Source organism: Microvirga sp. RSM25, from assembly GCF_044784385.1.
In the GTDB taxonomy this organism is placed as follows: Bacteria; Pseudomonadota; Alphaproteobacteria; order Rhizobiales; family Beijerinckiaceae; genus Microvirga; species Microvirga tunisiensis.
Genome location: NZ_CP173039.1, coordinates 3,136,368 through 3,188,803 on the forward strand (window position 1 = coordinate 3,136,368; position 52,436 = coordinate 3,188,803).

The 52,436-nt window shown below is 63.9% G+C and carries 66 protein-coding genes and 1 pseudogene (1 of these 67 only partly in view); 29 read left to right on the top strand and 38 right to left on the bottom strand.

Translation table 11 applies throughout. The features are described 5' to 3' along the window. Positions 1-88: 88 nt before the first annotated feature. Positions 89-247: a DUF3309 family protein gene (locus tag ACD578_RS14875; RefSeq protein WP_152710527.1), complete on the bottom strand. Its 159-nt coding sequence runs from the start codon at positions 245-247 to the stop codon at positions 89-91. Positions 248-460: 213 nt separating this feature from the next. Between ACD578_RS14875 and ACD578_RS14880 the strand changes: the two genes are divergently transcribed. Then, positions 461-706 (top strand): NepR family anti-sigma factor, encoded by a 246-nt coding sequence (locus tag ACD578_RS14880; RefSeq protein WP_404286156.1) that lies wholly within the window; start codon positions 461-463, stop codon positions 704-706. Next, a complete protein-coding gene (locus ACD578_RS14885) occupies positions 703-1,251 on the top strand; it encodes a sigma-70 family RNA polymerase sigma factor (RefSeq protein WP_404286158.1) in 549 nt (182 codons plus the stop codon). Before ACD578_RS14880 ends, ACD578_RS14885 begins: the two co-directional genes overlap by 4 nt. Before the next feature lie 67 nt (positions 1,252-1,318). Here the strand turns inward: ACD578_RS14885 and infA are convergent, their stop codons facing one another. The 3 genes from infA to ACD578_RS14900 form a co-directional block, all read right to left on the bottom strand. Next, positions 1,319-1,600 (bottom strand): translation initiation factor IF-1, encoded by a 282-nt coding sequence (gene infA / locus ACD578_RS14890; protein WP_009494617.1) that lies wholly within the window; start codon positions 1,598-1,600, stop codon positions 1,319-1,321. A gap of 90 nt (positions 1,601-1,690) precedes the next feature. Further along, entirely contained in the window at positions 1,691-1,900 is a 210-nt protein-coding gene (locus ACD578_RS14895; RefSeq protein ID WP_091138623.1) for a cold-shock protein, read from the bottom strand. Between the two features lie 213 nt (positions 1,901-2,113). After that, positions 2,114-2,374 (bottom strand): hypothetical protein, encoded by a 261-nt coding sequence (locus ACD578_RS14900; protein WP_404286161.1) that lies wholly within the window; start codon positions 2,372-2,374, stop codon positions 2,114-2,116. Positions 2,375-2,563: 189 nt separating this feature from the next. Here ACD578_RS14900 and ACD578_RS14905 point away from each other — a divergent pair, with 189 nt between their 5' ends. The 4 genes from ACD578_RS14905 (at position 2,564) to ACD578_RS14920 (ending at position 5,653) form a co-directional block, all read left to right on the top strand. Continuing rightward, on the top strand, positions 2,564-3,424 hold the full coding sequence (locus tag ACD578_RS14905; protein WP_404286163.1) for a BON domain-containing protein: 861 nt from the start codon (positions 2,564-2,566) through the stop codon (positions 3,422-3,424). A 143-nt stretch (positions 3,425-3,567) separates the two neighbouring features. Then, complete coding sequence (locus ACD578_RS14910) at positions 3,568-3,942, top strand: hypothetical protein (protein WP_152710520.1); 375 nt, start codon at positions 3,568-3,570, stop codon at positions 3,940-3,942. Between the two features lie 177 nt (positions 3,943-4,119). Continuing rightward, the gene (locus tag ACD578_RS14915) at positions 4,120-4,935 is read left to right on the top strand and encodes a nucleotidyltransferase family protein (protein WP_244627021.1); all 816 of its coding nucleotides are present in this window, start codon (positions 4,120-4,122) and stop codon (positions 4,933-4,935) included. Beyond that, positions 4,928-5,653: a metallophosphoesterase gene (locus ACD578_RS14920; RefSeq protein ID WP_404286165.1), complete on the top strand. Its 726-nt coding sequence runs from the start codon at positions 4,928-4,930 to the stop codon at positions 5,651-5,653. Before ACD578_RS14915 ends, ACD578_RS14920 begins: the two co-directional genes overlap by 8 nt. A gap of 49 nt (positions 5,654-5,702) precedes the next feature. Here the strand turns inward: ACD578_RS14920 and ACD578_RS14925 are convergent, their stop codons facing one another. Further along, positions 5,703-5,924, bottom strand: a complete 222-nt coding sequence (locus tag ACD578_RS14925; protein ID WP_152710516.1) for a hypothetical protein — start codon at positions 5,922-5,924, stop codon at positions 5,703-5,705. A 137-nt stretch (positions 5,925-6,061) separates the two neighbouring features. Here ACD578_RS14925 and ACD578_RS14930 point away from each other — a divergent pair, with 137 nt between their 5' ends. Beyond that, the gene (locus tag ACD578_RS14930; protein WP_404286167.1) at positions 6,062-6,643 is read left to right on the top strand and encodes a type 1 glutamine amidotransferase domain-containing protein; all 582 of its coding nucleotides are present in this window, start codon (positions 6,062-6,064) and stop codon (positions 6,641-6,643) included. Positions 6,644-6,716: 73 nt separating this feature from the next. On the opposite strand, the gene ACD578_RS14935 is transcribed toward ACD578_RS14930, so the two are convergent. After that, complete coding sequence (locus ACD578_RS14935; RefSeq protein WP_404293880.1) at positions 6,717-7,766, bottom strand: Tim44 domain-containing protein; 1,050 nt, start codon at positions 7,764-7,766, stop codon at positions 6,717-6,719. A gap of 145 nt (positions 7,767-7,911) precedes the next feature. Continuing rightward, positions 7,912-8,187, bottom strand: coding sequence for a DUF3072 domain-containing protein (locus tag ACD578_RS14940; RefSeq protein ID WP_152710511.1), 276 nt, complete (start codon positions 8,185-8,187; stop codon positions 7,912-7,914). A 182-nt stretch (positions 8,188-8,369) separates the two neighbouring features. Between ACD578_RS14940 and ACD578_RS14945 the strand changes: the two genes are divergently transcribed. Then, positions 8,370-9,614, top strand: a complete 1,245-nt coding sequence (locus ACD578_RS14945; protein WP_404286169.1) for a Y-family DNA polymerase — start codon at positions 8,370-8,372, stop codon at positions 9,612-9,614. Between the two features lie 136 nt (positions 9,615-9,750). Here ACD578_RS14945 and ACD578_RS14950 read toward each other — a convergent pair whose 3' ends face one another. Then, positions 9,751-10,638, bottom strand: a complete 888-nt coding sequence (locus ACD578_RS14950) for a branched-chain amino acid aminotransferase (RefSeq protein WP_404286171.1) — start codon at positions 10,636-10,638, stop codon at positions 9,751-9,753. A gap of 162 nt (positions 10,639-10,800) precedes the next feature. On the opposite strand from ACD578_RS14950, the gene ACD578_RS14955 reads away from it, so the two are divergent. Genes ACD578_RS14955 through ACD578_RS14965 form a run of 3 tightly spaced genes read left to right on the top strand, consistent with a single transcriptional unit; the run spans position 10,801 to position 13,436 of the window. Next, positions 10,801-11,322, top strand: coding sequence for a MarR family winged helix-turn-helix transcriptional regulator (locus ACD578_RS14955; protein WP_404286173.1), 522 nt, complete (start codon positions 10,801-10,803; stop codon positions 11,320-11,322). A 33-nt stretch (positions 11,323-11,355) separates the two neighbouring features. Then, complete coding sequence (locus tag ACD578_RS14960; protein ID WP_404286175.1) at positions 11,356-12,072, top strand: response regulator; 717 nt, start codon at positions 11,356-11,358, stop codon at positions 12,070-12,072. Then, on the top strand, positions 12,069-13,436 hold the full coding sequence (locus ACD578_RS14965; protein WP_152710501.1) for an ATP-binding protein: 1,368 nt from the start codon (positions 12,069-12,071) through the stop codon (positions 13,434-13,436). Before ACD578_RS14960 ends, ACD578_RS14965 begins: the two co-directional genes overlap by 4 nt. A 65-nt stretch (positions 13,437-13,501) precedes the next feature. Here the strand turns inward: ACD578_RS14965 and ACD578_RS14970 are convergent, their stop codons facing one another. The 5 genes from ACD578_RS14970 to ACD578_RS14990 form a co-directional block, all read right to left on the bottom strand. Beyond that, positions 13,502-13,861, bottom strand: a complete 360-nt coding sequence (locus tag ACD578_RS14970) for a tRNA-binding protein (RefSeq protein ID WP_404286177.1) — start codon at positions 13,859-13,861, stop codon at positions 13,502-13,504. A 20-nt stretch (positions 13,862-13,881) separates the two neighbouring features. Continuing rightward, complete coding sequence (locus tag ACD578_RS14975; protein ID WP_404293883.1) at positions 13,882-14,538, bottom strand: TetR/AcrR family transcriptional regulator; 657 nt, start codon at positions 14,536-14,538, stop codon at positions 13,882-13,884. A 116-nt stretch (positions 14,539-14,654) separates the two neighbouring features. After that, positions 14,655-15,482 carry a pyrroline-5-carboxylate reductase gene (gene proC, locus ACD578_RS14980; protein WP_404286179.1) on the bottom strand — a complete coding sequence of 276 codons (828 nt, stop codon included), beginning with the start codon at positions 15,480-15,482 and terminating at the stop codon, positions 14,655-14,657. A gap of 72 nt (positions 15,483-15,554) precedes the next feature. Then, on the bottom strand, positions 15,555-16,055 hold the full coding sequence (locus tag ACD578_RS14985) for a YbjN domain-containing protein (RefSeq protein WP_404286181.1): 501 nt from the start codon (positions 16,053-16,055) through the stop codon (positions 15,555-15,557). Between the two features lie 243 nt (positions 16,056-16,298). Further along, positions 16,299-16,577, bottom strand: a complete 279-nt coding sequence (locus ACD578_RS14990) for an accessory factor UbiK family protein (RefSeq protein ID WP_152710494.1) — start codon at positions 16,575-16,577, stop codon at positions 16,299-16,301. A gap of 138 nt (positions 16,578-16,715) precedes the next feature. Here ACD578_RS14990 and lgt point away from each other — a divergent pair, with 138 nt between their 5' ends. The 3 genes from lgt to pgeF are packed head-to-tail and all read left to right on the top strand — an operon-like array spanning position 16,716 to position 19,423. Next, the gene (lgt, locus tag ACD578_RS14995) at positions 16,716-17,573 is read left to right on the top strand and encodes a prolipoprotein diacylglyceryl transferase (RefSeq protein ID WP_404286184.1); all 858 of its coding nucleotides are present in this window, start codon (positions 16,716-16,718) and stop codon (positions 17,571-17,573) included. Then, positions 17,570-18,646 (top strand): class I SAM-dependent methyltransferase, encoded by a 1,077-nt coding sequence (locus ACD578_RS15000; RefSeq protein ID WP_404286186.1) that lies wholly within the window; start codon positions 17,570-17,572, stop codon positions 18,644-18,646. Before lgt ends, ACD578_RS15000 begins: the two co-directional genes overlap by 4 nt. 9 nt (positions 18,647-18,655) lie before the next feature. Beyond that, positions 18,656-19,423 carry a peptidoglycan editing factor PgeF gene (gene pgeF, locus ACD578_RS15005; RefSeq protein ID WP_404286188.1) on the top strand — a complete coding sequence of 256 codons (768 nt, stop codon included), beginning with the start codon at positions 18,656-18,658 and terminating at the stop codon, positions 19,421-19,423. On the opposite strand, the gene ACD578_RS15010 is transcribed toward pgeF, so the two are convergent. Continuing rightward, positions 19,413-20,168 (bottom strand): SDR family oxidoreductase, encoded by a 756-nt coding sequence (locus tag ACD578_RS15010; RefSeq protein WP_404286190.1) that lies wholly within the window; start codon positions 20,166-20,168, stop codon positions 19,413-19,415. The genes pgeF and ACD578_RS15010 overlap by 11 nt on opposite strands. A 293-nt stretch (positions 20,169-20,461) precedes the next feature. Between ACD578_RS15010 and ACD578_RS15015 the strand changes: the two genes are divergently transcribed. Beyond that, positions 20,462-21,103: an outer membrane protein gene (locus tag ACD578_RS15015; RefSeq protein ID WP_152710486.1), complete on the top strand. Its 642-nt coding sequence runs from the start codon at positions 20,462-20,464 to the stop codon at positions 21,101-21,103. A 56-nt stretch (positions 21,104-21,159) separates the two neighbouring features. Here ACD578_RS15015 and ACD578_RS15020 read toward each other — a convergent pair whose 3' ends face one another. From ACD578_RS15020 to uvrC, 10 genes are all read right to left on the bottom strand, one after another. Then, positions 21,160-21,765 (bottom strand): glutathione S-transferase N-terminal domain-containing protein, encoded by a 606-nt coding sequence (locus ACD578_RS15020; RefSeq protein WP_404286192.1) that lies wholly within the window; start codon positions 21,763-21,765, stop codon positions 21,160-21,162. Positions 21,766-21,829: 64 nt separating this feature from the next. Continuing rightward, entirely contained in the window at positions 21,830-22,678 is an 849-nt protein-coding gene (locus ACD578_RS15025; RefSeq protein WP_152710481.1) for a 23S rRNA (adenine(2030)-N(6))-methyltransferase RlmJ, read from the bottom strand. Positions 22,679-22,767: 89 nt separating this feature from the next. Continuing rightward, the gene (locus tag ACD578_RS15030) at positions 22,768-23,430 is read right to left on the bottom strand and encodes a ribonuclease T (RefSeq protein ID WP_404286195.1); all 663 of its coding nucleotides are present in this window, start codon (positions 23,428-23,430) and stop codon (positions 22,768-22,770) included. Beyond that, positions 23,427-23,858: a hypothetical protein gene (locus ACD578_RS15035; protein WP_152710477.1), complete on the bottom strand. Its 432-nt coding sequence runs from the start codon at positions 23,856-23,858 to the stop codon at positions 23,427-23,429. The genes ACD578_RS15030 and ACD578_RS15035 overlap by 4 nt, the downstream gene beginning before the upstream one ends. A gap of 81 nt (positions 23,859-23,939) precedes the next feature. After that, positions 23,940-24,986: an extensin family protein gene (locus tag ACD578_RS15040; RefSeq protein WP_404286197.1), complete on the bottom strand. Its 1,047-nt coding sequence runs from the start codon at positions 24,984-24,986 to the stop codon at positions 23,940-23,942. A gap of 504 nt (positions 24,987-25,490) precedes the next feature. Continuing rightward, positions 25,491-25,760 carry a hypothetical protein gene (locus ACD578_RS15045; RefSeq protein WP_404286198.1) on the bottom strand — a complete coding sequence of 90 codons (270 nt, stop codon included), beginning with the start codon at positions 25,758-25,760 and terminating at the stop codon, positions 25,491-25,493. A 66-nt stretch (positions 25,761-25,826) separates the two neighbouring features. Further along, positions 25,827-26,282, bottom strand: coding sequence for a molybdenum cofactor biosynthesis protein MoaE (locus ACD578_RS15050; protein WP_404286200.1), 456 nt, complete (start codon positions 26,280-26,282; stop codon positions 25,827-25,829). Positions 26,283-26,307: 25 nt separating this feature from the next. Continuing rightward, positions 26,308-26,559 (bottom strand): molybdopterin converting factor subunit 1, encoded by a 252-nt coding sequence (gene moaD / locus ACD578_RS15055; protein WP_404286202.1) that lies wholly within the window; start codon positions 26,557-26,559, stop codon positions 26,308-26,310. A gap of 5 nt (positions 26,560-26,564) precedes the next feature. Next, positions 26,565-27,161 (bottom strand): CDP-diacylglycerol--glycerol-3-phosphate 3-phosphatidyltransferase, encoded by a 597-nt coding sequence (pgsA, locus tag ACD578_RS15060; protein ID WP_152710468.1) that lies wholly within the window; start codon positions 27,159-27,161, stop codon positions 26,565-26,567. Between the two features lie 127 nt (positions 27,162-27,288). Next, positions 27,289-29,292, bottom strand: a complete 2,004-nt coding sequence (gene uvrC, locus ACD578_RS15065) for an excinuclease ABC subunit UvrC (RefSeq protein WP_404286204.1) — start codon at positions 29,290-29,292, stop codon at positions 27,289-27,291. Positions 29,293-29,511: 219 nt separating this feature from the next. Between uvrC and ACD578_RS15070 the strand changes: the two genes are divergently transcribed. The 3 genes from ACD578_RS15070 (at position 29,512) to ACD578_RS15080 (ending at position 32,354) form a co-directional block, all read left to right on the top strand. Next, the gene (locus ACD578_RS15070; RefSeq protein WP_404293885.1) at positions 29,512-30,672 is read left to right on the top strand and encodes a benzoate/H(+) symporter BenE family transporter; all 1,161 of its coding nucleotides are present in this window, start codon (positions 29,512-29,514) and stop codon (positions 30,670-30,672) included. Positions 30,673-30,734: 62 nt separating this feature from the next. Next, entirely contained in the window at positions 30,735-31,268 is a 534-nt protein-coding gene (locus tag ACD578_RS15075; RefSeq protein ID WP_404286206.1) for a hypothetical protein, read from the top strand. A gap of 153 nt (positions 31,269-31,421) precedes the next feature. Continuing rightward, the gene (locus ACD578_RS15080; protein WP_152710313.1) at positions 31,422-32,354 is read left to right on the top strand and encodes a ribose-phosphate pyrophosphokinase; all 933 of its coding nucleotides are present in this window, start codon (positions 31,422-31,424) and stop codon (positions 32,352-32,354) included. 44 nt (positions 32,355-32,398) lie between these two features. Here ACD578_RS15080 and ACD578_RS15085 read toward each other — a convergent pair whose 3' ends face one another. Next, complete coding sequence (locus tag ACD578_RS15085; RefSeq protein ID WP_404286209.1) at positions 32,399-33,301, bottom strand: DMT family transporter; 903 nt, start codon at positions 33,299-33,301, stop codon at positions 32,399-32,401. A 105-nt stretch (positions 33,302-33,406) separates the two neighbouring features. Here ACD578_RS15085 and ACD578_RS15090 point away from each other — a divergent pair, with 105 nt between their 5' ends. From ACD578_RS15090 to ychF, 4 genes are all read left to right on the top strand, one after another. Next, on the top strand, positions 33,407-33,946 hold the full coding sequence (locus tag ACD578_RS15090; RefSeq protein ID WP_404286210.1) for a MarR family winged helix-turn-helix transcriptional regulator: 540 nt from the start codon (positions 33,407-33,409) through the stop codon (positions 33,944-33,946). 187 nt (positions 33,947-34,133) lie between these two features. Beyond that, entirely contained in the window at positions 34,134-34,751 is a 618-nt protein-coding gene (locus ACD578_RS15095; protein WP_404286212.1) for a 50S ribosomal protein L25/general stress protein Ctc, read from the top strand. 86 nt (positions 34,752-34,837) lie between these two features. Beyond that, positions 34,838-35,461, top strand: a complete 624-nt coding sequence (gene pth / locus ACD578_RS15100) for an aminoacyl-tRNA hydrolase (RefSeq protein WP_404286214.1) — start codon at positions 34,838-34,840, stop codon at positions 35,459-35,461. 4 nt (positions 35,462-35,465) lie between these two features. Beyond that, the gene (gene ychF, locus ACD578_RS15105) at positions 35,466-36,563 is read left to right on the top strand and encodes a redox-regulated ATPase YchF (protein WP_152710308.1); all 1,098 of its coding nucleotides are present in this window, start codon (positions 35,466-35,468) and stop codon (positions 36,561-36,563) included. Here ychF and ACD578_RS15110 read toward each other — a convergent pair. Continuing rightward, positions 36,560-36,733 carry a hypothetical protein gene (locus tag ACD578_RS15110; protein ID WP_404286216.1) on the bottom strand — a complete coding sequence of 58 codons (174 nt, stop codon included), beginning with the start codon at positions 36,731-36,733 and terminating at the stop codon, positions 36,560-36,562. The genes ychF and ACD578_RS15110 overlap by 4 nt on opposite strands. A gap of 79 nt (positions 36,734-36,812) precedes the next feature. Here ACD578_RS15110 and ACD578_RS15115 point away from each other — a divergent pair, with 79 nt between their 5' ends. Further along, positions 36,813-36,965 (top strand): hypothetical protein, encoded by a 153-nt coding sequence (locus ACD578_RS15115; RefSeq protein ID WP_153885289.1) that lies wholly within the window; start codon positions 36,813-36,815, stop codon positions 36,963-36,965. 81 nt (positions 36,966-37,046) lie between these two features. Here the strand turns inward: ACD578_RS15115 and ACD578_RS15120 are convergent, their stop codons facing one another. Together ACD578_RS15120 and ACD578_RS15125 are read right to left on the bottom strand one after the other, a co-directional pair. Continuing rightward, positions 37,047-37,820, bottom strand: a complete 774-nt coding sequence (locus tag ACD578_RS15120; RefSeq protein ID WP_404286218.1) for an alpha/beta fold hydrolase — start codon at positions 37,818-37,820, stop codon at positions 37,047-37,049. Positions 37,821-37,976: 156 nt separating this feature from the next. Then, positions 37,977-38,402 carry a group III truncated hemoglobin gene (locus ACD578_RS15125; protein WP_404286220.1) on the bottom strand — a complete coding sequence of 142 codons (426 nt, stop codon included), beginning with the start codon at positions 38,400-38,402 and terminating at the stop codon, positions 37,977-37,979. Between the two features lie 272 nt (positions 38,403-38,674). On the opposite strand from ACD578_RS15125, the gene nfi reads away from it, so the two are divergent. Beyond that, complete coding sequence (nfi, locus tag ACD578_RS15130) at positions 38,675-39,343, top strand: deoxyribonuclease V (protein WP_404286222.1); 669 nt, start codon at positions 38,675-38,677, stop codon at positions 39,341-39,343. A 160-nt stretch (positions 39,344-39,503) separates the two neighbouring features. Continuing rightward, entirely contained in the window at positions 39,504-40,520 is a 1,017-nt protein-coding gene (locus tag ACD578_RS15135) for a MaoC family dehydratase (protein ID WP_404286224.1), read from the top strand. 173 nt (positions 40,521-40,693) lie between these two features. Here ACD578_RS15135 and ACD578_RS15140 read toward each other — a convergent pair whose 3' ends face one another. From ACD578_RS15140 to petA, 6 genes are all read right to left on the bottom strand, one after another. Further along, positions 40,694-41,239: an adenine phosphoribosyltransferase gene (locus ACD578_RS15140; protein ID WP_404286225.1), complete on the bottom strand. Its 546-nt coding sequence runs from the start codon at positions 41,237-41,239 to the stop codon at positions 40,694-40,696. Positions 41,240-41,308: 69 nt separating this feature from the next. After that, a complete protein-coding gene (locus ACD578_RS15145) occupies positions 41,309-42,193 on the bottom strand; it encodes an S-methyl-5'-thioadenosine phosphorylase (RefSeq protein ID WP_404286227.1) in 885 nt (294 codons plus the stop codon). Between the two features lie 66 nt (positions 42,194-42,259). Next, positions 42,260-42,874, bottom strand: coding sequence for a hypothetical protein (locus tag ACD578_RS15150; RefSeq protein WP_404286229.1), 615 nt, complete (start codon positions 42,872-42,874; stop codon positions 42,260-42,262). 269 nt (positions 42,875-43,143) lie between these two features. Beyond that, the gene (locus tag ACD578_RS15155) at positions 43,144-44,028 is read right to left on the bottom strand and encodes a cytochrome c1 (protein WP_404286230.1); all 885 of its coding nucleotides are present in this window, start codon (positions 44,026-44,028) and stop codon (positions 43,144-43,146) included. 25 nt (positions 44,029-44,053) lie between these two features. Next, the gene (locus ACD578_RS15160; RefSeq protein ID WP_152710300.1) at positions 44,054-45,334 is read right to left on the bottom strand and encodes a cytochrome b/b6; all 1,281 of its coding nucleotides are present in this window, start codon (positions 45,332-45,334) and stop codon (positions 44,054-44,056) included. 26 nt (positions 45,335-45,360) lie between these two features. Beyond that, the gene (petA, locus tag ACD578_RS15165) at positions 45,361-45,924 is read right to left on the bottom strand and encodes a ubiquinol-cytochrome c reductase iron-sulfur subunit (protein ID WP_404286232.1); all 564 of its coding nucleotides are present in this window, start codon (positions 45,922-45,924) and stop codon (positions 45,361-45,363) included. A gap of 263 nt (positions 45,925-46,187) precedes the next feature. Here petA and ACD578_RS15170 point away from each other — a divergent pair, with 263 nt between their 5' ends. After that, positions 46,188-46,667, top strand: coding sequence for a tRNA (cytidine(34)-2'-O)-methyltransferase (locus tag ACD578_RS15170; protein ID WP_404286234.1), 480 nt, complete (start codon positions 46,188-46,190; stop codon positions 46,665-46,667). A 210-nt stretch (positions 46,668-46,877) separates the two neighbouring features. Next, positions 46,878-47,772: pseudogene (hemF, locus tag ACD578_RS15175) on the top strand (oxygen-dependent coproporphyrinogen oxidase). Positions 47,773-47,958: 186 nt separating this feature from the next. On the opposite strand, the gene ACD578_RS15180 reads toward hemF, so the two are convergent. Genes ACD578_RS15180 through ACD578_RS15195 form a run of 4 tightly spaced genes read right to left on the bottom strand, consistent with a single transcriptional unit; the run spans position 47,959 to position 50,694 of the window. After that, entirely contained in the window at positions 47,959-49,203 is a 1,245-nt protein-coding gene (locus tag ACD578_RS15180) for a CCA tRNA nucleotidyltransferase (protein WP_404286236.1), read from the bottom strand. Further along, on the bottom strand, positions 49,203-49,460 hold the full coding sequence (locus ACD578_RS15185) for a DUF6111 family protein (RefSeq protein WP_404286238.1): 258 nt from the start codon (positions 49,458-49,460) through the stop codon (positions 49,203-49,205). The genes ACD578_RS15180 and ACD578_RS15185 overlap by 1 nt, the downstream gene beginning before the upstream one ends. Continuing rightward, positions 49,457-50,095, bottom strand: coding sequence for a CoA pyrophosphatase (locus ACD578_RS15190; protein WP_404286240.1), 639 nt, complete (start codon positions 50,093-50,095; stop codon positions 49,457-49,459). Before ACD578_RS15190 ends, ACD578_RS15185 begins: the two co-directional genes overlap by 4 nt. Continuing rightward, entirely contained in the window at positions 50,095-50,694 is a 600-nt protein-coding gene (locus tag ACD578_RS15195) for a DUF1285 domain-containing protein (RefSeq protein WP_404286242.1), read from the bottom strand. Before ACD578_RS15195 ends, ACD578_RS15190 begins: the two co-directional genes overlap by 1 nt. Positions 50,695-50,894: 200 nt before the next feature. On the opposite strand from ACD578_RS15195, the gene ACD578_RS15200 reads away from it, so the two are divergent. Continuing rightward, positions 50,895-51,911, top strand: a complete 1,017-nt coding sequence (locus ACD578_RS15200; RefSeq protein WP_404286244.1) for an AAA family ATPase — start codon at positions 50,895-50,897, stop codon at positions 51,909-51,911. An 8-nt stretch (positions 51,912-51,919) separates the two neighbouring features. After that, positions 51,920-52,436: the 5' portion of a DUF58 domain-containing protein gene (locus tag ACD578_RS15205; RefSeq protein WP_152710292.1), read on the top strand. Its footprint extends 410 nt past the window's final position; the window shows 517 of its 927 coding nt (coding positions 1-517); it begins with the start codon at positions 51,920-51,922; its stop codon lies off the right edge, out of view.

Sequence of the window (52,436 nt, forward strand, 5' to 3'; positions counted from 1 at the left end):
AACCGAATTTGCAGCAGCGACGGATTTCTTCCTGAAACGCGAAGGGCGGCCCGAAGGCCGCCCTCGCTGTCTCACGCTGTCGGAGCCCTTAGAGCCGTCCCATCAGCAGCAGGATGATGAGGATGAGCAGGACCACGCCCAGGAGGCCGCTCGGGCCGTAGCCCCAGCCGCGGCTATGGGGCCAGGCGGGCACGGCGCCGATGAGCAGCAGAATGACGAGAATGAGCAGGATGGTGCTGAGTGCCATAGAGAAATCTCCGTCCATTGGCGCCGCCTCGATGGGGGCGGCGTTCATCCAGGGAAACTTGGCCGTAAGGGAAAAAGTTCCCGCCTCTTTTACCTGTGGATGAGCGCTGAAGGGGCAGGTCCCGCGGCGGAACGATCACCCTGGCTTGACGTTAGCTCCTCGGCGATTGGGTGCCGCCGTCAGCGCGACCCCTGCGGGAGGTCGCTACCTTCGATGGACCAGGACAATCCAATGCAAAAGAAGAATCCAACCTATATGCCCCCCGACGATCCAGAGCCGATTCCTGGCCTCAACACCTCCGCATCCCCTGCTCTCAGCCGCTCGGTCCAGGCGCAGATCGGCCAGCGGCTGCGCCAGTTCTACGATGCCCTGGCGCTGGGTGAGCAGCCAGTGCCGGACCGGTTCATCGAGATCATCAACCGGCTGGATGGCGTGAAGGGAGAGAAGCAGCAATCATGAGTATCGACATCGATTTGCGCAACTCCATGCTCAAGGCGACGCCGAATCTGCGCGCCTTTGCCATTTCGCTGACGAACAACGTGGACCGCGCCGACGACCTCGTGCAGGAAACCCTGATGCGGGCGATCGCCAATATCGACCGCTTCCAGCCCGGCACGAACATGCAGGCCTGGCTCTTCACCATCCTGCGCAACCTGTTTCATTCCGAATACCGCAAGCGCCGCCGCGAGGTCGAAGATGCGGACGGCAAATACGCGGCCGCCCTCTCGGTGCAGCCGGACCAGCTGCCCCATCTCGATTTCGAGGATCTGCAGAAGGCGCTCGCCCGGCTGCCGCACGACCAGCGCGAGGCGCTGCTGCTGGTGGGAGCCTCGGGCTTCTCCTACGAACAGGCGGCGGAGATCTGCGGCTGCGCGGTCGGCACCATCAAGAGCCGCGTCAACCGCGCCCGCAACCGGCTGGCCGAACAGATGCACTTCACCGATATGGAGGAAGATCTCGGCCCGGACCGCGTCATCCTCTCGGTGATGCACGCGGTCGCCTGACAGGCCTCAAGGCAACCAAAGAGCCTCAACCGATAGGCGCGCCTGAATGAAAGGTGCGCCTATCGTTTTAGCGGCGCCGGAACTGCTGGTTGCCGCGCTGCGGCGGGCGCGGACCGGAAGAGGCACCCGAATCCTTATGACGGAAGATGAGCCGGCCCTTCTCCAGATCGTAGGGCGACATCTCGACGGTCACGCGGTCGCCGGCGAGCGTCTTGATGCGGTTCTTCTTCATCTTGCCGGCCGTGTAGGCGATGACCTCGTGCCCGTTGTCGAGCTGCACGCGGTAGCGCGCATCGGGCAGAATTTCGGTCACAAGTCCTTCAAAGGTGATCAGTTCTTCCTTTGCCATGCAAAGCCTTCCTCACAACAAAAAAGCCGCCCCTGAATCGGAACGGCCATATGCAAGAGGACGTGCGGGCACGTCCTCCGGCATCAAACTTTATGCGTTCTGCAGGTTCACTGCAGAAGCGCGACCGGTGCGCTGGTCGGTCTGAAGCTCGTAGGAGATCTTCTGACCTTCGCGCAGACCGCGCATGCCGGCACGCTCGAGTGCCGTGGCGTGAACGAACACGTCCTTGCCGCCGTTATCGGGCTGGATGAAACCATAACCTTTGGTTTCATTGTACCACTTCACGGTTCCCGTTTCCATGGGAAATCCTTTCACTGTCGTTTGCACGTGGATGTGGGCCAAGGGCCAGTCATCCGCTAGTCGATAGATGGTAGAGAAGGAACGTGCGCCCGGCAGTGCCAAAGCGGGAAGCCCAGTCGTCCGGCCAAATGTCGATGGAATTTACCTAAGGCACAGATGGGGCAATTACAAGGCAAAGGTCCGTTCTGGGCCGGAAGTGAATTTCTTTGAAATTCAGGCTCTTCGGAGATCCCGGATCGTCGACACGATGCCTTGGAGCACTTCCTCGCCAGCCGGCGTGAAGACGATCTCGTGGCCATCGGCCTTGATCAGGCCCCGCCCGTCGAGCTCGTCCACGGCGGCATCGCTCGCCCTGTGGCCGACACTGTCCTTCTGGACCACGCTGCGGACCCTCTGCCCGCTCGACAGCTCGTGATAGGCGGCAAAGGCGAAGACCGCCAGCGCCCCGTCGCTCAACCCGGACAGATCCGCCATCGTTCAACCTCAGTTCGTTTGAAATCCTGCCCCGGTCAATGCGAAGGCGGCATGAGCGTTCAAGCGGAGCGTTAAAAACCAGGGCTGCGGCCCGGCTCGGGGGCAGGAACAGACCTCCGCACCTTCACGTTGGTTGCGCAAATGCCGCCCTTGAGGTGGCCGGAACCCACAACGACGAGGAGCGCTCTCATGGCCAACGAACGCCGCTACGGCAATCAAGATATGGACTGGCGCGACCGCGAGGACGACGGCTACATCGCCCGCCGCGGCTTCGGCAATCGCAGTGCAGGATACGACCGCGGATCCCGCTCCGACGAGGATTACGGCCGGCGCCGGGGCCACGATGTCCGGGAGCGCGATTTCGGGGATTCGGCCGGCTACGGCACCGGCGGATCGGCCCTCGACTGGCGCGACGTGGTCGGCGACGATCGGGGCGGCTATGAGAGGCCCTTCTTCGGCACCGACCGCCGCCGCGACCCGGATCAGTTCGGGCAGGATCGCTACGGCCGGGACCGCTCCGGATCGGAGAGCTTCGGGCGCGGCTCGCGCGACTACAACGAGGATCGCGGCTTTATCGAGCGGGCCGGCGACGAGGTCCGGTCCTGGTTCGGCGACGAGGATGCGGAACGTCGCCGCGACAGGGACATGCGCGAGGCCGAACAGCATCGCGGCCGCGGGCCGAAAGGCTATCAGCGCTCCGACGCCCGCATCACGGAGGACGTGAACGACCGCCTCACGGAAGATCCGCATATCGACGCCTCGGAGATCGAGGTGCGGGTGGAGGGCCGCGAGGTCACGCTCACCGGCACCGTGAACAGCCGCTTCGAGAAGCGCCATGCGGAAGATCTGGCCGAGTCCGTCTCCGGCGTCACCCATGTGCAGAACAACCTGCGCATCCAGCAGGCGGCCGATGCCGGCATTGCCGGCACCATGATGTCCGGCGCAGGTTCCGCAGGAGCCGGCAGCACCGGTGTGCCCGAGACCGCCGGAACAGGCACCGTCGGGTCGACCCGGCGGCGCACCGGCGGATCCTCGGGCAGCGGGACCTGACGGATTACGGCTCGCACGGCCGCCGGTTTACCAGGATGCGCTTCTCCCCTTGGGGACGAGGCGCATCTGTCGTACCAAGGCCTTTGCCTTTCCCTTAAAGCAGGCGCCCCCCATATGGGGGGCTGGGAAAGACGAGGACGCTCATGGCAGGTATTTCCGTCACGCTCGAAGGCGACAACATTCAGCTGGCATTCCAGAAGGGCGAGCAATCGACCGCCGTGGTCATGGACCCCCATGCCGCCCGCTCGCTGGTCAGGGCCGTGAGCCAGCTGCTCGCCGCTATCGGCGAGAGCAGCGAGGAAGGTGACGATATGCCGGAAGAAATGGTCGACGTGACATCCCAGACCATCGATGTCGGCATGGACGATCACGGCATGGCCGTGGTGGCCCTCCAGGCCGGCATGATGCCGCCCTTCCTGCTGCGCCTGAAGGATGACGAAGCCCGCCACATCGCCCAAAGCCTGCTCGAGATCCTCAACAGCCCGCGGGATGTCCGGGTCTCACACGGGGATCACTAGGCTTAACCAAGCCTCCTCGGCTTCCTGGCGATGCTGCAGGGCGTTCAATCGCCCGATCCCGGTACCCCGTTGCTGACCTTCGGCTCTTCCCGGCATTAAGCTTGGCCGGCACGGAACTTCGCTACGGCCATTCTGTTGTCGAACGCGGGGCATTCTCGGCCGCGCTTGGACAAGGCCATGGCAGTTCACGATCCCGATCTCGTCTCCGGTGGGCATCCGGGCGTTCCCATGATGAACGCCAAGGCGGAGCCGACCCTCAAATATCCGGAATCCGAAGCGTTCTATGCCGAGGCGCTCCGGGAGCTGAACCATCTCGGGCTGCCCTTCCTGCTCGCCGGCACCTACGCGCTGTCAGCCTACACGGGCATCACGCGCCCGACCAAGGATCTCGACATCTTCTGCAAGGCCGGCGACTACACCCGGGTCCTGTCGCATTTCAAAAGTATCGGATATTCCGTCGAGATCGAGGACGACCGCTGGCTCGGCAAAGTCTTCAAAGGCCAGTATTTCTTCGACGTGATCTTCGCCTCGTCCAACGGCACCATGCCGATCGGCGACCAATGGTTCGAGCGCGCACGCCAGATCGAGGTCTTCGGCTCTCCCGTGCGCATCGTCGGACCGACCGAGCTCGTCTGGTCGAAGTGCTTCATCCAGCTGCGCCACCGTTATGACGGCGCCGACGTGGCGCACACGATCCTCAAGGCCCACGACCAGATCGACTGGCACGCCTTGCTCGCCTACATGGAAGTGCATTGGGAGGTGCTGCTCATGCACCTGCTCAATTTCCGCTGGATCTACCCATCCGAGCGCGACAAGGTTCCGCGCTGGGTGATGGACGAGCTTCTCGACAGGCTTGCCAAACAGCTCGATCTTCCGCCGCCGCAGATGAAGGTCTGCCGCGGGCGGATGTTCTCCCGCATCGATTACGAGATCGATGTGAAGCAATGGGGCTTCGCCGATGTGGGCGGCGAAGGTGAATGGCGGAATGAGTGACGAACCACGGCAAACGATGAAGGTTGCTGCCATTGGCGACCTTCACGTTCGCGAAGACAATGCGGAATCCTACCGTGAACTCTTCGGAGAGATCTCCAGGGAAGCAGACGTCCTTGTCCTGGCCGGCGACCTCACGGATCTCGGCAAGCCGAAGGAAGCGGAGCTTCTCGCCCAGGATCTGAAAGCCTGCTCGATCCCGGTCGTTGGCGTGCTCGGCAATCACGATTACGAATGCGGCGCGCACGAAGAGGTCGCCCATATCCTGCGCGATGCCGGCCTGAAGCTGCTCGACGGACAATCCGTCGAGATCGACGGTGTCGGTTTCGTGGGCGTCAAGGGATTTGCCGGCGGCTTCGGGCGGCGCATGCTGGGCTATTTCGGCGAGCCGGCGATGAAGCAGTTCGTCAATGAAACGATGAACGAGACGCTGCGGCTCGAGAATGCCATGCGTCATGTTCGCGCCAAGCGTTCCATGGTCATTCTTCATTATGCGCCGATCGTCGAGACGATCGAAAGCGAACCGCTGGAGATCTATCCGTTTCTGGGGTCATCGCGGCTGGCTGAAACCATCGACCGCTTCAAAGTGAACGCCATTGTTCACGGCCACGCGCATCGCGGCCGCTTCGAGGGCCGCACGCCCGGCGGACAGCCGGTCTACAATGTCGCCAAGCATATCGAGAAGCCGACCGGTAGGCCCTACGCCATCATCGAAATATGAGCCGGCTCGCAAGAGGCGGCCGGCTCATGAGGCACATCCATCTTTCGCCTCAAAGCCGCGTTCCGGGGTCTGTCGGGTTGCCCGGCAGGTAATCCGGCTCGGAACCTGGCCCTTTCGGATCCATGATCCCAGGATCGTTGACGGGATAAGGCGTGCGAGGCCCCGTGGGACCGATATCCGGCTCCTCATCGGGAATGGAACCTGGCGGGACCTCGCTCGGGATATTGCCGCCGGGCACGGGATCGTTGGTCGGCACTCCTGGATTGACCATCGGTTCTTCCTCGTTTTTTCAAATCCGTGACTGGGTCAACAGGACCGCGCCGCCAGGGTTCCGACAAGCGCCTGACCGGAACCCCTCTCCGCTCCATCCGTTCTCAAGCAGATCCCCCGCAAACAATGGAGAATGTCATGCCTGACATCAAACAGGCCAAGATCCTCATCATGGCGACCGACGGCTTCGAGCAATCCGAGTTGATGGTGCCGCAGGAAAAGCTTTCGGATGCCGGCGCGACCGTTGAAGTCGCCGCTCCGAAATCGCGCATGAAATCCGGCAAGATCTATGGCTGGGACAAGTCGGATTGGGGCAAGACCGTGTCCGTCGACAAGGACATCGACGATGTGAACCCGGCCGATTACGATGCGCTCGTTCTGCCCGGCGGGCAGATCAATCCCGACAAGCTGCGCGCCGAGTCAAAAGCCATCGAGATCATCCGCGCCTTCTATTCCTCCGGCAAGACCGTTGCCGCCATCTGTCACGCGCCATGGCTTCTCATCGAAGCGGGCGTGATCAAGGGCAAGAAGTGCACGTCCTATCATTCGATCAAGACGGATGTGATCAATGCCGGCGGACAATGGCGCGACGAGACGGTCGTGACCGATCAGGGCCTCGTCACCAGCCGCAATCCCGGCGATCTCGATGCCTTCGTGAACAAGATCATCGAAGAGATCCGTGAGGGCTCCCATGCGGGTCGCCGCCAGGCGGCAGAGTAATCGTTGCGGCTCTTTGCGACACAAAAAAGCGGCCGGTGAAAACCGGCCGCTTTCGTATGCGATGTGGATGCTATTAAGCCTGCTGGATCGCGGAGATCTTCCAGGGACCGCCCTGATCGCGGCGGAACGTCCAGAGTTCCGTCGCCTCATCAATCTTGTTCGGATCGCCTTCCACCACGTTGCCGGTGGCCCTGTCCGTCATGACATCGGTGATGCCGAAGCGCATGGCGACAGTGGCGTAATCCGTGTTGCCCTCGCGCCAGGCCTCCGACAAATCGCCCTGGTTGAGGCGTACATTGGAGAGCTTGTTCACGACGCCGCGGGCCGCGTTATCGTTGAGTTCCTCCTGGATGTAGCCGGCCATCTCGGGGGTCGCCAGCGTCCAGAGCTTGGCGATGTCTTCCCGCGAATAGGCGTCCTGCATCTCGACGAGACCACGCTCGAAGGCCGCGTAATCCTTCTCGCCGATGCCGATCTCGTCACGCACGCCCGGACGGGCTTGCGCCTGCTGAGATCTGCCGCCAAGAGCACCCCCAAGGGCGCCACCCAGACCACCGCCCAGGCCGGATCCTAAGCCGCCGCCGAGGCCGCTGTTCATGGGCCGTCCGCCCGTCGGGGGTACGCTGCCGCCCATGGAGCGGGCATAGCCCTGGCCGGAGCCAGCATAGGCCGGCTGCTGCCGCCTGTTGCGGAACCATTTCATGGCGAAGGAGACCACCAGGACCACAAGGCCGATCTGGAGCAGAAGGCCGAAGATCGAGGCGAGACCGCCGAGGCCGCCGAAGAAGCCGTGGCCGAACAGCATGCCGAGCAGACCCGCGCCGAACAGGCCGGCCATCAGGCCCGTGCCGAAGCCGAAGCGCCGCGGCTGCGCCACGTTTGGAGCGGGCGCTCCTGGACGGGTCACGTTCGGACCTTGGTTCGGAATCTGCGAGCGCTGAAGCGGGGCCGCCGCTTCAGGGGCCGTCCGAGTCGCCGGCGGAGCCGTATAGGTGCGTGCACCGCGCGATCCGAAGCTGCCGCCTCCCCGCCCGACGCGAGCCTCCGCCGCGCTACCGGCGAGGACCAAGGCAGCCGCCAGGGCAACCATCACCCGACTGCGGCGAGAAGCAAATTTCATCATCGTCTTCGTCTCATCCCTTTGGAGCACGATGCTCTTACGGGATAATGTGGTGATGCCTTGAGGGTTGCGGAAGGGCTGAGCCGTCCGATTTTGGATGGATGCTGTCATCCCCGCCTTCGCGGGAATGACAGTGGCGATCCGAGGCCTAATGCCCCTGCTTGTGCTTCAAGTGATCGATCCGCTTCGAGGCCTCGGCCTTGTCGAGTTTGGGATCGAAAGCCTTCGGATCGTGGGCCTGCTCGGACAGGGTCTTCAGGTAGGAAGCCTGGGCGCCGGTCATCGGCTCGTCGCCGGAGACCCATTCATCCGGATCCTTGATCTGGTTGTCGGAAAAATCGGGATTGACCTTCGGATTACCTGCCTCTGCGGAAGCTTTATGGTTAACGGCAGAACGGCTTGTCGCTTTACCATTCGATGACATGCGGGACTCCTATTGTTCTGGTTTTGTTCTGAAACAAGAACACTCCCGCAGAGCGTTGGTTCCTCAAGGAAAGGCGGATTACTCCTGCCGATTATTCCCCGTTATCCACAGATTCTGTCCTCCACTCGCCGCCAAGCCTATGTTCGTGATATGTTCCATCGACACAATGCGGATGGATGGCGATGCGCAAACCGACGGGCCTCGAGCGGCTCTATGTCGACTTCGATTCCTTTTTCGCCAGCGCCGAGCAGCATCTCCAGCCGCATCTACGTGGCAAACCGGTCGGCGTGATTCCGGTCGATTCGGAGCATACGGGCCTTATCGCCGTCAGCCGGGAGGCGAAAACTCTGGGGCTCAAACGCGGCACCTTCGTGCGCGACGCCCGCAAGCAATGCCCCGGTCTCGTCCTCGTGATGGCGAGGCACGAAGTTTACGTCGAGCTGCACCGCGCGATCGTCGAAGCCATCGAGACGGTCCTTCCAGTGAAGGCGGTCTGCTCCATCGACGAGATGCTCTGCGCCCTCCTGCCCGCCGAGTGGCCCCAGGCGCTCAGGATCGGGCAGCGCGTCAAGGATGTCATCGCCCGCGACATCGGCCCGACCCTCACCTGCTCGGTCGGCCTCGGCCCGAACGATCTCCTGGCCAAGATCGCGGCCGAAATGGAAAAGCCCGACGGGCTGGTTGCGCTTCATCCGGACGACCTCCCGGGCCGCCTTCTCTCCCTGGACTTGACGGACATTCCCGGCATCGCCAGGGGCAACGCGGCGCGCCTCGCCCGTGCGGGCATTACTGACATGGCTGCGCTCTGGCGGCTCCAGCCGAAGGAACTGCGCAGGCTCTGGGGCAGCGTCGAGGGGGAGCGGCTCTGGATGGGGCTGCATGGCCATACGGTGGAACGCCCCGAGACTCGGCGGCGGATGTTCGGTCACGGGCGCGTCCTGCCCGCCGACTGGCGCTCCCTGAACGGCGCCTATGCGGCCGCACGCGTCCTCCTGGCCAAGGCCTCGGCCCGAATGCGCAGGGCGGGATTTTCGGCCCGGACGCTCGCCCTCTGGCTCACCGACAGGCACAGCGCCGGCTGGTATGGGGAAGAGCATTTCCAGCCAACCTGGGACGACCCGTCCCTGCTGGCGTCGTTGAGCCGCCTTTTCTTCCACGCGGAGCGGGAAGAGATGCATCGCAGTCGCAGCGTGCATGTCACTCTGCACGATCTGGTGCCGTTGGCCGAGATTGAGGAGGACTTGTTCGATGATATGCCGGAGGCGCAGCTCAAGCGCCGGATGGAGTACCTGTCCGTCATTGCCGACCAGCTTAACGTCGCCCACCGCAAGCCCCTTCTGCACTGGGGTCCGTGGGTGACGCTTCCCGGCGGCTATGCGGGGGCGAAGATCGCCTTCAACCGGATTCCGGACGCGGAGGATTTTTGAGGAGGTCTGTCGCTGACAGACACCCTCGTCATGGCCGTGGCGAGCACGGCCATCCACACCGTCTCCAAGGCTCTAAAACGGTCATGCCCGGCACAGGGCCGGGCATGACGTGGACTCGTATAGAAAGCGAGAAGTCTTACGCCGCCTTGCTCTTGGGCTGCACCTCGGCCGAGTAGTCATCCATCAGCACTTTGGTCATGTTGCCGGGCTGGAAGGTGTAGGGGCCGATCTCCGACACGGGGGTCACTTCCGCCGCCGTCCCGGTGATGAAACACTCGTTGAAGGATGGGAGCTCCTCCGGCATGATCCGGCGCTCCGCCACCTCGAAGCCGCGGCGCTTGGCGAGATCGATCACCGTGCGGCGGGTGATGCCGTCAAGGAAGCAATCGGCGATCGGCGTGTGGACCACGCCGTCGCGGATGAAGAACACGTTGGCGCCCGTGCACTCGGCCACGCGGCCCTGCCAGTCGAGCATGAGCGCGTCGGCATAGCCCTTCCGTTCCGCCTTATGCTTGGAGATGGTGCAGATCATGTAGAGACCCGCCGCCTTCGCCGCCGATGGAGCCGTGGCCGGATCGGGACGGCGGTATTCCGCCATGTCGATGCGGATGCCCTTCATCTTCTGGGCCGGGTCGAAATAGCTCGGCCATTCCCAGGAGGCGATGGCGAGGTGAATCTTGTTGTCCTGCGCCGCGACGCCCATCATCTCCGAGCCGCGCCAGGCGACCGGACGCAGATAGGCGTCCTTCTGCCCATTCTTTTCCAGCACCATTCGCTTGGCCGCGTCGATCTCGGCCACAGTGTAGGGGATCTCGAAATCGAGGATCTGGGCCGATTTCTTGAGGCGCTCGGAGTGCTCCGCCGACTTGAAGATCTCGCCGCCATAGGCGCGCTCGCCTTCGAACACCGAGGATCCGTAATGCAGCCCGTGCGAGAGGACATGGAGCTTGGCATCTTTCCAAGGTACGATCTGCCCGTCGTACCAGATCCATCCATCACGTTGATCGAAGGGGGTCGCGGACATCGTTTTTTCTCCTTGCATGCCGACCTTTGTGGCAACCGGGGCCGTGTAATTTCCGGTTCGCTTCAGGGCGATTTCAATTTCATTCATTTCGCAGAAGCGGCTTGACGAGTAACAATCGTCCTGAGATATGTCAACAAGGCTGACATAAAAAATGGGAACAGGATGGTACCAGACGCAATTCCGGCTTTGAAATCTCAGCAACCCGGCAAGGATATCCTGACCGAGCAGCCGGCCTATGACCTCATCGAATTGTTCTTCTTCGCCTATCGCGACTTCGTCAGCGATCCCGACAGGATCCTGGACGAATATGGCTTCGGGCGGGCCCATCATCGGGTCCTGCACTTCGTCAGCCGCCAGCCGGGCCTGACGATTGCGGAACTCCTGGATATCCTGAGGATCACGAAACAGAGCCTCAACCGGGTCCTGAAGGAACTCATCGAGAAGGATTTCATCGAGAGCCGGATGGGCACCTCCGACCGGCGCCAGCGGCTGCTCTTTGCCACTGCCAAAGGTCACGATTTGGCCTTGAAGCTCGCCAAGCTGCAGACCCGCCGCATCATGCGGGCCCTGTCCGAGATGGAGCCCGAGGCGAAGGATACGGTCAGCCGCTACCTTCTGCGCCTCATCGATCCGGACGACAGCGCCCATGTGAAGCAGCTCGTATTCGGGCCTCAGAAAACCTGATAAGCAGGGCCCGACAAAGCAGCTTTAAGCCCGATGGATGCACGCATCGACATTCCCGACCATGCCCCGCACGTCCTCGTGGTCGATGACGATCGCCGACTGCGCGAGCTGCTGGCCCGCTTTCTCACCGAGAACGGCTACCGGGTGACGGCCGCGGCCAGTGCGGCCGAAGCGCGGGCGAAGGCAGGAAATTTCGTCTTCGATGCCCTCGTGCTCGACGTGATGATGCCGGGCGAAACCGGGTTCGAATATGCCCGCAGCCTGCGTGAGCATTCGCAGGTGCCGATCCTGATGCTCACGGCGCGGGCCGATGCGTCCGACCGGGTGACGGGCCTGGAAATCGGCGCGGACGACTACCTGCCAAAGCCCTTCGAGCCGCGCGAGCTGCTGCTGCGCCTCGGCAACATCCTCAAGCGTGCTCTGCCCGTGCCGGGCGCGCCGAGCGCCGACGTGCCGGAGATCATCCATTTCGGCCCCTTCTCGTATCGCTTCGACCGCGGCGAGCTGCGGCGCGGGGATGAGGTGGTGCGCATCACGGAACGGGAGCGCGAGATCCTGACGATCCTCGGCAGTCATGCCGGTGACAACGTTCCGCGTGAGGCGCTCGCCGGCAACGGCATTGCCGCCAACGAGCGCACAGTCGACGTTCAGATCAACCGGCTGCGCCGCAAGATCGAGATCGACCCCGCCAACCCGAACTTTCTCCAGACCGTGCGCGGCATCGGCTATCGCCTCGTGATCGATCGATGAAGATCGGAGCGACCCTACGCTATTCGCCCCTCGACCATGTCGCGCGCTGGTTCGGCCGCTTCCTGCCGAAAGGGCTTTACGCCCGCGCGCTCATCATCATCATCGCGCCCGTCATTCTGCTGCAATCCGTCGTCGCCTACGTGTTCATGGAGCGACACTATCAGCTCGTCACGCGGCGCCTGTCCTCGGCGGTCACGGCGGATATCGCGGCGCTCATCGACATCTATGAGAGCTATCCGCAGGACAAGGATGCCAGCACGCTCGCGCGCATCGCATCGGAACGCCTGCAGCTCGATGTGGACATCCTGCGCAACACCGATCTTCCGCCGCCCGGCCCAAAGCCCTTCTTCGACATTCTCGACGAGACCCTGACCGACGAGTTGCGGCGCCAGATCGACCGTCCGTACTGGATCGATACGGTCGGACGTTCGAGCTATGTGGAAGTGCGCATCAAGCTCGATCAGAACGACGTCATGCGCATCCTTGCGCGACGCAGCCAGGCCTATGCCTCCAATTCGCATATCTTCCTCGTATGGATGGGAGGCTCGTCCTTCGTGCTGCTTGGCATCGCGATCCTGTTCCTGCGCAACCAGATCAGGCCGATCCTGCGGCTTGCGGAAGCCGCCGAAGCATTGGGCAAGGGCCGCGAGATCGAGTTCCGTCCGCGCGGCGCGCGCGAGGTGCGCCAGGCCGGTCACGCGTTCATGGAAATGAAGCGGCGCATCGAGCGCAACATCGAACAGCGCACCACCATGCTGAACGGCGTCAGCCACGACCTGCGCACCATTCTCACACGCTTCAAGCTCTCGCTCGTCTTCCTGGGCCAGACGCCGGAGGTCGACGACCTCAAGCGAGATGTGGACGAGATGAGCCGCATGCTCGAAGGCTATCTCGCCTTCGCGCGCGGCGAGGGCGGCGATGCGGGCGAGCAGGCGGTCGCAACCGATCTGCGTCAACTTCTCGAAGAGGTGCAGTCCGATGCCGAGCGCCAAGGCCATGTGACGGAACTCGACATCATCGGCGACCCGATGATCACGGTGCGGCCCGACGCCTTCCGTCGCCTGCTGTTCAATCTGGTCGGCAATGCCGCACGACACGGCGACCGGATCGAGATCACTGCCAATCATGAAACGCGATGGCTCGTTCTGCATGTGGACGATGACGGGCCGGGCATCCCGGCCGACATGCGCGAGGAAGTCTTCAAGCCATTCGTCCGGCTGGACGAAGCGCGCAATCAGGACGAGGGCGGATCGGGCCTGGGCCTTGCTATCGCCCGTGACGTCGCGCGCTCCCACGGCGGCGACATCGTGCTCGGAGAAAGCCCGCTCGGCGGCTTGCGCGCAACGGTGCGGCTGCCGGCGTAGGCCCCTTCACGCATGGCGCCATCTCGGGCTCTGCTCCGCAGCCTCGGAATACATCCGTGTTGGAACTAATAAAGACGTCCGCCCACTGGCACGTCGCGATCCGGACGGATCAGCATGACGTCGCCATTGGCATCCGGCACGCCTAGCGTCAGAACCTCCGACATGAACGGCCCGATCTGGCGCGGCGGAAAGTTCACCACCGCCATCACGAGCGATCCGACGAGATCCTCCGGTGAATGGTTCACCGTGATCTGTGCCGAAGAGCGCTTGATGCCGATCTCGGGCCCGAAATCGAGAGTGAGCTTGAACGCCGGTTTGCGCGCCTGTGGGAACGGCTCCACGGCAACGATCCGGCCGACTCGAATGTCGACCTTCAGGAAATCGTCGAACGTGATCGGCGCGGTTGTCGGACTCACCTGATCCATTCTTGCCCCTTGATCTCGTGTCAGATGGCCGCCGCGGGATTCTGCGTATCGCCGTTGCCTTCACCGGTGCGGCGCGTCTCCGAGCGGGTTGATCGGCGACCCTGCATCAAGGCCCGTCCGACCGCGCGCAGGGGTGCGCTCAGGCGGCGCAGGTCCTCGGCGCCTTCCAGGATGCGCTCGGCACGGCGCAGTTCGCGGTCGAGCCGCGCCATGGTCTTGGCGAGCGTCGGATCATCGTCGTCGAGCCATGTGCGCATGGTGTTGGCATAGACCAGAACCGCGCCCTGGAGCTTCAGCTTTCCGAGCGGCCCTTCGGTGTTGATGCCGGCAGCGGCGAGCATGAAGCGCTGGGAATTGAGCGACACCTGATTGAGAGCGGCAAGCGATACAGGATCGTATTGCAGATCCTGGAAAATCCGCCGTAGAGCCTGCTTATGGGGTTGCAACGCATCGAAGCGGCGCATCAGCACATCGAAGATGCGCTCGCGCGCGGGCTCCCCTGCGAGGTCGTCGGTCGTTCCCTCCAGCACCTGCCGGTCGATCTGGCGCGAGAGCGCGCCCAGTACGGCGCCCTTCGAGGGAAAGAGATCGCGGAACTCGGCAAGGGACACATTGGCGGCCTTCGCGATATCGCCGATCTCGATCTCATTCCAGGACCGCCGTGCGGCGAGATCCATGAGCGCCTCGAGGATGGCCTTGCGCTTATCCGTGGGAACGTCAGCGGTCACGATCGATCTCCTGAGAATATGCCGTTGAAGCTTAATCTAGGGGCTGATCGAACCAAGCCCAAGGCTCAGCCCGCGAGTTCCTCCGCACGCCGCTTGGCAGCCGCCACGGCCTCGCGCATGAGCGCCTTCAGTCCGTTCGGCTCGGCCATGAGGACTTCGAGCGCGGCTGCCGTGGTGCCGCCGGGAGAGGTGACGTTCTGCCGGAGCGTGGCGGGCGGCAGATCGCTCCGGAACAGGAGTTCCCCCGCGCCGGTCACCGTGGCTCGCGCAAGGCGCTGCGCCAGTTCCGGCGGAAGGCCGGCAGCCGTTCCGGCGTCAGTGAGGCATTCCACCAGATGGAACACATAGGCTGGGCCGGATCCCGACACGGCCGTGACCGCATCGATCAGGTCCTCGGAAGGCAGCCATTCGACGATGCCGTTGCTGCTCAAAAGCGCATCGGCGGTCAGGCGCTGCGTCTCGCTCACCTTCTCGTTACCGGCAGCTCCGGTCGCCCCTCGCCCGATGCTGGCGGGAAGGTTCGGCATGGCGCGCACGATGGCGCTGGAAGCGGGAAGCCTAGAGCGCAGATCGCCGATGGTCTTGCCGGCAAGAATGGAGATGATGAGGGTCTTCGGCCCGAGATACCCGTTCAGAGCGGGGGCTACCTCGTCGAGCATCTGCGGCTTGATGGCCAATATCAGCACATCCGCGGCAGCAGGATCGGCAGGATTCAAGGAGATGCCGTTCGTCTGGCAGAACTGCGCCATCTCCTCCGACGGGCGCGGATCGAGAACGGTCACGCCCTCAGGCTTCATGCCGACCTTGAGCCAGCCCTCCAGCATGGAGCCGCCCATCTTGCCGGCGCCGACGAGAATGAGAGATGACGGCAGATGGGAAGCGTTCGACGACATGGGCTTAACCTGACGGAATGAATGCGGGAGGCCGCACTCTATTCATGCCCGCCCTGCCCTGTCGAGGCAGGTTTAAGCCTCGCCCTCTGTTTCGAACAGGACAGAGTCGAGAGCCTCGCGGGCGGACTTGCCGGCCCAGATCACGAACTGGAACGCTTGGAAATACCGCTCGCAGGCTTCGACCGCGACCCGCAGCATGGTTTCGCATTGTCCGTCGGTCGGATCAGCTCCGCCCGCCAGCAGCAGGGCATGGCGGAACATCACCACGTTTTCCGTGCTCCACAGGTCGAAATGCCCGACCCAGAGCTGCTCGTTGACGGAGGCGATGAGCAGAAGCACCTCCTGCCGCCGCCGCTCGGGGACCTTGAGGTCGAAGGCGCAGGCCATATGCATGGCCTCCACGTCTTCGATCCAGGTGAAGGCGACATCGTAATCCGCCCAGCGGCCTGCCACCGAAATGGACATCTCATCCGCTTCAGCCCGGTCGAAGATCCAGTGCCGCAGGGAAGCGAGGCGCTCGACCACATCGAGAGGATGTTCCGAGCGATCGATTTCAAGATGAATCTGCGACATGTCGATCCTGGACGCTCACTTGCCTGAATATGGTAAACATATCCGGCAACACCATTGCGTTGATCCGGGCACTATTCGAAAGAAGTACTCAGAATACCTTCGATATTCGGAGGTCCCGCCGTCGTCGCCTCGAATCAGCTTATGAATCGACAGTGTTAGATTTCGGCCTTTGTCACAATGCGCCCGATTCACCTGTCCACAACAGGAGACCCGCGCCGGGCGCAGATCGGATTCCCGCTCGGTTCAAGGGGTCGCAGGGTTCACGCCAGCGCTGGAAGCCAGTTTCGCCTCGAGGTCCTTCACCCGGACCTGGAGCCGCTCGTTCTCCTCGCGGGCTGCCGTCACCATCTCGCGCAGAACCTCGACCTCCTCGCGGGTGGCGACGTCCATATCCTTGATCAGGCGCTCGAACTGGCTGCGGACCACGCTCTCGACCTCTTTCCGGACACCCTGCGCCGCTCCCGCGGCATCGGTGGCGAAGCGGGCGAGTTCATCGAAGATCCGGTTGGACGATTGAGTCATGGGTGCAAATCCGCAGCGTTCGACGGGCTTTTGAAGCCCTGGAACGTCACACATGGGCACATTCGCCGCAAACTGCAACAGGGTTGACGATCCGGTCCCGGCGGGTCCAATGGCGTCGCATTCGAACAAGGCCCGCTTATGCCGCTCTCCTTTCCCATCATCGATCCCGTGGCGATTTCCATCGGTCCCTTCGCGATCCGCTGGTATGCCCTCGCCTATGTGGCCGGCCTCCTGGGCGGCTGGTTCTATGCCAAGCGCCTCGCGGCAAAGGCCGATCTCTGGGGCGGGTTGAGACAGCCCAAGCCCATCGACGTGGACGATCTCATCGTGTGGGTGGCGCTCGGCGTCGTGCTCGGCGGGCGGGTCGGCTACGTGCTGTTCTACAATCTGGCCTCGTATCTCTCCCATCCCCTGGAGATTTTCGCCATCTGGCGCGGCGGCATGTCCTTCCATGGCGGCTTCCTCGGAGCGGTGCTCGCCATCGTGCTCTTTGCCCGCTCGCGCGGGCTCAACCCGCTGGCCATGCTCGACATGGCGGCGGTGGTCACGCCCATCGGGTTGTTCTTCGGGCGCATCGCCAATTTCATCAATGGGGAGCTCTGGGGCCGCCCCGCCCCCGATTTTCCCTATGCGGTGGTGTTTCCTCATGCAGGTCCGGAGCCCCGGCATCCGAGCCAGCTTTATGAGGCCTTGGGCGAGGGCCTGATCCTGTTCATCGTCATGGCCTTTGCCGCGCGCTGCTTCGGCTTCCGCCGTCCTGGCCTCCTCGGCGGCATCTTCGTGCTGGGTTATGCGGTGGCCCGCATCGTCTGCGAATTCTTCCGCGAACCGGACGCGCAGCTGGGCTTCCTGTTCGGATCCTCGGTGCAGGCGCTCAGCGGCGGCATCACCATGGGGATGCTTCTGTCCGTCCCCATGGCGCTGGTCGGCGCCGGCTTCATCGTCATGGCGGCGCGCGGCCATACGCGGCCCTCGAAAACGGTTGAGGCCGCGTGAGCCCGCTGAAGGACAGCTTGCGCGAATTGATCGCGCTCGAAGGGCCGATCACGGTCGAGCGCTTTATGAGCCTATGCCTGAGGCACTACTACGCGACCCGCGACCCGCTGGGTGTGGCCGGCGACTTCACCACGGCTCCCGAGATCAGCCAAATGTTCGGCGAGCTGATCGGCCTGTGGATGCTGGAGGTCTGGAACGGGATGGGGCGCCCCACCGATTGCCGTCTCGTCGAGCTGGGGCCGGGCCGCGGCACTCTCATGGCCGATCTGCTGCGGGCGACACGGCTCCTGCCCGACTTCAAAGCGGCCGCCACCGTGCATCTCGTCGAGACGAGCCCGTCCCTGAGGCGGAAGCAGCAGGCCGCCCTCGCCCCCTCGGGCTTCTCGCTTCACTGGCACGATCGGATCGAGGATGTGCCTCCGGGCCCGATCCTTCTCGTCGCCAACGAGTTCTTCGATGCTCTGCCGGTGCGCCAGTTCGTCGGCACCGAGCGCGGCTGGTGCGAGCGCTTGATCGGATTGGAGGGCGAAGGCCTGATCTTCGGCCTGCGCCCGGAGCCGGAGCCCGCTCTCGGCAAGGCATTGAAGCCCGGTGACATCCTCGAATGGCCGGCCGCCGCCCTCGACGTGGTGAGCGAACTCGTCCGTCGATTGGCCCATGATATGGGAGCAGCCCTGATCCTGGATTACGGCTATTGGGGCCCGGCATTCGGAGACACGCTGCAGGCGCTCAAAGCGCACAAACCCGTCGATCCCCTGGAGGAGCCGGGGGAAGCGGATCTCACGACCCATGTAGACTTCCATCGCCTCGCCCAGGCCGCCGCCGCGCAAGGCGCCAGGCCTCACGGCATCGTCACCCAGGGGGATTTTCTCCAGGCGCTCGGCATCGAGGCCAGGGCCTCCGCCTTGAAGGGGCGCGCCACACCGGCACAGGCTGCCGATATCGACCGCGCGCTGGCGCGCCTGACGGAGCGCGGCCCGACGGGGATGGGTGATCTGTTTAAGGTTTTAGCCGTTACACATGAGGGGATCGAAGCCGTTCCCGGATTGCCCGCCCTGTCTCCCTCTTCCTAAGATCGAGCCATGTTCATTCAAGCACCCGCCCTCGCCTCCCATTCCGGCATCCGCCATGCCTTCTTCACCCGCCAGGGTGGCGTCTCGGACGGGATCTATGCCTCCCTCAACGGCGGCATCGGGTCGTCGGACGAGCCCGCGAAGGTGCAGGAGAACCGCCGCCGCATGGCGGCGGCGCTGGGTGCAAAGCACGATGCCCTGATCAGCGTCCATCAGGTCCATTCGCCCGATGCGGTCATCGTGGAGGGCCCCTGGCGGGGAGAGCGGCCCAAGGCGGACGCCATGGTGACGGCCACACCCGGTCTCGCACTCGGCATCACCACGGCGGATTGCGGCCCGGTGCTGTTTGCGGACGCGGAGGCGCGCGTGATCGGAGCAGCCCATGCGGGCTGGCGCGGCGCCGTGACCGGCGTGCTCGAATCCACCATCGCGGCGATGGAGCGGCTCGGCGCCCGGCGCGCGACAATCGTCGCGGTGCTCGGCCCGACGATCAGCCAGAAGGCCTATGAGGTCGGCCCGGACTTCATCAGGCGCTTCGCCGAAGAGGCGCCAGGGCACGTGCGCTTCTTCAAGGAGGCCGAGAAGCCGGACCATGCCATGTTCGACCTCCCTGGCTTCATCGGCGCGCGGCTCGAGGCCGCCGGTGTCGGCGAATTCAGCAATCTCGGACTCTGCACTTATTCCGACGAGGAACGGTTCTTCAGCTACCGCCGCACCACCCATCGCAAAGAGCCGGATTACGGTCGGCTGATCTCGGCGATTACGCTCACTCCCTGATGCCGGCCACGTCCGGGGTCTCCCAGGCAAGATGCTGGCCGCCATCGACGGCGATCATCTGGCCGGTGACGCTGCGGGCTTTCGCAAGATAAAGCACCGCATCGGCGATCTCGTCCGGCGTGCCGCCGCGCCCCAGCAGCACCGCCTCGCTCTGCTTGGCGAAATCCCCATCGCCCTGGCGCACATTCGACAAAGTGGGACCAGGCCCGATGGCGTTGACGCGGATGCGCGGTGCCAGTGCCTGCGCCATCGTCTGCGTGGCGGAGAACAGTGCCGCCTTGGTGAGCGTGTAGGAAAAGAACTGAGGCGTCAGCTTCCACACGCGCTGGTCGACGATGTTGACGATGCAGCCTTGTCCATCGGCGGGAAGCTGATGCGCGAAGTCGCGGGCGAGGAAGGCCGGCGCGCGTAAGTTGACGGCGAAATGCCGGTCCCAACGGTCCTGCGAGAGCGTGCCGACCTCGTCGGGCTCGAACTCGGATGCATTGTTGACGAGAAGGGACAGCGGACCCAGGGCCCGGACCGCCTCCGGTACAAGGCGCTCGACCGCACCGGCATCAGCAAGGTCGGCTCGGAGGACGGTGGCGTGCCCGCCCGCCTCTCTGATGCGGGCTGCCATTGTCTCCGCCTCGGCGGTCGAGCGGCGACAGTGGATCGCCACCGCATAGCCTTCCCCGGCGAGCCGTTCGACGATTCGCCGCCCGATGCGTTGCGCCCCGCCGGTCACGAGAGCGGCTTTGTTCATGATCAACCCCTTGAAATGTAAGCACATCACAGCAGTTCAGTGCGGTGGACAAGAAAATGACATTTTTTCGCTATGACGTCGAACCAACGGCCAAGCTGCGCGTTATGGACTCCAGCGATGACGCAAGGGGAAACTCGCACATTGCCGCCACAATCCTGCCATGGTGGTCTTCAGCTGCTGTGGTTGTCAGGTCACAGCTTTCGACCGGTTGTCGCTCTATAAACGGACAGTGCTTGGCTGGCCCAACGAAATTTGGGTTGAGCCCGCATGACATCGATTAGGAAAGAGAAACCATGAAGAAGATTCTTCTCGCCAGCGTCGCTCTCCTCGGCTTTGCCGGAGCTGCTTCCGCTGCGGACCTTCCGGTCCGCGCTGCTCCCCCGGCTCCGATCATTGCCGCTGTTCCGGTCTTCACCTGGACGGGCTTCTACGTCGGTGTGAACGCCGGCTACGGCTGGAACGCCAATGACAGCATCACGGTCGGCGGCGTGCGCTTTGACCTCGACGACGAAGGCGGCTTCGTCGGCGGCGCTCAGGCTGGCTACAACTACCAGATCGGCTCGTTCGTGGTCGGTCTCGAAGGCGACATCCAGTACGCCGACTTCGGTGGCGACGACCGCTTCGACTTCGATCGCGACGGCATCGCTGACGACGACTTCAACAACAGCGACTGGTTCGGCACCGTGCGTGCTCGCGCCGGTGTGGCCTTCGACCGCGCCCTGATCTACGCCACCGGTGGTTTCGCCTTCGCGGACGACGCCACGGGCTGGACCGTCGGTGGTGGTCTCGAGTACGCCTTCACCAACAACCTGTCGGCCAAGGTCGAAGGCCTGTACGTCAACCTCGACCAGGACGACAACTTCCTGGGCATCGACAGCGACGCCGAGTTCGGTGTGGTTCGCGCCGGCCTGAACTTCCGCTTCGGCACCTACTAAGATCCGTCTCCTCGGAGACAGACAAGGCCCGGGTCAACACCCGGGCCTTTTTCGTTTTATGGTGTCACTCTGGTCTTGGCATAGGCCGGGACGCGGGATTCGAAATCCACCAGCCAGGCGACGAGCTTGGGATAGCTCTCGCGCCAGCGGCCACCGAAGCGCAGATCGAGATAGCCCAGCGCACAGGCGAGAGCGATCTGGCCGATATGGAGAGGCTGGCCTGCTTCCGAGAGATGGGCCTCCGCGTGATCGAGGCCACGGCGCACCTTGTCGGCCTGGTGGCTGACCCATTTCGGCTCGTGCTTGTCCTCGGTGCGGAAGCGGCCTTCATAGACCTGCAGTAGCGCCGCATCCATGATGCCGTCGGCAAGCGCCTGATCGCGCAGGGCGGTAAATCGCTCCGGACCGTTCGGAATGATGCCCGCGCCTCCGGCGAGATGATCGAGATAATCCACGATCACGCGGGAATCGTAGAGCACGTCGCCGTTCTCCAGAAGGAGCGCGGGGATCTTGCCCAGCGGATTCTGCTGCCGGATGGAATCCTCAGGGTTCAAGGTATCCGCGTCGACGATCTGAATGCGATCGGACAGCCCGAGAATCGACGCCGAGAGTTTGACCTTCCGGCCGAAGGGCGATGCGGGTGAGGAACGGAGAACGAGCATTGGTGACCCCTATTAAGATAATGGCAGGAGTCATGAACGCTCGTGTCTCAAACGGCAATCCGCTTTAAGCAGGAGGCCCGAAGGCTTCACAGCGATAAGCGCCATAGCCGCTGCGCGACAGGCGCTCCGCCAAAGCCGGGAGCAGCTTTTCCGCCTCCTCCCTCAGGGACCAAGGCGGATTGATGACGAAGAGGCCGCTGCCGTTCAGGCGCGACGGATCGCGCGGGTCATCCACATAGAGCTCGAGACGCAAGCCGGGGCGTGCGCTCTCCTCATGCAGTCGTGCCGCCACCGCATCGACGGGGCCCGCATCCTTGATGGGATACCAGCCGGCATAGACGCCGGTCGGCCATTTCTTCAAAGCGATGATCAACTCCGTCCCGAGCCGGTCCAGTTCGTTCGGCTTCTCGTAAGGCGGATCGATGAGCACGAGACCGCGCTTCTCCTTCGGTGGGACGAGGGCGTGAAGCGCCGTCCATCCGTCGAGATGCATCACCTTAAGATTCGTGACTTCATTGAAGGCATCGCTCAGCACCTCGTGATCGGCCGGGTGCAGTTCCACGAACACGCCCCGGTCCTGCCGCCGCAGAAGCTCGCGCACGATGGCCGGCGAACCGGGATAGGCCGCCTCGCCATGCCGCGCACGCACGTCGGCAACCACGCTCCGGTAGGGCGCGAGGATTTCTTCGACCTCAGGCGAAAAGGCGTCGCCCAGGCGCCCAATCCCGTCGACCCATTCTCCCGTTCGTCCGGCCTCGTCTCCGGCGAGGTCGTAGAGCCCGATCCCCGCATGGGTGTCGATGACGCGTAGCGGAGTCTCCTTGCGCTGCAGATAAACCAGGATGCGCACCAGGAGAGCGTGTTTCATGACGTCGGCGAAATTGCCGGCGTGAAAGGCATGGCGATAGTTCATTGTCGTCCTAAGGCATCGGACCCAAAAGGGACTTCACTTTCGGGGATCGATCCGATGCTCATCTCCTTTTTGGGCGCTCGTTCGATGTCCTATCTCACCGCCGGGACCGTAATCTCGCCCGTGCGGCAACCGTCGCCGTCGACCTCCGGACACTGGCGAAAGCCGCGCAGATCCTTGGCAAGGCAGATGCGGACCTCCTGAAAGATACGCCGTCCGCAGGAAACGGAAATCATATCGGAACGCAAGCCCGGATTGGCATTCATGAAGGCGCGTTCGATCTCGCTCGGCAGCACCTTGGACCGGCTGTCCAAGGCTTTGAACCCGTCCGGAACGCGCACGAGTTCGCGAGCCTGCCGGACTGCACGGAAATAACCGCTCGGCGACTCGCCCGTGCAAGTCCCGTGCTTGCGCCATTGATAGCGCGCCAGGTTATCGTCCGGGAACAGGCCGTTGGCGTCGGCCAGCGCCGCCTGCGGGACGAAGCGGCCATTGGGCTCGCAGAAACTGGGATAGCCCTGCTCCCGCTGGGGCCACAGGCCGTGGGTCACGAAGCCGAGACCACTGCCGCTGTCGCATTGCCGGTTCCGGCTGCCGCTGTTCTCGCAGAAGCCGGGCGACCAGGAGAGAGCCAGGACATAGAAGTCGAACTGCCCCATCGGGGCGCCCCTCGCCTCCCGAGGGCCTTGGGCCGCGGAAGGCTGGATCGAGAGAAGGCAGGCACCCGCGAAGGCAAGGCACCAGTGCAGGATCAAGGGGCCGCCTGCTTGCAATGCGGCGCGAAGGCATAATTGCGGTCGAGGCCGTCGACGCAGGCCTCCGTGTTCCAGCCGATCCCGATGAAGCCGAGATCCTCACGGATCGAGAAGTTGATCCGGCGCTTGAAGCCGTCGGACACGATCACCGTGCCGGTGCAGAAGCGGCGGGGGATGTAGTCGAGCCCCCAGGGGCGCCACGCGACTTCCTGAACGCGCTCGAAGCCGATCAGCTTGAGGTCGGAATTCCAGAACCGGCCTTCCTTATGCGAGAATCGCGAGCTGATGTCCCGGAGCACGGAGGGATCGGCGCAGGCCGGCAGGGAGGCGTCGAAAGGCTCGTCCCGCCGTTCCGCGGGCGTGACCTCGCGCGCAAGCGCAGGCGCGCTCAACAGCGTGCAGAAGATGAAAGCCGCCAGCCACTTCATTCGAATGCTCCACCAAGTCTTCAGACCGTGTAACAGCGACCATGTGGGCGGCGCCCGCGAAGGTCAAGATCCGCTTACGCTTTAATAGATGGCGTGGCTGTTGAGCATCATCGGCTGGCCGGCCGAACGCCCCTGCTGCCTAGGGGGAGCATAGGTCTGTTCGAGCGGGCGGCCCGCCGGCGGAAGGGGTGCTTGCGGATAGGCCTGGGGTGGCGAAAGCCGTGAGGATCCCGCATTTGGCCCCGGCAGATCGGCGGCATAGCTCCCGCCGGAGGAGTAGCGCGGCGCCGGAGCGACCGGAGCGGATATGACCGGAGACGGCGGCGGGGGCGCCGGCGGAACATGGGCCTGCCCATCCGTAACGTCCTGCTCCAGATCGACGGGCGCCAGATCGCCGGAGGCGGCCGCGCTCTGGAGAGCCTCGCGGCTGCGCTCGGGATCGATTCGCGGGGCGAATTTCAGGATTGGCTTGCATATACGCCGCTCGCCGCGGGGGTCGTGCCGTGCCAGGTCGATGTGGAAGTGATCATAATGGAACGCGTCGGAGCCCGGGCCGAGCACCGTGGTGAAGTAGCGGCAGGCGCCGACAAAGGCCTCGCGCAGGAATTCCTGTTCGGTGGCATCCCCGCCCCGCCAACCCTTGACCACGGAGATCTCCCGGCCATCGGTCAGGACGAAGCCCATCACGTCAAGCGCGTTGCCGAATGCGTGCTCGGAGACCTTTGCACCCATCTGGTTGTTGCGGGGACGGCAGGAATAGGAGCCCGCCTTGATGTCGGCCAGAGGCACGCCGAAATACATTTCGGCCGCCGGCCTGACGATCTCGTCGAGCCAGGTATCGATGCGGGGAATGATCGGACAGGCCAGCGTGACCTTCGATTTCAGCCCCACCGCGCCGTTGTTGAAGGCCGAGACCTTGAACGGATAATCCATGCCGCAGACGCCCGGCCCGTCGATCTTGGAGCTGAGAGCCATATAGGCGGAGGGCTGGACGAGGCGCTGCGAAAGACAAGCTTCTTCGGCCTGGGCACGCCAAGGCTCACGCTGCTCGAACCGAAACAGCCCGCAACCGGTAAGCCCAAGCCCGATGAGCGATAGGGCGAAAAACGCAACTAACCCATGACGCATGGGCGAAAGACTGGCTCATGGACGTAAACATCCCGTCAACGGCCAACAATGTCTTCCGTAGCCGCCTCGATTCGGGCCTTCGAGGCGCGTTTTTACACACGGGTCCCCCGTAAAGCCGGGTGCGACAGAATCGAGCAGGAACTTTTTTCGCAAAAAAATTCGGGAGAATTTCAACCGTCGAAACAAGGGCTTAACTTTTTGTTAACGATTACATTGCCTGGGGTCTTGCCGTTCATGCCCCGTCGGAGCGCTTCTCAGGATCCCGCAGGTTTGATAGGGTACCTCTGCATTCAGATAGGGGATTAACCCCTTCAGAAAGAGGGGCTTCGATGAACCTGACTTCGAATCTGGACTGGACGTCCAAGCTCAACATCGCCGCCGTCTGCGTTTCCTTTTCCTTCATCTGCGCTGTTTTTACCGGTCTTTTCTAAGACAGCATTGACGGTTCTTGGAGAGCCGAGCATCGATTGCCTGGTTTCAACGCTGCCGCTCCGGCAGCGTTTTTTATGTCTCCGGACAGGACACTTCCGTGATGCTCCAGGACATCACGTTGATCTCCATCTGGCACAGCGCGAGCTTGGGCCCCTCGGCGGTCCTGAGACAGACCTTCTCTCCGGGCGCGAACATCTTGCCCTGAGCGCGGCAATAGCAATCGAGCGGATTGTGAGCGGGCGCCTGAGCCGTCTGAGACGTCGGCACCTCATGGGCCAGGACCGAACGGGTCAAGACCGGGGCTGCCGCGATCAGGCTGAGAAAGACAACGACGCTGCGCATGAGACGTCTCCGTATGTCATTTCACGGACGATGCTCATCCTGTCGTGAGGCCGCGTCAAGCGTCGATCAAAGCCACCTCTCCGCCGCCCGGTCATCGGCCTCCTTGGCCTCGACCCAGGCGCCGATCGTGCCATCCTTGAGATGCTCGCGCTTCCAGAAAGGCGCGTGGGTTTTCAGATAATCCATCAGGAATGAAGCCGCCTCGAAGGCTGCTTGGCGGTGGGCGCTGGCCGTGAGGACGAGAACGATCCCCTCGCCCGGCACGATCTTGCCGAACCGATGGATGATTGTGAGGCCGAGAAGGGGCCAGCGGGTCTGAGCCTGCGCGGCGATGCGGCCGATCTCAGCCTCCGCCATGCCTGGGTAATGCTCGAGTTCAAGGGCCGCCAGTCGTCCGCCCTCGTCCCGGCACAGGCCTGTGAAGGCGACAACGGCACCGATATCCGCCCTCCCCTCGGTCAGAGCCGCCGTCGCGGCGGCGGCATCGAAGGGCTCGGCCTGGATGCGGATGGTTGCTGCCATGGATTTTTTTGCTCCTCGACTGGAGCTAGCCTCCCGTCATCGGCGGGAAGAAGGCGATCTCCTGTGCCCCGGCGATCCGGGCCTCGGGCTTGACGTGGACATGATCGAGGGCGGCACGGACGACGCCTTCGTTCTCGAAGGCATATTCATATTCCTCGCCTCGGCCCTTCAGCCAGCGCACCAGATCGGCAACCGTATCGATGCCTTCCGGCAAGATCACCTGCTCGTCCGTTCTGCCGACCCGCTCGCGCACCCAGGCGAAATAGACGAGCTTCATCGCCTCTAGCCTCCGTCCACGAGGTGATGGATGCCGTTCTTGAAGTAGTCCCAGCCGGTGTAGATCGTCAGGATGGCGGCAATCCACAGAAGGATCGTGCCGATGAGGGTGTTGTTGGGAAGCACCGTCTCTCCGGCCGGTCCCGCGATCAGGAAGCCCAGGGCGACGAGCTGGAGCGTCGTCTTCCACTTGGCGACCCGGCTGACGGGCACGCTGACCTTCAGCTCGGCGAGGAACTCACGCAGCCCCGAGACCAGGATCTCGCGGCAGAGGATGACGATGGCGGCCCAGAGCGCCCAGCCCTTGATGGTGCCGTCGGCGACCAGCATGAGCAGGCTTGCCGCCACCAGAAGCTTGTCGGCGATGGGGTCGAGCATGCGCCCAAGCGCCGATTGCTGGGCGAAGGTCCGCGCCACATAGCCATCGAGGTAATCGGTGATCGCCGCCACAGCGAACACGATGAGGGCCAGCCAGCGGGACCAATGGTCGTCCGGCCAGAACAGGAGGCCGACCACGGCCGGCACCGCAGCGAGCCGACCATAGGTCAGCATATTCGCCAGGTTGAAAGCCTTCGAGCGGCCCAGGGAGGAAACGGTCTTCATAACACCTGCAGGAAGCATGAGGACGGTCCGTCCGTCAATCGGACAGACCCCGGTTGCGCACCGCCGCCAACCAGCGAACACGCCAATGTGAGACCAGCCTTCCCTTTCGAGCTGCGGACACCCATGCTCAGCCCCTTTCGTGGAAGAAATCGTAGACCGCGCGGGCTGTGGCGGCATTGACCCCGGGCGCCTTCATCAGGTCCTCCAGGGCCGCGCGCTGAATCGCCTTGACGGTCCCGAAGTGGTGCAGGAGCGCCCGCTTGCGAGTCGGCCCGATGCCGGGGATCTCGTCGAGCGGGTTCTTCACCAGCTCCCTTTTCCGTTTGGCGCGGTGCGCCCCGATGGCGAAGCGGTGAGCCTCGTCGCGAAGACGCTGCACGAAATAGAGCGCGGGATCCCGCGGCGGCATCTTGAAGGCTGGCTGGCCCGGCTTGAAGAAGGTTTCGCGCCCGGCATCCCGGTCGCGCCCCTTGGCAATGCCGACCAGGGCCACGTCGTCTTCGCTCACACCCACTTCCGCCAGGGCCTGACGGGCAGCCTCCAGCTGGCCCTTGCCGCCGTCGATCAGGACGAGGTCCGGCCAGGCGGGAAAGGCGTCGTCCCCCGTCTGCCCGTCCGTCTCCGAGCCTCTCGGCTCCTCCTTCACCAGGCGGGCGAACCGGCGCTGCAGCATCTCGCGCATCATGCCGTAATCGTCGCCGGGTTTCAGGTCCTCGGACTTCATGTTGAAGGTGCGGTAATGCTGCTTCATGAAGCCGTTGACACCCGCCACCACCATGGCGCCCACCGCATTGGTGCCCATGATATGCGAGTTGTCATAGACCTCCACACGCTTTGGCACCTTCGGCAATCCGAAGGCCTGTCCCAGGGACACGAGGAGCTTCTGCTGCGAGGATGTGTCGGCGAGGCGTCGGCCGAGCGCCTCGCGGGCATTGCGCAGCGCGTACTCGATGAGCTGGCGCCGCTCGCCGCGCTGGGGCGAATGGATCTCGACCCTGGTTTCGGTCCGGGTTGAGAGCGCCGCCGCCATGAGCTCGGCATCCTCGATCTCATGCGAGAGCAGGATCAGGCGGGGAGCCGGCTTGTCGTCATAGAACTGCGCCATGAACGAGCCCAGGACCTCCTCCCGGCTCATGGATTTGTCGGCCTTCGGGAAATAGGCGCGGTTGCCCCAGTTCTGCCAGTTGCGGAAGAAGAACACCTCGACGCAGAACTGGCCGGCCTGCTCGTCGAGCGCAAAGACGTCCGCCTCCTCCACCGACTGCGTGTTGATGCCCTGCACGCCCTGGATGGCCGACAGCGCCGCCAAGCGGTCGCGGCAGCGCGCAGCACGCTCAAACTCAAGCTCCTCCGCCGCCTGCTGCATCTCGTCCGTGATGCGCTGCTTCACCGCATTCGACTTGCCCGACAGGAAAGCACGCGCCTCGTCCACAAGTCCGGCATATTCCTCATGCGGGATCTCGTTGGTGCAGGGTCCCGAGCAGCGCTTGATCTGGAACAGCAGGCAGGGCCGCGTGCGATTTTCAAAGTAGCTGTCGTTGCAGGACCGCAGCAGGAACGCACGCTGCAAGGCGTTGATGGTGCGGTTCACCGCCCAGACGCTGGCGAAGGGGCCGTAATAATCCCCTTTGCGCTTTCTGGCGCCGCGATGCTTCACGAGCTGCGGCGCCTCGTGATCAGCGGTGAGCAGGATGTAGGGCAGCGACTTGTCGTCCCGCAGAAGCACGTTGTAGCGGGGCTTGAGCTGCTTGATGAGATTGGCCTCGAGCAGCAGCGCCTCGGTCTCCGTCGCCGTGGTGACGAACTCCATCGAGGTGGTTTGGCCGATCATCCGGGCGATGCGGTTCGAATGCGCCTGCCCCCGTGCGTAGGAGCCGACGCGGTTCTTCAGGCTCTTCGCCTTGCCGACATAGAGCACGTCGCCCTTCGCATCGAGCATGCGATAGACGCCGGGCGCATTGGGAAGGGTCGTCCAGAAATGCCGGATGACCTCGGTGCCGCGCTGGACCGAGTCCGGATTGACCTCCAGATCGAACTCGACATCGGACCCGCTTTCGACGGCGACGGTCTCATCGTCTTCCTCGTTGTCCAGAATGTCCGGTGGGACGTCGTTGGTAGTGTTGCGACTCATGGGAGAGATTTAAGGGCTCGGGAGTCGAGAGGAAAGTGCCGCCGACGAACTGGCGCAGCCCCGCCGTTCGGTCTAAACGGCTAAGCTCCTAGAGCATCGGACCCCAAAGTGGACACCACTTTTGGGATCCACCCGATGCTCAATCCCTTTAGCGGCGCATCGTGCGGAAAACCGGATCCACTTTTCCGCACGATGCGCCAGAAGTCAGCGGAGCCGGTCATGCGCCTGTCGATCGTCACATCAGCCGTCGTCGCGGCCCTGGTGGGTTTCGGCAGCACGATCGCCATCATCATCGCGGCCGCCCAGGCGGTGGGTGCCGATGCGGCACAGACCTCGTCGTGGGTGGCAGCCCTGTGCCTGGCCATGGCAGCCACGAGCGGGTTTTTGAGCGTCCGCTATCGCATGCCCGTCGTAACCGCATGGTCGACCCCGGGCGCAGCTCTCATTGCCGCCTCAACCGGCATCTCCATTCATGCGGCGGTCGGCGCCTTTCTTCTGGCCGGCGGCCTCATCGTGCTGGCTGGCTTCGTCAAGCCGTTCGGGCGGCTGATCGAGCGCATTCCCACCCCCATCGCCGCAGCGATGCTGGCAGGCGTCCTGCTTCAGTTCGTTGTCGGGGTCTTTCAAAGCGCTCAAGGAGCGCCCGGCCTCGTCTTGCCCCTGGTCGGCATCTTCCTCGTCGTCCGTCTGTTCAATCCTGCCCTCGCCGTGCTGTCGGTGCTCTTCGTCGGGCTGGGCATCGCCTTCGGTGGCGGTCTTGCTCAGCCGGTCACGTCCGATCTCACCTTGTCCACCCTCACCTTCATCGCTCCCGCCTGGGATCCCACGACCCTGATCGGGCTTGGTCTGCCCCTGTTCGTGGTGACAATGGCCTCCCAGAACCTGCCGGGCTTTGCGGTGCTCAAGGCCTCCGGCTACGAGCCACCTTCCAGCCCGATCCTCGCCGCGACGGGGTTCGCCTCGATCATCACCGCCTTCTTTGGCGCCCATACGAGCAACCTCGCGGCGATTTCAGCCGCGATCTGCACCGGACCCGACACGCATCCTGACCCGAAGAAGCGCTGGATGGTCGGTCCGTTCTATGCCCTGAGCTATCTGGTCTTCGCCGCCTTCAGCGCAGCGCTCATCGGCCTGATCGGCGCGCTCCCGCCGGAACTGATCAAGACAGTCGCGGGTCTCGCTCTGATGGGTGCCTTCATGGGTGCCCTGGGCTCCGCCCTCTCCGACGACACCAGGCGCTTCCCGGCCATCGTAACCCTCACCGTCACGGCTTCCGGACTCACCCTCTTCGGCATCGGATCGGCCTTCTGGGGTCTGGTTGCCGGTCTCATCACGCTGGGCCTCGATTTCCTAGCCCTCGCATTACGCAAGCGCGCATGATCTGGACGGCAGCCTCCGTTAAGCTTAAAACTTCGTTACGAAGAACAAGAACGGGGGCCCTCATGGCCGGGATGAAGCATGCGGGGCGGCTTGCCGCTATGGTCGTGACAGCGGCTCTGGGAGCCTGCCAGGGATCGTTCAGCGGATCGCCGGAGGGCGTTCCGGTGGCCCTGGAGAGCATCGACGGCGCCCCGACTCCCATCCGCACGGCCCTGGTCGACGAACTGACCAGCGCGGCAACCGATCGCAAGGTCGATCTCGTCGGCGCCAGCGCCCAGGCGCGCTACCGGGTACGCGGCTATTTGTCGACCTCGACCGAAGATGGGGAAACCAAGGTGGCCTATGTCTGGGACGTCTTCGATTCCCAGAAACGCCGGGCCAAGCGCCTGGCGGGATCGAGCCCGGCTCCCGCCTCCTCCATCTCGAATCTCGATAAGGCGGCACTCGCCAAGCTGGCGCAGGCCAGCATGGACGAGATCGCCGAATTCCTGACGGCGTCCAAGTCCGAAACCGTGTCCGAAACGCCCGCCACGCCCGAATCACCCATTCAGACAGCGGAGGTCTCGGGCGAGGAACCCTCTGTTGCGATGCAGTGATTGCATGGCCACAGGCCAAACTTGCAGCGTATCGAAGACCTTCATGTATTGTGACGGTTTCATATCGCTGCTAAGAGCCTTGCGCCCAGCCGTGCAGGAATTATGGCATTGCGCAGCGGGTGTTATCGGTCACTCGAAGCCAAAGTTGCTTGCATGAAGCTCGTTGCGGGAAATTCCAATCGTCCGCTGGCGGAGGCCATCTCCACCTATCTCAACGTTCCGTTGGCCAAGGCCCAGGTCAGGCGCTTTGCGGACATGGAGGTCTTCGTCGAGATCCAGGAAAACGTGCGCGGCGAGGATACCTTCATCATCCAGTCGACCTCGTATCCCACGAACGACCACCTGATGGAGCTTCTGATCATTACGGATGCGCTGCGCAGGGCCTCGGCCCGCCGCATCACGGCAGTGATCCCCTATTTCGGCTATGCCCGCCAGGACCGGAAACCTGCCGCCCGTACCCCGATTTCCGCCAAGCTCGTCGCCAACATCATCGCTCATGCGGGTGTCGACCGCGTGCTGACGCTGGACCTGCATGCGGGTCAGATCCAGGGCTTCTTCGATATTCCGACCGACAACCTCTTCGCCGCTCCCACCCTGGCGCGCGACATCAAGGATCATCTCGACGGCGGCAACCGCATGGTGGTCTCGCCTGACGTGGGAGGCGTGGTGCGCGCCCGCGCGCTCGCCAAGCGTATCGACGCGCCGCTCGCCATCGTCGACAAGCGCCGTGAGCGTCCCGGCGAATCCGAGGTGATGAACATCATCGGTGACGTGTCCGGCCGCTCCTGCATCCTTATGGACGACATCGTCGATTCCGGCGGCACCCTGGTGAACGCCGCCGACGCCCTCCTGGCCAACGGGGCGAAGGAGGTCTACGCCTACATCACCCACGGCGTCCTCTCCGGCGGCGCAGTGGCCCGCATCGCGGGCTCCCGGCTGAAGGAACTCGTGATCACCGATTCGATCATGCCGACCGAAGCCGTGAAGGTGGCCCATAATATCCGGGTCATCTCCATCGCCCAGCTCATGGGCGAGGCTATCGGCCGCACGGCAACGGAAAGCTCGGTGTCGAGCCTGTTCGACTGATTGCCGAGACGGTCATGGCCCGATGGTCATGGCCTCCCGCTCCTTCAGATCGCCGCGCGGCGGTTGGCCAGGATGCCGCCGGCCATGATGCCTGCAAGCCCTGCGAAGGACAAAGCCGTCAGCACGTCTCCGAACAGGATGGCGGCGAGCAGCACGCCGAAGCCCGTGCCCCAATAGCCGATCTGGCTGAACACCACCGGCCCTGCAATCTGCTGCAGACGGAAGTTCATCACCTGCGACAGGGCTGACATCGCTCCCAAGCCTATCAGCCATGAGAGGATCGCGGGGTCGGCGAATCTCCAGATCAGGGGCGTCTCGAAGACGGGCGCCATCAGGGCCACCATCACGCTGGAGGTGAGCGATGCGCCGCAGGAGAAAGCGAGCGCCGATGTCCCCTTCGGCCACCAGGCCGACCGAATGATGTTGCCCGCCGCCGCGCAGACCGGGATCGCCAAGCCGACGGCCACCCGGACCGGCTGCCCGATGTCGATCTGCAGGACCTGCTGCTGAACCAGGGCGATCATGCCCGTGAAGCCGATCACGATCCCGATGAAGCGGCGCAGGAACATCCGCTCGATGCCGAGGCCCGCCGCGAAGGTCATGGTGAGCAGCGGCGACAGGCAATAGACGATGGACGTGTAGGCAGGCCCCACCCTCTCGATGACGAAGTAGGACAGCACGCTGGGCACCGCGAAGCTGACGAGACCTAGGACGACATACAGCACCAGATGCTCCGGCGCGGTCGGGATCTTCTGCCGGAAGGCGGCGAGCCAAGGCAGCAGGAACAATCCGGCGCCCAAATTGGCGAAGACGCCAAGCTGAAAGGGCTGAATGCCGGTCTCCAGCGCCACCTTGTTCATCATGATCCGGCTGGCAAAGAGGAACCCGCACAGGCCGAGAAGGCCGATGGCCGATTCCGACGCACCGGAGAGACGCGCTGCGATCATGGAGGCACCCCCGGGTAGGGCTCTCGTGCGACTTGGCCTACGATATGTTGCAAGAGGCACGACAGGAATTTATCTTGATGCGAAGATAAATAGGCGATTATCTCGATGTCAAGACAAATTGAACCTGCTTCCCCTGCCGGTTCTCAGGACGGGATCGACGAACGACGCGCCCAATGGGCGGCAGAGCTCCCGGAGATCGATACGCGCGGCATGGCGATCCTGGGCCGCGCCCGCTGGATCACGCTGACGGCCCGCCCGCCCATCGAAGCCATCTTCAAGGCCCATGGACTGGACAGCGGCGAGGCTGATGTCCTGTTCTCGCTGCTTCGATCCGGGCCGCCCTACCGGCTCCGCCCGACGGAGCTGTTCCGGTCCCTGATGATCTCGTCCGGCGGCCTCACGGACCGCCTGAACCGTCTCACCAAGGCCGGCTTGATCCGACGAGCCAGCGCCGAGGGTGACGGGCGCAGCCTGCCGGTGGAGCTCACGGAGGAAGGGATCGCGCGCGCGCGGGAGGCCTTTCGGGAGGACATGGCGATCGAGGCGGCCATGCTCGACGGGCTGACCGAGGACGAGCAAGTCCGGTTGGCCGACCTCCTCAGGAAGCTCGCATCGACGGTCACGGCCACGCGGCCCTTTGGCTGAGCGTTGTCGGGCAGGCCACCCGAACGGCAGCCAACTTGTTGCATTTTCGGTGGTTGTTCTCTATAAGCCGCGTCGCGCCCGCTCGACACCCTTGGAGGCACGGGCGCGGACCTCATGGCCGCCGGTAGGTTTTTCAAGAAACCTGGGCGGCCATCGGTTTTTAAACCCATTTCAAAGGACCACGACCATGAGCGAAGCAAAGCAAATCAAGGCCGTGGCGCGCGACCGGGCCGGCAAGGGGGCCGCCCGGGCCGTTCGTCGCCAAGGCCAAGTTCCCGCCGTCATCTACGGAGCCGGCCAGCCGGCCCAGGCGATCGCCCTCGACTTTAATCAGACCAAGCAGCTGATCTTCGCCGGTCACTTCCTGACCACGATCTTCGAGATCGATGTGGACGGCAACACGGTTCGCGCCATTCCGCGCGACTACCAGCTCGACCCGGTGCGGGATTTCCCCGTCCATGTCGACTTCCTGCGCCTCGCGCAGGGTCAGGCGATCAAGGTCGTGGTGCCGGTGCACGTGGTCGGCCAGGAGAAGAGCCCCGGCGTGAAGCGCGGTGGCGCGCTCCAGATCGTCGAGCACTCGGTGGAACTGCTCGTTCCGTCCGACGCGATCCCGGACTTCATCGAGGTTTCGATTGCCGACCTCGAAATCGGCTCCTCGGTTCACCTCAACGACATCGCCCTGCCGAACGGCGCCAAGGCGACCTCGACCGAGAACATGACCCTCGTGACCGTCGTGGCCCCGACCGGCCTCACGGAGACGGATGCGGCTCCGGCTGCTGCCGAAGGCACCGCTGCTGCCTAATCGGCTTTGACGGGCGTTCAAGCCCATCGATCGGCTTCGACGCTCCGACCGCAAGGCCGGAGCGTTTCTTATGAGCAGGACACGCGATGCGCCTCTTCGTCGGCCTCGGCAATCCCGGATCGCGCTACGCCAGGAACCGCCACAATATCGGTTTCATGGCCGTGGACGAGATTGCGCGCGTGCACAACGCGGGCCCCTGGCGCAAACGCTTCCATGCGGAAACGGCGGACGCGCTGATCGGGGGCGAGAAGGTCCTGCTGATCAAGCCGCAGACCTATATGAACCTGTCCGGCCAGGCGGTGGGAGAAGCGCAGAACTTCTTCAAGATTCCGCTGCATGACGTGACGGTCTTCTACGACGAGCTCGATCTTCCGCCCGCCAAGCTGCGCGTGAAGATCGGCGGCGGCAATGCCGGCCATAACGGGCTTCGCTCCATCTCGGCCCATTGCGGCAACGAGTATCGCCGCGTACGCCTCGGCATCGGCCATCCCGGCCACAAGGCTCTGGTGCAGAACCATGTGCTGGGCGATTTCGGAAAAAGCGAAGGGGCCTGGGTCGACGACCTGTGCCGGATCATCGCAGACAACGCTGCCCTTCTCGCCAAGGCTGAGGACGGGAGCTTTCAGAACAAGGTCCACATCGCCATGGAGGCGAGAGGCTGGACGGACGTGAAGCGGCCCGGAGAAAAGGCCAGCACAATCAAGGAGTGAGGCCATGGGCTTCAAAATGGGCATCGTCGGCCTGCCGAATGTGGGCAAGTCGACTCTCTTCAACGCTTTGACTCAGACGGCGGCCGCGCAGGCCGCCAACTATCCATTCTGCACCATCGAGCCCAATGTGGGCGACGTGGCCGTGCCGGATGAGCGGCTCGATCAGCTCGCAGGGATCGCCAGTTCGGCGCAGATCATCCCGACGCGCCTCACCTTCGTGGACATCGCGGGCCTCGTGCGCGGCGCGTCCCGGGGCGAAGGTCTCGGCAACCAGTTCCTCGCCAATATCCGCGAAGTCGATGCCATCGCCCATGTGGTGCGCTGCTTCGAGGACACGGACATCACGCACGTCGAAGGCAAGATCGATCCCATCGCCGACATCGAAACCATCGAGACCGAGCTGATGCTGGCCGACCTCGACAGCCTGGAGAAGCGCGTCACCGCGCTCGAGAAGAAGGCCAAGGGCAACGACAAGGAAGCGAAGGAAACCCTCGATCTCGTCAACCGCACCCTGCCCCTGCTGCGCGAGGGCAAGCCGGCCCGTCTGGTGGAACGCAAGGCCGAGGAAGAGCGCCTGTTCCAGATGCTCGGCCTCCTCTCCTCCAAGCCCGTGCTTTACGTCTGCAACGTGGAGGAAGCTTCCGCCGACAAGGGCAACGAATTCTCTGCACGCGTTTTCGAGCGCGCCAAGGAAGAAGACGCCAAGGCCGTCGTCGTCTCGGCCAAGATCGAGAGCGAAATCGCGGTTCTGCCACCCGAGGAGCAGAAGGACTATCTCGACGCCGTGGGCCTCGAGGAACCCGGCCTCAACCGGGTGATCCGCGCCGGCTACGAACTGCTTGGCCTGATCACCTATTTCACCGTCGGCCCGAAGGAAGCCCGCGCGTGGACGATCACCAGGGGCACCAAGGCGCCCGGGGCCGCCGGCGTGATCCACACGGATTTCGAGAAGGGCTTCATCCGCGCCGAGACCATCGCCTATGCGGACTACACCTCGCTCAAGGGCGAGGCCGGCGCACGCGATGCGGGCAAGCTGCGGCTGGAAGGCAAGGAATACACGGTGCAGGACGGCGACGTGATGCACTTCCGGTTCAATACTTAAGAGAAACGAATCCTCTGATCCTTGAGGACGGCTTTCTCCTGCATCCACTCCTGGTCATGGCCGGTCTTGTGCCGGCCATCCCAGTCCGAGAAACGCCGCGGACTTCTTAATGAGGTCACCGGCACAAGGCCGGTGATGACATGGAGGCTGGAAAAGAGGCTCTTCAGCAATCTGTCGGAATCCTGAACAGGGGCTTTTTCGTCCGTTCAGGGCCGTTCTGCGACAAAGCCTGCATGAAGGATGTGATTCATGCAGGCTTTTTTTGACAACTTCGTCTCTCCCGGGCTCGGCAATGCCGAATTCCTCATCGGCGTGCTCGTGGCCTGCGGCTTTCTCATGATCGGCATTTCGTCCCTGCTGCCCAGGAGCGGCAACGACAAGCTCGAGTGGTGGGAGCGCTAGCGCGTCGTGCGGACCCGAAGGGCCGCAGCAGCGATCGTGAGGTCGTTTGCGCACTCCTCAGGCTCGAAGAGGCTGCAGGTGCTATCGATGGCCTGCCGCTTTCAGGATGAGCGAAGCGATGATGTCGGGCTGCGAGATGAGCGAGAGATGGCTCGCCTTCACCTCGATCGTTTCCGCCCCCATCCGCTTGGCCATGAAGCGTTGCAGGTCGGGATTGATTGTTCGGTCATCCGTCGAGACGGCATAAAAGCTCGGCTTCGACCGCCAGGCCGCCTGCCCCGTCCTGCCGGCCAGCAATGCCTTGTGGAACGGCTCTTGCACGGCATAGAGCACCTTCGCCCGTTCCTCCGGCAGATCACCCGCGAAGTCGCGCAGGAACGCGGCCTCGCTGAGCATCCCCTCATCGCCGTCGTACACGATTCCTGCCGTCGCCGGAGGCGCCGGATACTGCATAGCGAGGGCCGCGTAGTCCTCGCCGGCATCGGGTGCCCGTGCCGCCACGTAGACGAGCGAAGAGACCCTCGGGTCGACACCCGCTTCCGTGACGATCATGCCGGCGAAGGAGTGCCCGGCCAGCACGGTGGGCCCTTCCTGACGGGCCAGCACGCGCCGGGTCGCCGCAACGGCCTCGTCGAGACTCGTCAGTGGGTTTTGAACGGACGTGACGTCGAGCCCGGCTGCCTGCAGGCGCGGAATGACTTCGGACCAGCACGACCCATCGGCGAACAGCCCGTGCACGAGCACGACGTTCCTTGCGGCCGGGACAGGATCCGCAGCTCGTGCCGGGCCCGAACGAAGCGGTGTCGCTGCGGCAATGGCCACGAGCGATCCAAGGAAAGTGCGGCGATCCATCATGGAAGGCTCCCAGGAGCCGATGTGCCGCACAGGTTTCCAGACAATTATGAAGATTGTGGGTCTTCGTACCGTTTGTGGCGGTGGATCGCCCGCTCAGAATCCGAACGGAGCGGTGCTTCGGAGCTTTGCCGGCGAAGTGGCCAAGCGGAATCTGCTCTAGGGAAGCCGCAGCGCCTTCGGTCCGATCCCGAGGCCGATCTGCAGGCTCTCCGCGATGCGCCGCGCTCGGTCCACGAAGAAATCCGCCACATCCGGCTCGCAGATGTCCTGAGCCGTCTTATCGAACAGCGATAGCCAGCGGGCGAACAGCTCCGGCGTGAGCGGAAGGCCAAAATGGGCGGCCTGCGGCTTGCCCTGGTAGCGGCCGGTTCTCAGCGCAATCGAGGACCAGAAATCCACCATCAGCGCCAGATGCTGGCTCCAGCGGCCGGAAAGAGCCTTATGGAAGATGGGGCCGAGCTCCGGATCGCGGATCACCCGGTCGTAAAAGGTTTCAACGAGCTGCCGGATCAGATCCTCCGAAACGCCTTCGGCCGGGCTGACAATCGGGATGCTGCGGCCTGTGGCGGCTGAATCGGCCAATGCCTTTCTCCTGCTCAATCCGTCCGGACATGACCGCATGCCCCTGTCCGGGTCAATCTGCCCATTGAAGGGCAGATTGTCTCTCTGGCCGGAGCATCGGCCCCAAAGTTTGCACCACTTTTGGGATCCATCCGACGCTCAATCCTTGAGTGGCGCGTCACCCGGTGCGGAATAACGGGGCCATTTTTCCGCACGATGCGCCATGATCCAGATCAAAACGGATCGTTCCGGAACCTTGAGCGTTGAAGCCTTGTCGTCTTCAATGCTTGGCCATGCAGCTTCACCATCAACATTCCTGGGACCTCTCCCCCTCCGAGGCCATCGCCCTTCAGCAGCGACTGAGAACGGAGGTCGTGTCCGACCGCCCCATCGATCTCGATGCGGTGCAGCTTGTGGCTGGCGTCGACGTGAGCGTAAAGAACGAGCAGTCGCAGGCGGCTATCGTCGTGGTCACCTATCCGGGCTTCCTGCCGGTGGAGACAGTGCTGGCGCAACGCCCGACCCCCTTTCCCTATGTTCCGGGTCTCCTGAGCTTTCGCGAGGGCCCGGTTCTCGAAGAGGCATTCGAGAAGTTGAAAGCCGAGCCGGACGTCTTCCTCTTCGACGGCATGGGCATCGCCCATCCTCGCCGCATCGGCATCGCGAGCCATATGGGCCTGTGGCTCCAGCGCCCCACTGTCGGCTGCGGCAAGACGCTCCTGTGCGGACGCTACAAGGATCTGGGCGAGGAGAAAGGCTCCGCCGCTCCCCTGGTCGACCGCAAGGAGGTCATCGGCGTCGCGTTGCGCACCCGCACGGCCAAGAATCCGATGTTCATCTCCCCCGGACACCTGGCCGATATTCCGACGGCGGCCGAACTCGTCCTGCGCTGCTCCCCCAAATACCGCCTGCCCGAACCGATCCGGCTCGCGCATAACGCGGCCGGGCAGTTTTCGCCCTGAGACCTGTCCACAACCCAAAAGCCTGCTTTCGGCATCAGCTGCACGAAGGCTACCCAAAAGCCGGACCACGATGCGTCCGGAGAGAACGGGAGCACCGAACTCATCCAAAAAGTGGATTCCACTTTCAGGCCCGATGCTCTAGGGCGAGCTCAACAGGGGATTGCTCATGCGTACGTTCGAAGATCTTCCTCCGGGCCTGACCGAGACTTTCGGCCCTCTCACCGTGTCGAAGGACGACATCCTCGCCTTCGCGCGAGAATACGATCCGCAGCCCTTTCACGTGGACGAGATTGCCGCCAAGGACAGCTTCATCGGCACGTTGATCGCCTCGGGCTGGCACAGCTGCAGCCTCAACATGCGCCTCCTCGCCGATGGGCTGATCCTGGATTCCTCCTCCATGGGATCGCCGGGCATCGAGGAAGTGAAATGGGTGAAGCCCGTCAGGCCCGGCGACACCCTGCGCTCGCGCATGACGGTTCTGGAGAGCCGCATCTCCAAGAGCAGGCCCTCGCTCGGTCTGGTGCGGTTCCATTTCGACATGCTGAACCAGGCCGACGAAACCGCTTTGACCCAGACCAACTGGGTGATGTTCGCAACCAGGGATGCCGAACCGTTCGAAGGCGAGGGCCCCAACGCCCTCGCGGCCGCAGCGGACGCCCTGCCCGGCTCCGCGCCGGAGCGGGATCTCCCGCTGATCTCGGCCAATCCCTATTTCGAGGATCTCGTCGTCGGCGAGACCGAGGAACTGGGTTCCTACACCTTCACGCCCGAGGACATCATCGGCTTTGCCCGGCAATTCGACCCCCAGCGCTTCCACGTGGATGCCGAGGCCGCCAAGAACAGCCTGTTCGGCGCCCTGTGCGCCTCGGGCTGGCATACGGCAAGCGTCTGGATGAAGCAGATGATCGGCCACCGCGACCGCATCCGCGCCTATGCGCTCAGCCGCGGCGAGCAGCCCGCGCGGCTCGGCCCCTCCCCCGGCTTCTCCAACCTGAAATGGCTCAAGCCCGTCTATGCAGGCGACACGATCACCTACCGCTCGTCCGTGACCGCCAAACGCGCCTCCGCGTCCCGCCCCGGCTGGGGCCTGGTGTTCCATCACAACACGGGCACGAACCAGAATGGGGAAGAGGTGTTCGCGTTCGACGGGATGGTGTTCTGGGAAAGGCGGGCTTGAGAGGTCGCTGACGGCTTGCCACCGGCCTCCGCTGTCGTCCCCGTGACGGCAGGAATTCACGGAGACGACGCGTGGGAAGAAAGCGCGACGGCAGCGCCTCCGCTCGATCCTGCATTGTCAGCGGCTATGGATTCCGGGCTCGGCTGCGCCGCCCCGGGATGACGCCATAGAGATCAATGCCCCTCGAAGCTGACGAGGCTGCGCACCTCGACGCCGAGGTCGCGCAGCTTCGAGGCGCCGCCGAGATCGGGCAGGTCGATGATGAAGCAGGCGGCGATGATGTTGGCGCCCATCTGGCGCAGGAGCTGGCTGGCCGCGACCGCCGTCCCGCCGGTGGCGATGAGGTCGTCCACGAGGATCACCCGCTCGTCCTGGCCAATGGCATCGGTGTGGATCTCCATCTCGTCGACGCCGTATTCGAGCGAATAGGCGATCCGCACGGTCTCATGGGGCAGCTTGCCCTTCTTGCGGATCGGCACGAAGCCCGACGAGAGCTGATGCGCGATGGCGCCGCCCAGGATGAAGCCGCGCGCCTCGATGCCCGCCACCTTGTCGACACGCCCTCCCGCGAAGGGATGAACGAGTTCGTCCACCGAGCGCCGGAAGGCCCGCGCGTCGCCCAGCAGAGTCGTGATGTCCCGGAAGATGACGCCGGGCTTTGGATAATCCGGAATCGAGCGGATCGCGGATTTCAGGTCGGTGAGGAGACGCTGGTCCATGGGGTCAAGCCTGCCTGGGTGTCGAATTGAGGTGGAACTGAAAGCACTGTAAGCGCAAGAGGCGAGCGATCACGCTTGCGAGGGGTTTAGCACTCGCCCGGCCACCGCATCCAACTTTTTCAAAAGCTCCGGATCGCGGGCCGATGGAGCCGTCATGATGGCGCCGTCGAGTGCCCGGTCGGAGCCTGCGGGGCATGGCTCGTGCTCGGCCGGAAAGTCCTTGGCAACGCGGGCGATCAGACGGGCCACCTTCGTGGCATTCTGGTGCGCGACGGCGACGACGGAGGCCACGTCCACATTGTCGTGCTCCGGATGCCAGCAATCGTAGTCGGTCACCATGGCGATGGTGGCATAGGTGATCTCGGCCTCGCGGGCGAGCTTGGCCTCCGGCATCGCCGTCATGCCGATCACGTCGTAGCCGAGCTTCTTGTAGGTCATCGACTCGGCGTAAGTCGAGAATTGCGGGCCCTCGATGCACACCAGCGTGCCGCCGAGAGTGAACGGAATCGCTTCCGCCACCGCCGCATCGGCGATGCGCTGGCGCAGCAGCGGGCCGACCGGGTGCGCCATGGGCACATGGGCGACGCAGCCCCGACCGAAGAACGAGCTTTCGCGCCTGTGCGTGCGGTCCACGTATTGGTCCACCAGCACGAAGAAGCCGGGATAATACTCGTCCTTGAACGAACCGCAGGCCGAGACCGAAATCAGGTCGGTGACGCCGGTGCGCTTCATCACGTCGATATTGGCCCGGTAGTTGATGTCGGACGGCGACAGGCGATGGCCGCGCCCATGGCGGGGCAGGAAGGCGATCTCGGTCTCGCCGATGCGCCCGATGCGCAGCACATCCGAGGGCTCGCCCCAGGGAGAACCGATGCGTTCCTCGCGCATATCCTCGAGCCCCGGCAGATCGTAGACCCCCGATCCGCCGATAATGCCTAGAACCGCCTTCGCCATCTGATCCTCGCCTGCCTGGGGCTGTTATGGCTCAGTCATATCCGAGGATGAACGGCGTCCCAAGCATCACCTTCCGATCAAGGGGATTGCCGCGATCTCGTCCGTCACAAGGCAGGGAAAGAGCGTCTCGCGAACGAGCCTGATCTGCTTGACGAGCGCCATGATGAAGACAGGCAAGCTCTCGATGCGCTCGATGACGTCGTCCGGAATGGAGGCTTTCGTCCGGTAGCGCGCCAAGGTCGTGTGGATCAGATCGTAGGTGATCGGGCTTGCGCCCGGCGGCGGCGGGATGTCGCGGACGATCCTCTTCCGGATGGCTTCGATCAGGCCGGTTTCCTCGGTCGCAGTCGCGATGATGGCCGTATCGGTGACCTTGAGCCGGGAGAAGCGCAGTTCCAGGGTTCGATGACCGGTGCAGAGCTCCTCCAGGAGGCCCTGGCTTCGCCGGGCGATGCTCTGCCAGTAAGCGTCCTTGTCGAAGGCTCCCTTCACCGTCACCAGCGGATAGATGGTGACATGCAGCCCATGCTTGGGTCCGACATGCAGCGGTTCCGGCCAGAGTTCGACGAAGGCCCGCTGCACCGCCTCGAAGGCGGCCCGGGTCTCAGGCTCCAGGCTGGGTTGGACGTGATAGGCGAGACAGGGCAGGCCCCAGATGTCGTCGGCGATGGTCTGCAACATGGATACCGGGATAAAGCCGGCTCGACACCGTGTCACTAGGGCGCCGGATGATTTCTCTGATGGAGGTTGGATGCAATCCACCTCTTCCGTCATCACCGGCCTTGTGCCGGTGATCTCGATCGAATGAGGCTGGTCGCTCCTCACATCGGGATGGCTGGGACAAGCCCGGCCATGACATCTAAAGGCTCAACCACTCTTCGCTGTCGCGGCGCTTCGGATCAGCACGAAACACCAGAAAAGAAAAAGGCCCCGAAGCGGGGCCTTGATCGTTATGGGTTGTGCGTCATCGGGGGCGTGGCGTGGCCTTCGACCTCGCCGCCCACCCGGGCCCACACCTTCTTCTTGGTGAAGTAGAGCAGGCCGGCCAGGACGATCAGGAACAGGATGACCTGGAAGCCGAGGCGCTTGCGAGCCTCGAGGTGCGGTTCCGCCGTCCAGGTGAGGAAGGCCGTCACGTCGCGGGCATACTGCTCCACGGTCTCGGGCACCTGAGGCTGGCCGGCCTCATTCTTCGGATACTCGACCTGGCCATCGCTGAGCGGCTTCGGCATCGCGATCACGTGGCCCGGATAGTAGTGGTTGTAGTGACCGCCGGTCGGCACCGTGAAACCCGCCGGGGCTTCCTCGTAGCCGTTGAGCAGCGCCGCCACGTAGTCCGCGCCGTTCTCCGAATACTGGCGGAACACGTCGGTGATGAACCAGGGGAAGCCGCGTTCGTAGGTGCGGGCCTTGGCCATCAGGGACAGGTCCGGCGGAGCCTTGCCGCCGTTCGCCGATGCGGCGGCGTTCTCGTTCGGGAACGGAGACGGGAAGTGGTCGGCCGCACGACCGGGACGCTCGAACATGTCGCCGGCTTCGTTCGGGCCGTCCTGGATCTTGTATTCCGCCGCCAGAGCGCGGACCTGGGCCTCGGAGAATTCCGGGCCGCCGGGCTGGTGCAGGTTGCGGAAGGTCACATAGCTCAGGCCGTGGCAGGAGGAGCAGACCTCCCGGTAGACCTTGAAGCCACGTTGGAGCTGAGCCCGGTCGAAAGTGCCGAACGGACCCTGGAAGCTCCACTTGAGCTGCGGCGGGACCGGGGTTTCGCCGGCAGCGAAAGCCGGGGCGGCGAAGCCGAGAACGGCGGCTGCGATGAGAAGAGTACGCTTCATCATTGTTTATGTTTCCTCGACTCTCGCATCAGCCCTTGGAATGCGGCTCGGCATTGGCGCCGGCCGGAATGCCAGCCCCGCCCTTCTGCACGCCCATCACGGATTCGAGGATCGAATTCGGCAGCGGCAGCGGACGCTCGACGAAGCCGAGCACCGGCAGAATGATCAGGAAGTGGGCGAAGTAGTAGGCCGTGCAGATCTGGGAGGCGATCACGTACCAGCCCTCGGCCGGGCGGGAACCCAGCCAGCCGAGCACGAAGCACACGACCACGAAGATCCAGAAGAACTGCTTGTAGAGCGGACGATAGGCCGTGGAACGAACCTTGGAGGTGTCGAGCCAGGGCATGAACACCCAGATCACGATGGCCGAGCCCATGGCGATGACGCCGCCGAGCTTGTCGGGGATGGCGCGCAGGATCGCGTAGAACGGCAGGAAGTACCATTCGGGAACGATGTGCGAAGGCGTTACGGCCGGGTTCGCCGGGATGTAGTTGTCCGCATGGCCGAGATAGTTCGGCATGTAGAACACCCAGTAGGCGAAGAAGATCATGAACACCACGACGGCGAAGATGTCCTTGATCGTGGCATAGGGGGTGAACGGAACCGCGTCCTTGCCCGACTTGATCGGAATGCCGGTCGGGTTGTTCTGGCCCGGCACGTGCAGCGCCCAGATGTGCAGGATCACGACGCCCGCGATCATGAAGGGCAGCAGGTAGTGCAGGGAGAAGAAGCGGTTCAGGGTCGGGTTGCCCACCGAATAGCCGCCCCAGAGGTAGCTCACGATGGTCTCGCCGACGAGCGGGATCGCGGAGAAGAGGTTCGTGATCACGGTGGCGCCCCAGAAGCTCATCTGGCCCCAGGGAAGCACGTAGCCCATGAAGGCGGTGGCCATCATCAGCAGGAAGATGATCACGCCGAGGATGTAGAGAACCTCACGGGGCGCCTTGTAGGAGCCATAGTAGAAGTTCCGGAAGATGTGGACGTAGACGGCGACGAAGAACATCGACGCGCCGTTGGCGTGCAGATAGCGGATCAGCCAGCCATAGTTCACGTCGCGCATGATGTGCTCGACGGACTGGAACGCCATGCCGGCATTCGGCGTGTAGTACATCGCCAGGAACACGCCGGTCACGATCTGCGCGACGAGCATGAACGCCAGGATGGCGCCGAAGGTCCAGAAATAGGTCAGGTTCCGCGGAACCGGGAAGGCAATGAAGGACGAGTGGACGAGGCCTGCGATGGGCAAACGGCTCTCGAACCACTTACCGAAGGCGCTCTTGGGAACGTAAGTTGTGGGATGGTCGCTCATGGATATCGCCTGATCGTCGCGGAGGGTTACGCCGTGGCCTCTTGGCCGATCACGATTTTCGTGTCGGACGCGAAGGTATAGGGCGGAATCGGCAGGTTGATCGGCGCCGGACCGCCGCGGACGCGGCCAGAGGTGTCGAAGATCGAGCCGTGGCAGGGGCAGAACCAGCCATGATACTCACCCTGCTGGCCGAGCGGCACGCAGCCCAAGTGGGTGCAGTTGCCGTAAACGATGAGCCACTGAGCCTTGCCCGGCTTCACGCGCGCCGAGTCGGCCTGCGGGTCGCGCAGAGAGGCGACGTTCACATCCTCGGCCGCCTTGATCTCCTCGGCCGTACGGTGGCGGATGAAGATCAGCTTGCCGCGCCAGAAAACCTTGACGATCTGCCCTTCGGCGATCGGGGTCAGGTCGACCTCGACGGGCGCGCCGGCCGCCACCGTCGCCGCGTCGGGCGCCAGGGACTGGACGAAGGGCCATACCAGGGTGGCTCCGCCGACAACGGCAGCTGCGCCCGTGGCGATGTAGAGGAAATCGCGCCGTGTCGGCTCAGCGACATGAGTGGTGGTCTCGGCCACTTGGCTCTCCAGCATTGATCAAAAAACGAGAACCGCGCATCGGCAATGCCTTGGGAACCCAGGCATTTGGCACACGAGGTCCAAAATGGAACAAGCATGCGCGGCGACGCACGCGCAATGCGACTGGGAGTCGCCGCGCGGTGGCTCTTTGGCACGGTCAAGCCCGCCTGTCCATAGCCGGATTGGAGTTGTTCCAGCCTGTGGCGCAAAATGCCGCCGGCTCACATACCCCTGAGCGCTCCCTTGACGCCGGGGCCCGTTGCCCCGATGACGGGCCTATGCCCCGTCTTGCCATCTATCAGCCGGACATTCCGCAGAATACCGGCACCATGCTGCGCCTTTCCGCCTGCCTCGGCGTGCCGGTGGAGATCATCGAACCTGCGGCCTTCGACGTGTCCGACCGGAACCTGCGCCGCTCCGGCATGGATTATCTCAACCATGTCACGATCACGCGGCACATATCCTGGCGCGCCTTCGAGGCTTGGCGGCAGGAGGCCCAGGGCCGTCTGATCCTGACCACCACCAAGGGCGCCATCCCGTATGCCGATTTCGCCTACCGGCCCAACGACATCATCCTGGTCGGCCGCGAATCCGCCGGGGTGCCGGAGGAGGTCCACCGGGCGGCGGATGCCAGGGTCATCATCCCCATGCAGCCCGGCATGCGCTCCCTGAACGTCGCCGTCACCGCCGCCATGATCCTCGGCGAGGCCCTGCGGCAGACGAACACGTTCCCCCATCCGGGAGTGACGGCTCCGTGACAGCCAAACGCCAGCCTCATCTGAAAGTCTGCCCGGACATATATCCTCCCGTTGTCATCACCGGCCTTGTGCCGGTGATCCCGATCCGAAAAGCGCCGCTCTTTTCCTTATCGAGATGGCCGGGACACGCCCGGCCATGACGGAGAGAATGTCATTCTGGGCCAACCTATCAGGATAGAGTCCGCATATGATCCGAAAGACAGCATTGCCATGAACGACACAGCCCCCATCGAGCGCCTGCAGACAGAGGCTCCCATCTGGTTCGCGTTGCTGCGTGACCGGATCTGCGCCGCGTTCGAGGCCCTGGAGGATGAGGTGACGGCTCCCCTCCCCGGAGGCGTCCGAGCCCGGCCGGTTCGAGCGCACACCCTGGGAGCGCAAGGACCATGGCGGCGCTCCCGGCGGCGGGGGTGTCATGTCCATGATGGGCGGCCGCGTGTTCGAGAAGGTGGGCGTGCATGTCTCCACGGTGCATGGAGAATTCGCGCCGGAATTCCGCGGCCAGATCCCGGGCTCCGATCAGGATCCGCGCTTCTGGGCCGGCGGCATCTCGCTCATCGCGCACCCATGGAACCCGAATGTTCCAACGGTGCACATGAACACCCGCTTCGTGGTGACCACGAAGCCCTGGTTCGGTGGTGGAGCTGATCTCACGCCCGTGCTCGACCGGCGGCGGACTCAAGGGGATCCGGACACCATCGCTTTCCACCAGGCCATGGAGGAAGCCTGCCAGGCCCATGCGCCGGAAGGCTCCTACGAGAAGTACAAGAAGTGGTGCGACGAGTACTTCTTCCTCAAGCACCGCCACGAGGCGCGCGGCATCGGCGGCATCTTCTACGACTACCATTGGACCGGAAATCCGGACGAGGACTTCGCCTTCACCCGCCATGTGGGCGAGGCCTTCCTCAAGGTCTATCCGGAGATCGTCCGGCGCAACGCCACCAAGCCCTGGACGGAAGAAGATCGCATCGAGCAGCAGGTGCGGCGCGGACGCTACGTGGAGTTCAACCTGCTCTACGACCGGGGGACGATCTTCGGCCTGAAGACCGGCGGCAACATCGCGTCGATCCTCTCCTCCATGCCGCCGACGGTGCGCTGGCCTTAAGGGCTGGGCACCCATCCCGGAGCCGCGCAGCGGAGCCCGAGATCGTCTCTGACGTCTCAACGTCATCACCGGCCTTGTGCCGGTGATCCCGATCAAGAAAAGCGCAGCGTCTCACAGGATCGGGGTGGCCGGGACAAGCGCGGCCATGACCTGGGAGGGAGTGAGGCGGCGGATTGATCCAAAGCCCTAAGCCTGCTCCAGCACCCGTCTGAGCAAATCCTGCGCATAGACCTCGTCCGTCCGGCAGCCCTCCGCCAGCCAGGCCTGGCGGGCCCGCGCGAGCAGTTCACCGATCTTCGGCCCTTTCGGGATGCCGCCCTCGACGAGATCGGCCCCGCGCAAGGGGAAGACCGGCACCGGCTCAGTACCGCTGCGGAAGCGGTCGAGAGCCTCACGGGCATCGGCATGGACGATGGGAAAGGGTTCGCCGGTCGTGGCCGCCAGGACGACAGCGAGGGTCTCGACCTGATGATCAGCCGCCAGACGGCGGACGGCCGCTGCGTCCAGGGGCAAGGCCCAGGTCTTGAGACGGCCTAAGAGATCGGCATAGGCGACGAGCTTCTTATGCTCGTCGTTGGAGAGCCGCAAAAGCTCCCGCAACCGCTCCGCATCTTCCTCGACCATGACGGCGAGCGCCGCCAGGCGCCAGACTGGGACAGGATCCTCCGTGTCATAAGCCGCCACCCGACTGAGGCGCCCGAATTCGGCAGCACCGCCGAGGAGCCATGTGAGGAAGCCGTGATCGGCCAGGATGCGGATCGTGTCCTCGGCCCGCCGGGCGACGAGCAGCCTCAGAAGTTCGTGCCGGATGCGCTCCTTCGAGAGGAGCGCCAGTCCCTGCCGCTCGGCTCCCGATGCGGCGAGCCCCTCCGGGTCGGGATCGGTTTGCGCATATTCCGCGTGGAAACGGAAGAAGCGCATGATCCGCAGGTAATCCTCGCGGATGCGGGTGCGGGCGTCTCCGATGAAGCGGACACGCCGGGCCGCCAGATCCGCCACGCCGTCGGTGTAGTCGTAAAGCCGTCCGTCGAGACCGAGCGAGAGGGCATTAATGGTGAAATCGCGGCGCATGGCATCGAGCACGAAATCGCGTCCGAAATGCACGACCGCATGCCTTCCATCCGTTTCCACATCCTCGCGCAGGGTCGTGATCTCGTAAGGCTCGCCGGCGACGATGACTGTGATCGTGCCGTGCTCGATCCCGGTCGGCACCGCCTTGAAACCGGCGGCCTTCGCGCATTCGACGATGGCCTCGGGCAGCATGGTGGTGGTGCAATCCACTTCGGTCACGGGCCGCCCGAGAAGGGCATTGCGCACGGCTCCGCCCACGATGCGCGTCTCCTCGACACCGTCATTGAAGACCTCCAGGAGGCGGCGCAGCGCGGGGCGCTCAAGAAGGCTTGCCAAAGCCTGTCGGTCGAGGGTTTCCATTACTCGAAATGTCCTGGGACGACCCGTCCGTTTTCCACATGGGTCGGCACATAATTGCCCGTCTGGCGCTCAGCCAAGAGGCCTGTCGCAACCAGCGAGACGATGACGAAACCCAAGCCCGCAATCGCAAGCCAGAGCGATTGATCGCTCCAGTGCGACCAAGTCAGCGGATTGCGGCGACGGCTGACGAGATAAACTGCGAAGAGGACGAACGGCAGAAGGAACAGCACAAGTCCCTGAATCACCGCTCGTGTCATGGTCTGTAGAGCCTCTCGTACAAATTGCGGATGATGCCCGCCGTCACGCCCCAGATGTAGCGTCCCTCGTAGGGCATTGCATAGTAGCGGCGAAGCCTGCCCTTCCATTCCCGCGAATGGAGTTCGTGGCGCGCGGGATCCATGAGGAAGCTGAGCGGCACCTCGAATGTATCGGCCACCTCGTCCAGATTGAGGTCGAGGGTGTAGGAGGGTGAGACCCGTGCCACTACCGGCATGACGAGATAATTCGTGGTGGACAAGTAGGCGTCGAGGTAACCGAGCGGGCTGATGAAGCGGCTGTCGAGGCCGATCTCCTCCATCGCCTCGCGGCAGGCTGCCGCCAGGATGGAAGCATCCTCCGGATCGACCCGCCCGCCCGGAAAGGCGATCTGCCCCGAATGCTGACGCAGATGCGCGGAGCGCTCGGTGAGAAGCAGCATCGGCTCCTCGCGCATGACGACGGGAACGAGGACCGCGGCCGGTTTCGGGGTCAGGGGATGGGCCAGGGGCACGTTGTCGAGGCTATGATCTCCCCTCGGATTGGCCAGAGCCTCCTCCGGATGCGGAGGTTCGGGCCGCAGCCGCTCGGCCGCCAGCGTCAGGAAATCCGGCGCGTCATGGGGTGCAAGCCGCATCAGGGCGCGCCCAATTCGCTGACAGGAGCGATGTGGAAGAACATACCACTTGCTGCCACACCGAACGTGGTAACTCCATCCACATCCTTTTCTTCACCCAAGGCGATCAGATCCAGCGCCAGGGTTCGCGTCACCCGCGCCCAGAGCTCACCCCGCACCTTTACATAAGGCCTTACCCCGCCATTGGCGTCCTGGTCGAAGCGCAAGGGATGCTCAGGCCCCACCTGTGCGAGATCGTCCACATTGGTTCGGAAGGCGATCTGGCGGCTATCACCATCGCCTTCCACAGCCATTTCCACCGCGAGGAACGGCACATCCTCGACCTCAATCCCGACCCGCTCGACGGGCGTGACGAGCACGTAACGCTCCGGATCCCTGCGCAGAACAGTCGAAAACAGTTTCACGAGAGCGGGACGATTTATGGGCGTGCCCATGTAATGCCATGTGCCGTCGGCCGCGATGCGCATGTCGATTTCGCCACAATACGCCGGATTCCAGCGCTCGACCGGCGGCGGTCCTTTCCGCTTCGCATCGGAGCCGAGCGCCTCTGTCAGGCGGGCCAGGGCATTCCCGGATATGGGGGGTGAGGGATCGGTCATGACGCAAGCGTGAACAGGAATCTGAACTTTATGGATCGACGAACGGCCATCGATTGTTACTTCCTAGAGCATAGAGTCCTCGGCGGTCTCGTCCACTCCATTCAGTCCTTTGCTGCGGCGCAACGACCCTTGCATCTCGACACGGATCGAAGGCAGACTAGCTACCGGGGGCAATTGCGAGTGAGAGGGAGAATGACCTCATGACGGCCAGCATTGCTCAAGCGCCTACCGCATTGGACGACGCGATCATCCGCAGCGCGGAGGCGACCCTTGAGACTGTCGGACGTGCCCGTGAGGCCATTCACACGGTCATTTTCGGCCAGGAAGACGTGGTCGACCTGACCCTCATCACCCTTCTGGCCGGCGGCCACGGCCTTCTCGTCGGCGTTCCAGGCCTCGCCAAGACGAAGCTCGTGGAAACGCTGGGCATCGTGCTCGGGCTCGATGCCCGCCGCATCCAGTTCACGCCGGATCTGATGCCCTCCGACATCTTAGGCTCGGAAATCCTCGATGAGGGCGTCGACCGACGCCGCTCCTTCCGTTTCGTGAAGGGTCCGGTCTTCGCGCAGCTTCTGATGGCCGACGAGATCAACCGTGCGAGCCCGCGCACCCAATCCGCCCTGCTCCAGGCCATGCAGGAGCATCACGTTTCCGTGGGCGGCGAGCGGCACGACCTGCCGCAACCCTTCCATGTGCTCGCCACGCAAAACCCTATCGAGCAGGAAGGCACCTATCCCCTCCCCGAGGCGCAGCTCGACCGCTTCCTGCTCGAGATCGACGTCGGCTATCCGACGCGTGATGCCGAGCGACGCATCCTGATCGAAACGACGGGTGCCGAAGAGCATAAACCCTTGGCGGTCATGAATGCCGAGGCGCTCATGAACGCCCAGCGACTGGTTCGCCGCCTGCCGGTCGGTGAGAGCGTGGTCGATGCGATCCTCGACCTCGTGCGCTCGGCCCGCCCGGAGGGAGACGGGATCGATGGCGTGACCGACAAGATCCTGTGGGGCCCCGGCCCTCGCGCTAGCCAGGCCTTGATGCTGGCGGTGCGCGCCCGCGCGCTGATCGAGGGCCGTGTAGCCCCTTCCATCGCCGACGTGATGGCTCTCGCCGAGCCGGTGCTGAAGCATCGCATGGCGCTGACCTTCTCCGCCCGGGCGGATGGAGAAACGATCAAGAGCGTCATCGGCCGGCTCACCTCGCGGCTGGTAGGCTAGGCCCCGTCATGACCCGTGTCCGGGTCCTCCCCGAAAGCGCCCGCTCGCCGGGCCGCCGTGAAACGGAGAGCGCGCTCTCCCTCGCCGATCGGATGCCGCACCTCGTGCTCGAGGCGAGGCGCGTCGCCGCGAACCTCGCCCACGGCATTCACGGCCGCCGGCGCGCCGGCACCGGCGAAACCTTCTGGCAGTTCCGTCCCTTCGTCACCGGAGAGGCGGCGCATCGCATCGACTGGCGCCGCTCGGCCCGTGACGACCGGCTCTATGTGCGCGAGCGCGAGTGGGAAACGGCCCAGACCGTCTGGTTCTGGATCGACCGTTCCGCCTCCATGGGCTACGTATCGGACCTGGCGCAGGCGCCCAAAATCGAACGCGCCATCGTGCTCGGCCTTGCACTCGCGGACAGCTTCGTCGAGGCCGGAGAGCGGGTCGGCATGCTGGGTCTCATGCCGCCGCGCGCCACCCGGCGCATCGCGGAAACGATGGCCCAGACCCTGGTGACGGACCGCTCCTCGCTCGAGGAAG

Bases quoted from the DNA above. Each gene is read 5' to 3' on its own strand.
- ACD578_RS14935 (WP_404293880.1), bottom strand. From the start codon at position 7,766: ATGATGAAATTTGCTTCTCGCCGCAGTCGGGTGATGGTTGCCCTGGCG.
- ACD578_RS15140 (WP_404286225.1), bottom strand. From the start codon at position 41,239: ATGGACCAGCGTCTCCTCACCGACCTGAAATCCGCGATCCGCTCGATT.
- ACD578_RS14965 (WP_152710501.1), top strand. From the start codon at position 12,069: ATGAAGATCGGAGCGACCCTACGCTATTCGCCCCTCGACCATGTCGCG.
- ACD578_RS14955 (WP_404286173.1), top strand. From the start codon at position 10,801: ATGGTACCAGACGCAATTCCGGCTTTGAAATCTCAGCAACCCGGCAAG.
- ACD578_RS14900 (WP_404286161.1), bottom strand. From the start codon at position 2,374: ATGGCGGATCTGTCCGGGTTGAGCGACGGGGCGCTGGCGGTCTTCGCC.
- ACD578_RS14985 (WP_404286181.1), bottom strand. From the start codon at position 16,055: ATGTCGCAGATTCATCTTGAAATCGATCGCTCGGAACATCCTCTCGAT.
- ACD578_RS15070 (WP_404293885.1), top strand. From the start codon at position 29,512: ATGCGCCTGTCGATCGTCACATCAGCCGTCGTCGCGGCCCTGGTGGGT.
- ACD578_RS15035 (WP_152710477.1), bottom strand. From the start codon at position 23,858: ATGAAGTGGCTGGCGGCTTTCATCTTCTGCACGCTGTTGAGCGCGCCT.
- pgeF (WP_404286188.1), top strand. From the start codon at position 18,656: ATGTTCATTCAAGCACCCGCCCTCGCCTCCCATTCCGGCATCCGCCAT.
- ACD578_RS14920 (WP_404286165.1), top strand. From the start codon at position 4,928: ATGAGTGACGAACCACGGCAAACGATGAAGGTTGCTGCCATTGGCGAC.
- infA (WP_009494617.1), bottom strand. From the start codon at position 1,600: ATGGCAAAGGAAGAACTGATCACCTTTGAAGGACTTGTGACCGAAATT.
- ACD578_RS14945 (WP_404286169.1), top strand. From the start codon at position 8,370: ATGCGCAAACCGACGGGCCTCGAGCGGCTCTATGTCGACTTCGATTCC.
- moaD (WP_404286202.1), bottom strand. From the start codon at position 26,559: ATGAAGCTCGTCTATTTCGCCTGGGTGCGCGAGCGGGTCGGCAGAACG.
- ACD578_RS14990 (WP_152710494.1), bottom strand. From the start codon at position 16,577: ATGACTCAATCGTCCAACCGGATCTTCGATGAACTCGCCCGCTTCGCC.
- ACD578_RS14930 (WP_404286167.1), top strand. From the start codon at position 6,062: ATGCCTGACATCAAACAGGCCAAGATCCTCATCATGGCGACCGACGGC.
- pth (WP_404286214.1), top strand. From the start codon at position 34,838: ATGCGCCTCTTCGTCGGCCTCGGCAATCCCGGATCGCGCTACGCCAGG.
- ACD578_RS14915 (WP_244627021.1), top strand. From the start codon at position 4,120: ATGGCAGTTCACGATCCCGATCTCGTCTCCGGTGGGCATCCGGGCGTT.
- ACD578_RS15020 (WP_404286192.1), bottom strand. From the start codon at position 21,765: ATGCTCGTTCTCCGTTCCTCACCCGCATCGCCCTTCGGCCGGAAGGTC.
- ACD578_RS15170 (WP_404286234.1), top strand. From the start codon at position 46,188: ATGCCCCGTCTTGCCATCTATCAGCCGGACATTCCGCAGAATACCGGC.
- ACD578_RS15015 (WP_152710486.1), top strand. From the start codon at position 20,462: ATGAAGAAGATTCTTCTCGCCAGCGTCGCTCTCCTCGGCTTTGCCGGA.
- ACD578_RS14950 (WP_404286171.1), bottom strand. From the start codon at position 10,638: ATGTCCGCGACCCCCTTCGATCAACGTGATGGATGGATCTGGTACGAC.
- ACD578_RS14970 (WP_404286177.1), bottom strand. From the start codon at position 13,861: ATGGATCAGGTGAGTCCGACAACCGCGCCGATCACGTTCGACGATTTC.
- ACD578_RS14975 (WP_404293883.1), bottom strand. From the start codon at position 14,538: ATGGATCTCGCCGCACGGCGGTCCTGGAATGAGATCGAGATCGGCGAT.
- lgt (WP_404286184.1), top strand. From the start codon at position 16,716: ATGCCGCTCTCCTTTCCCATCATCGATCCCGTGGCGATTTCCATCGGT.
- ACD578_RS15045 (WP_404286198.1), bottom strand. From the start codon at position 25,760: ATGCGCAGCGTCGTTGTCTTTCTCAGCCTGATCGCGGCAGCCCCGGTC.
- ACD578_RS15155 (WP_404286230.1), bottom strand. From the start codon at position 44,028: ATGATGAAGCGTACTCTTCTCATCGCAGCCGCCGTTCTCGGCTTCGCC.
- ACD578_RS14940 (WP_152710511.1), bottom strand. From the start codon at position 8,187: ATGTCATCGAATGGTAAAGCGACAAGCCGTTCTGCCGTTAACCATAAA.
- ACD578_RS15200 (WP_404286244.1), top strand. From the start codon at position 50,895: ATGACGGCCAGCATTGCTCAAGCGCCTACCGCATTGGACGACGCGATC.
- ACD578_RS15185 (WP_404286238.1), bottom strand. From the start codon at position 49,460: ATGACACGAGCGGTGATTCAGGGACTTGTGCTGTTCCTTCTGCCGTTC.
- ACD578_RS14905 (WP_404286163.1), top strand. From the start codon at position 2,564: ATGGCCAACGAACGCCGCTACGGCAATCAAGATATGGACTGGCGCGAC.
- ACD578_RS15040 (WP_404286197.1), bottom strand. From the start codon at position 24,986: ATGCGTCATGGGTTAGTTGCGTTTTTCGCCCTATCGCTCATCGGGCTT.
- ACD578_RS15190 (WP_404286240.1), bottom strand. From the start codon at position 50,095: ATGCGGCTTGCACCCCATGACGCGCCGGATTTCCTGACGCTGGCGGCC.
- ACD578_RS15085 (WP_404286209.1), bottom strand. From the start codon at position 33,301: ATGATCGCAGCGCGTCTCTCCGGTGCGTCGGAATCGGCCATCGGCCTT.
- ACD578_RS15095 (WP_404286212.1), top strand. From the start codon at position 34,134: ATGAGCGAAGCAAAGCAAATCAAGGCCGTGGCGCGCGACCGGGCCGGC.
- nfi (WP_404286222.1), top strand. From the start codon at position 38,675: ATGCAGCTTCACCATCAACATTCCTGGGACCTCTCCCCCTCCGAGGCC.
- petA (WP_404286232.1), bottom strand. From the start codon at position 45,924: ATGCTGGAGAGCCAAGTGGCCGAGACCACCACTCATGTCGCTGAGCCG.
- ACD578_RS15115 (WP_153885289.1), top strand. From the start codon at position 36,813: ATGCAGGCTTTTTTTGACAACTTCGTCTCTCCCGGGCTCGGCAATGCC.
- ACD578_RS15180 (WP_404286236.1), bottom strand. From the start codon at position 49,203: ATGGAAACCCTCGACCGACAGGCTTTGGCAAGCCTTCTTGAGCGCCCC.
- ACD578_RS15145 (WP_404286227.1), bottom strand. From the start codon at position 42,193: ATGGCGAAGGCGGTTCTAGGCATTATCGGCGGATCGGGGGTCTACGAT.
- ACD578_RS15010 (WP_404286190.1), bottom strand. From the start codon at position 20,168: ATGAACAAAGCCGCTCTCGTGACCGGCGGGGCGCAACGCATCGGGCGG.
- ACD578_RS15090 (WP_404286210.1), top strand. From the start codon at position 33,407: ATGTCAAGACAAATTGAACCTGCTTCCCCTGCCGGTTCTCAGGACGGG.
- ACD578_RS14895 (WP_091138623.1), bottom strand. From the start codon at position 1,900: ATGGAAACGGGAACCGTGAAGTGGTACAATGAAACCAAAGGTTATGGT.
- ACD578_RS15150 (WP_404286229.1), bottom strand. From the start codon at position 42,874: ATGTTGCAGACCATCGCCGACGACATCTGGGGCCTGCCCTGTCTCGCC.
- ACD578_RS15080 (WP_152710313.1), top strand. From the start codon at position 31,422: ATGAAGCTCGTTGCGGGAAATTCCAATCGTCCGCTGGCGGAGGCCATC.
- ACD578_RS14885 (WP_404286158.1), top strand. From the start codon at position 703: ATGAGTATCGACATCGATTTGCGCAACTCCATGCTCAAGGCGACGCCG.
- ychF (WP_152710308.1), top strand. From the start codon at position 35,466: ATGGGCTTCAAAATGGGCATCGTCGGCCTGCCGAATGTGGGCAAGTCG.
- ACD578_RS15120 (WP_404286218.1), bottom strand. From the start codon at position 37,820: ATGATGGATCGCCGCACTTTCCTTGGATCGCTCGTGGCCATTGCCGCA.
- ACD578_RS15050 (WP_404286200.1), bottom strand. From the start codon at position 26,282: ATGGCAGCAACCATCCGCATCCAGGCCGAGCCCTTCGATGCCGCCGCC.
- ACD578_RS14880 (WP_404286156.1), top strand. From the start codon at position 461: ATGGACCAGGACAATCCAATGCAAAAGAAGAATCCAACCTATATGCCC.
- ACD578_RS15160 (WP_152710300.1), bottom strand. From the start codon at position 45,334: ATGAGCGACCATCCCACAACTTACGTTCCCAAGAGCGCCTTCGGTAAG.
- ACD578_RS15075 (WP_404286206.1), top strand. From the start codon at position 30,735: ATGGCCGGGATGAAGCATGCGGGGCGGCTTGCCGCTATGGTCGTGACA.
- ACD578_RS15025 (WP_152710481.1), bottom strand. From the start codon at position 22,678: ATGAACTATCGCCATGCCTTTCACGCCGGCAATTTCGCCGACGTCATG.
- ACD578_RS14875 (WP_152710527.1), bottom strand. From the start codon at position 247: ATGGCACTCAGCACCATCCTGCTCATTCTCGTCATTCTGCTGCTCATC.
- uvrC (WP_404286204.1), bottom strand. From the start codon at position 29,292: ATGAGTCGCAACACTACCAACGACGTCCCACCGGACATTCTGGACAAC.
- ACD578_RS14960 (WP_404286175.1), top strand. From the start codon at position 11,356: ATGGATGCACGCATCGACATTCCCGACCATGCCCCGCACGTCCTCGTG.
- ACD578_RS14925 (WP_152710516.1), bottom strand. From the start codon at position 5,924: ATGGTCAATCCAGGAGTGCCGACCAACGATCCCGTGCCCGGCGGCAAT.
- proC (WP_404286179.1), bottom strand. From the start codon at position 15,482: ATGTCGTCGAACGCTTCCCATCTGCCGTCATCTCTCATTCTCGTCGGC.
- pgsA (WP_152710468.1), bottom strand. From the start codon at position 27,161: ATGAAGACCGTTTCCTCCCTGGGCCGCTCGAAGGCTTTCAACCTGGCG.
- ACD578_RS14910 (WP_152710520.1), top strand. From the start codon at position 3,568: ATGGCAGGTATTTCCGTCACGCTCGAAGGCGACAACATTCAGCTGGCA.
- ACD578_RS15195 (WP_404286242.1), bottom strand. From the start codon at position 50,694: ATGACCGATCCCTCACCCCCCATATCCGGGAATGCCCTGGCCCGCCTG.